Raw genomic sequence first — 57,671 nt, forward strand, 5'->3', positions numbered from 1 at the left:
AACGTCGTCGAACGCTGCTTCAACCGCCTCAAGCAGTGCCGCAGCGTCGCCACCCGCTACGACTGTGAGGATGATCGGGTGCCGCCCGGTGCTCGGGTCTGACCCGCGTTACGACCGGCCTTCGGTGCCTTGAGTTTGATCTGTCGGCTCGGGTCCCGGGTGGTACTTGCTGCCGCCGGACCGGCGGGACGTGTCCCGATAGGGGCCTTGCCGCTAACAAGGCGCCATCACAGTCCTGACCGCCCCTTGCCGGCCCGGCGACGGCCATCCGTTCCCGAGCCGTCAGGAGCCGAACAACCGTGTCCAGCATGTCCCACCCGCCATTGGCCGACCAGCATGACACCGCCCATGAGGTGATCCTTGGCGTCGACACGCACAAGGACGTCCACGTCGCGGCGGCCGTCAGCATCAACGGTGTTCTGCTCGACAGCTGTCGTTTCCCCACCACCGCCGAGGGCTACCAGGCGATGTTGGACTGGGCCATTGCGCTCGGCCCGGTTCGACGAGCCGGGGTGGAGGGCACGCATTCCTACGGCGCGGCGCTGACTCGCCACCTACTAACCGCAGGAATCGCCGTCATCGAGGTCAACCAGCCGGACAAGGCCCACCGGCGCCGCCGCGGCAAGACCGACGCCATCGACGCCGAAGCAGCAGCTCGAGCAGTCCTGTCCGGCACAGCTACCGCCCTCGCCAAGGCAGGCGACGGCCATGTCGAGCGGATACGGCTGTTCAAGCTGGCCAAAGCCTCGGCCGCCAAGTCGCGAGCACAGGCGATCAACCAGCTCAAGGCCGTCCTCGTCGGCGCCGACCCGGCGCTGCGCGACTCGATGACCGGGCTCAGTAACACTAAGCTCATCCGCCGATGCGCCGATCTGGACCCGGGCCAGCCGGACACACCGGCGGCAGCCGCCGCCTACACCCTGCGCCTGCTGGCTCGCCGGATCATCGAACTCACCCGCGAGGTCGAGGACCTCAACCAGCGGATCACCGAGGCCATCAACGCCCACACGCCCGAGCTGCTGCAGCGCTACGGCGTCGGCCCCGACACTGCAGCAGCTCTGCTCCTGGCCGCCGGCGACAACCCGCAGCGGATCACCAACGAAGCGTCCTTCGCGGCTCTCTGCGGAGTCAGCCCCATCGAGATGTCCTCCGGCAAGACCCAACGACGCCGGCTCAACCGCGGCGGCGATCGCCATGCCAACTCAGCCCTATACATGATCGTCATCGCGCGACTTCGCTGGGACCTGCGCACCCGCGCCTACATCGACCGCCGCGTCAGCGAAGGCAAGACCAGACGCGAAGCGGTCCGCTGCCTGAAACGCTACGTCGCACGCGAGCTCTACGACCTCATCGCTCGGACACCGCAGCATACGAACGTGCCATCGACCGCTTGACATCCATAGGGGCATCAAAACCGCCACGTCCTACCAGGCCACCGTCACCATCGCCGCACTACTCCAGTGGTTGTGAACCTTTGAAGACACGGCCTAGGGCCGCCGAGCGGGAGCAACTCGTGGGCCGTTGCTGGCGTTGAGCCGCCCGGCCGCTGATGATGAGGTGATGACGCGCTTACCTAAGGTAGCCCCGTGGGCGTCGATCCTCGCGGTTGGACTGGTGGTTGTCGTTCTAGGGATCTACTTCGCGCTGCGGGACCTCGATCGTGCCGACAAATGGAGCAGTGTCGTGGGTGGAATCGTCGCGCTGCTCGGGCTTGGGCTCTCCGGCTACGGCCTGCTCCGGGGCCGCCGCGATGGTCCGCCGAGCGGCCAGGTAATCGAGAGCACCACCGTCGGCGGTGACGCCGCGCAGATCCGCAACGTCCGCGGCGATCTGCGAATCGGGCCGGCGACGGCGCGCACCATAAGCGCCGCGCCCTCGGAAAGCATCGCAACTGCCCGCGACGACGGCCAGCGCGGTTCACAATCAGTCACCGGATCCACCATCTGCGGATCGCTGCACCAGATCGACACCGTCGGCGGCGACACCGAGATCGACCGGTGAGCCACGATGAGAATCCGCTGGTCCCGGCCGGGTCAGAGCACCACACGCGCCATCGTCATCGGTGACCTCATCCAGATCGAGGGCGTCCAAGGGAATGTCACCATCGCCGCCCATCGTCCACCGTACCGAGTGGAAGCCTTTCCCGTGGACCCTGCGCCGTTGTCGGCCGAACGGGCGCGGCAACAGCCGAGCCGACTGCTGCTCACACGGCATCAGGTCGTCCCGTTCGCCGGGCGCGACGATGAGCTAACGGATCTTCGGCAGTGGCTCGAGTCATCGGACCGAATCTCTGTCCGGCTGCTGCATGCGCCGGGCGGCTACGGCAAGACCCGCCTGGCTCAGGAGACGGCTGTCCAGAGCGCGGCATCGGGCTGGTCGGTTTGGCGGATCCTGTATTCCCCCGTGCCGCCGCCGAACAGCCGGGTCGAGATCGACGAAGCGGGCGGAGTGCTGCTCGTCGTCGACTACGCCGACCGGTGGCCGGGCAGCCACCTGAACACGCTCATCACGCACATGACCGGGCTCGGGTTGCGAGCGGAGCTGACCGTCCGGGTGCTGCTGCTCGCCCGGTCGGCCGGCAGCTGGTGGTCGGCGTTGCGTACCACCGTCGACAGCGAGCTGGCGGGGGAGAGCAGCGCCCGCCGGCTCGGGCCGGTGGCGGCTCCCCTCGATCGTCCGGATCTCTTCGACGCTGCGGCTCGGCGCTTCGCGCGTGCGCTGCACTACGAAGACCCACCACCAGGCGTTCCGGGATTCCTGGCTGACGCCACCTACGACCAGATCCTCGCTGTGCACATGGCCGCTCTCGTGGCGGTAGACGCCGCTCATACGGACCGAGCCGTGCCGTCCAGCCCGCACGCGTTGTCGGCGTACCTGCTGGAACGAGAACGTGCGTACTGGCATCTCCTACACCACCGCACCGAGCCCGGCGTCCTGACCGCGCCGCACATGATGGCGCGTGCGACATACGTGGCCACGCTGGCAGGCCCAGCCGCCGAGGCCGACGCGACCGCGTTGCTGCGCTGCGCCCACGTCGATGAGCCGGGCGTGCGGACAGTCCTAATCGACCACCGATCCTGCTATCCCTCCGGGGATTACCTAGAGCCGCTGAGCCCAGATCGTCTCGGCGAGGACTTCATCGCCCTCACCACCCCGGGCAGCAGCCAGCCGGACGACGACGAGGCCTGGGAGCCGGACCCGTGGGCCGAGAACGCAGTGAGCGCCCTCATGTCCACGGACTCCGGATCAGCGTGGGCCAGGCCAGCGATCAGCGTGCTAGTGGAGACGGCACGCCGCTGGCCGCATGTCGCGGACCATCTGTTGTTCCCGGCGGTCCGGGACCGGCCAGCGCTGGTGCTGCACGCCGGTGCGGCCACCGTGGGCCGCCTCGTCGAGATCCCCGGCGTGGACATCACTCTGCTAGAGCGGCTGACCGAACAATTGCCACCGGGACGTGACGTCAACCTGGACGTCGCAGCGGCCGAGGTGTCGGGCAAGCTCACCGAGTTGCGGCTGCGCACCGAAAAGGACCCGGCCCGGCGCGCCAACCTGCACAACGCGCACGCTAGCCGGCTTATGCTGGCGGGCCGGTACGAAGCCGCCGCCCAGGCCGCTGCCGAGGAGATCTCGATCTACCGACGCCTCGTCGGTGAAAACCCCGGCAGGTACGGCATCAACATGGTCCTCGCGCTACGCAACCAGGCCACCGTGGAGGGCGCGGTGGGCGACATGGCAGCCGCGATGAGGTCGCTGCGCGCCGCCCTGGCGGCATTCGACGAACTCGAGCCAGCCGACGGCGTGGCGGCTAGGTCCCTGCTGGCGTGGCTGCTGAGCGACCTCGGCGCCGCCCTGGCACACCAGGGGCAGCTGGAAACGGCGCTCGCGGCCACACGACGAGCCGTCCGCATCCGCCGGGACCTGATCGACCGCGAGCCCACCGAACACTTGCCCCACCTTGCTCGTGCGCTCAACAACGAGGGCAACCAGCTGGACCGGATGGGACAGCACACCGAGGCCTTGCGGCCGATCGAGGAGGCGGCTGCGATCTGGAGGCAGCTCGCGGCGGCGGATCCGAGGGGGTACGAACCCGATCTCGCGGCGTCGCTCAACGACCTCGGGTGTCAGCTTGCCGACCTAGGGCGAGCCAATGAAGGGCAAGCTGTCCTGCGGGAAAGCCTTGAGATCCGCTCTCGCTTGGCCGAGATCAACCCGGACCTTTTCCTCAACGACCTCGCTCAGTCGTACCAGAATCTGGGCGCGCACCTCGCCGAGTCCGGCCGGCGCGCCGAGGCGCTCTCGGCCGGCCAGAACGCGGTGGCGATCTACCGTCAACTCGCGGACGCGAATCCGGGACGCTTTCTGCCGGGTCTCGCCGGAGCACTCAACAACGCCGGTCTCCAACTCGCCGCCGTCGGCAAGCTACGCCTCGCCGTGTCGACGGCGGAGGAGGCGGTTCGCCACCGTCGGCTCCTGGCCGGCGTGAACCCGGAGGCGCATCTGCCCGAGCTCGGCGCCGCTCTGATGAATTTGAGCTCGAGATACTCCGATGTCGGCCGCAACCCCGAGGCGGCCGCCACCGCAGAGGAGGCCGTCAGTATCTACCTTGCTCTCGTCCGCGACCATCCGGACGCGCATCTCATCGGTCTCGGCGTAGCGCTTCACAATCTGTCGGTTCGCTACGACAAGGGGGAGCGCTGGGCCGAGGCCGTCACCGCCGGCGAGCAGGGTGTAGCGGTCCGGCGGAGGATCGCCGACGCCAACCCCGGCGGCGCCCGGGCCGACCTCGCGTTGTCGTTGAGCAATCTCAGCCTCTGCCTCCACACGGTCGGCCGGGACGAGGAGGGCCTGCGCGCCGCCGCGGAGGCCTGCGAAATCGTGCGTCCACTGGCCGCTGCCGATCCGGTCGCTCACCTACCGCTATTAGCCAAGGCGCTCGGCAGCCTAAGCCGTTGCTTGTCGCATGCCGGCCGCCGCAACGAGGCGTGCGCAAGTGCCGAAGAGGCCGTAGCGGCATGGCGTCGCCTGGCGGCCGAGGATCCTGACGGTCACGAGCCGGATCTCGCGCGGAGCCTCCGTGTGCTGGCCACGGCCCTCGACGCCGTCGGCCAGCCACTCCGGGCGGCGGCCGCGGCAGAAGAGGCGGCAAACATCTTCCGGCGCCTGCTCAGCTCCGAGCCGGAGCCGTACCGTGATGTCCTGGCGAATGTGTTGAGCATCCTCGGCCCGATCCTGACGAAGGTCGGCCGGTACCGCGAAGCCCTCGCCGCCGCAGAGGAGAGTGTCTCGATACGGCGGGCATTGGCCGCCGGCGATCCGGATCACTACCGCGTAGGCCTGATGACAGCTCTGGGCAACCTGACGCTCTCGCGGATACGCGCGGGAGCCTACCGTGAGGCGCTGTCCACCGCGCGCGAGGCGGTCGCGGGTTTCGAGTCCCTGGCCGCCAGCAATCCGGCGTACTTCACCAACGACCTGGCGTCCGCGTACAACGGGCTGGCAATCGTGCTAGCTCATCTGAACAGCCCCGATGAGGCGTACGAAGCCGCCTTGCGAGTCGTTAATCTGCGCCGGTCGCTCGCGGCGCAGCAACCGGAGGCGTACGGCGAGGACCTTGCCGCCGCGCTGAACAACCTCGGTAGGCGGCTGTCCGAGCTGGGCCGGATCGGCGAGGCCGTTGCCGCGACCGAGGAGTCGATCAGACTGCGCCGTTCCTGTGCGGCCTCCGACCGCAAAGCGCGACTGGGCCTCGCTCATGCGCTCGGGAACCTCGCCGGCCTATTGGACGAGGACGGGCGGGACGCCAAGGCGCTCCGGGCAGCGACGGAGGCTGTCGCGCTGCTGCGCGCGTTCGCCGCCGAGACCCCGGAGGCCCACAAGCCCGAACTGGCCAAGGCCCTCGTTCAACGATCGGCGATCTGTCTGCGTTCGCAGACAGACGAATACCCGGCCCTCAACGACACGCTCGAGGCGATCGCGCTCTTCAATCAGCTGCAAGAGGCTTCCCCGGGGCGCTTCGACCTCGAACGGCAGATGGCGCTGCAGACGGCACGCGATCTCGCCGCACGGCTGATCGAGCGTCCGGACCTGATCCCATGAGGCCTGCAGCGCGGCCCCACTTCGACACAGACATCAAGCGCCGACCGGCGGAATTCTCGCGAGCCGGTACTCGCTGCGGGACATCCGGCCGCCCCTGGTGCTGAGACCGGCGCGGATGCGTTAGAGCCCTCCGTCCTTAAACATGGATCTGAAGTCCATCAACCAAGGCCGCGTCTACCCGTGCACGCGACATCCGCTCATGCCGCTGTCCGCGCCGACGTACCTGCTGAGTCGAACGACATCTCACCGAAGCTCCCAGTAGTAGACCGCACCGTCGTTCATCTCGAAGCTGTCATCGACGAAGGCGTCAACGACGTAAGACGCTTCCTGCGGCTTTGTTTTCTTGGGAACCTCGAAAACGATGGCTCCCTTCACGCACCGCCCCTTTGCGAGAGAGTGATCCCCCCATGGGAACTCGGGTTTCGGAAATTGGTTATAGCCCGTGCTCGTGGATTCGATCTCGGTGTCATCGGAGTAGACCAGTCGGAAGGGTGAGGTATTGACGGTCTGCGTGTGGTCATCGTCGTTGCAGACCTTCACAGTCAAGGCGCCGTACTCGTACCCGCGCTCATCTGGCCGGGGCGCGCTCGTCGCGACCGGCTGCTTATAGCTCAGCACGGCCACCTTTAAGTTGCCGTCCCAATCCGTCAATCTCTGCTCCGTGCCCAGGCGCGGCTCGGCAGCCGTGGGAGCCGGCGCGGAAGCCGTTGTCGGCGCTACGGTGAGGGGAGGCATCGGTGAGGGTGACGTAGCTTCTGAAGCCGCCGATGAGGACGCCGGGGAAGGAGTCGATGATGGCGTGCGGTTGTCGCCGCAGCCACTGATGAAACACAGGCTCAGGACGGTTACGAAGGTCGAGGTCTTCTTGCTCACTGGGCCATCATTCCTAATACGCTGAGATTGAGCAGGTAGACACGAGGCAATGACGCCTGATTGTGCGTAGTGCTGAGGAGTGCGTCACCGCCCATGCCGACGAACCGCTTTCCGGTGTACTCTCATGGCACCCCTTTATGTCAAGGCGCCGCTGACACCAGGGGTTTAGGCTGGTTGGTGGCGGGTCCGGGAAGTGGCTTGTCCGAAGGGCCGATGTCCGGGGTCAGGTCGGTCACGCTGGATTGCAGAGTCGTCCCCGATTGCCCTCCCGGATCCGCTGCCTGCCGGCGTTTCTGGTCGGCGACCATGCGGGCGTAGACGACGTTGGACAGTCGGCGTTTCAGCGCGCGCATGGCTTCCATGGAGGTCTTCCCAGCGGCCTTCTTCGCATCGAAGTAGGCGCGGCCTTCGGTCCGGTTGCGCAGCTGGACCACGGCCATGATGTGCAGTGTGCGGTTGATCCGCCGGTTGCCGGCGCGGGAGAGCCGGTGACGCTTCTGGTCGCCGGAGGAGGCGTCCAGGGGTGCGGTGCCGTTCCAAGAGGCGAACCGGTCGCGGTCGGCGAACCGGCTGATGTCTCCGACATCGGCCAGTAGGCGGGCTGCGCCTGAGGGGCCGATGCCGTGCAGCTCCATCAGGGTGCAGCCGCGGGCGGCCACCAACTCCTTGAGGTCCTTCTCCGCGGCCTTGATCTTCTTGTCGATTCCCTCGAGTTCACTGATCAGCTCGACGGCGAGGCGGCGCCTGGTCTTGCCGACGATGTCGCGGGGTTTGACCGTCGCGATCAACGCGCGGGCCTGTGGCGCGGACAGGAACTTCTTCGCCCCGCCGGGTAACAGTTCCAGCATCAACCGGTGCAGCCGGTTGATGGTCTGGGTGCGGGCGCGCCCGAGCTCATCACGCCGGTCGGCGAGCATGCCCATCACCTGTAGGTCCGGGTCGACCTGAACCTGCACCAGATTCGGGCTGCGTAGCGCCACCATCGCCACCGAGTGCGCATCCACCGGGTCGGTCTTGCGACCGTTGCCGGTGGCGAACACCCGCACCTGCGCGGACAGTTTCGCGGGCACGTCGAGCACCGTCTCGCCGTCGTGGACCAGGCGGTGGGCGATGTGTTTGCCGATGCCGTTGCAGCCCTCGACCGCCCAGACCCGATCGGCGTGCTTGCGGCCGGCGGCGAGCATGTCAGCGTAGCCGGCCTTGTCAGTCGCGAAGCGGCCCACCGCGAGTACCCGGCCGCGTTCGTCGACGACCTCGATGGTGGCTGAGCGCTTGTGCGGGTCCATCCCGATGATCACGCTCATCGGCACCTCCCTTGGCTGAACTGGACGGATTTGTCCGCAAGGAGGGCACCGCTACTTCGAGCAGAACAAAGCCCTTTCCAGCCACTCCTCGCGCGGCGCCCGGCGAGACCGCAGGCCATGAGAGAGCCACACCAATGACACCGGTGGGCAGCCGCAATGTGGGAGCGTCTCGCCGGGCACCTGGACCGAGTCTGGCCGGACATCGATCCTGGACCAAGTCTCTAAGTAGCCGCGATCCGCGCGGTCATGGCACCCCTTATGTCAAGACGCCGCTCGGAGGGCGGGTTTAGGCTGGCTGGTGGCGGGTCCGGGAAGTGGCTTGTCCGAAGGGCCGATGTCCGGGGTCAGGTCGGTCACGCTGGATTGCAGAGTCGTCCCCGAGTGCCCTCCCGGATCCGCCGCCTGCCTGCGTTTCTGGTCGGCGTCCATGCGGGCGTAGACGACGTTCGACAGGCGCCGTTTCAGCGCGCGCATGGCTTCCATGGAGGTCTTCCCTGCGGCCTTCTTCGCGTCGAAGTAGGCGCGGCCTTCGGTGCGGTTGCGCAGCTGAACCACGGCCATGATGTGCAGCGTCCGGTTGATCCGTCGGTTGCCGGCGCGGGAGAGCCGGTGACGCTTCTGGTCGCCGGAGGAGGCGTCCAGCGGGGCAGTGCCGCTCCAGGAGGCGAACCGGTCGCGGTCGGTGAACCGACGGATGTCGCCGACGTCGGCCAGCAGCCGAGCCGCACCTGAGGGGCCGATTCCGTGCAGGTCCATCAGGGTGCAGCCGCGGGCGACCACCAGCTGTTGAAGGTCCTTCTCCGCGGTCTTGATCTTCTTGTCGATGCCCTCGAGTTCACCGATGAGCTCGACCACGATTCGGCGCCGGGTCTTGCCCACGATGTCGCGGGGTTTGATGGTCGCGATCAGCGCACGTGCCTGCCGTGCGGACAGGAAGTGCTTTGCCCCGCCTGGGAAAAGTTCCAACAATAACCGGTGCAGCCGGTTGATGGTCTGCGTCCTGGCGCGGCCCAGCTCGTCGCGGCGGTCGACCAGCATCCCCATCACCTGCAGGTCAGGGTCGACCTGAACCTGCACCAGATTCGGGCTGCGCAGTGCCACCATCGCGACCGAATGCGCATCCACCGGGTCGGTCTTGCGGCCGTTGCCGGTGGCGAACACCCGCACCTGCGCAGACAGCTTCGCGGGCACGTCGAGCACCGTCTCACCGTCATGCAACAGGCGGTGGGCGATGTGCTTGCCGATGCCGTTGCACCCTTCGACCGCCCATTCCCGATCGGCGTACTTACGGCCGGCGGCGAGCATCTGCGCCCGGCGAGACCGCAGGCCATGAGAGAGCCACACCAATGACACCGGTGGGCAGCCGCAATGTGGGAGCGTCTCGCCGAGCACCTGGACCGAGTCTGGCCGGACATCGATCCTGCGCAAAGTCTCTAAGTAGCCGATGAGCGGATGTTCAGATCGTGGGGCAGGCGAGACGAAGGTCGCGAGATAAGCCTTGATCGTCGCTCCCGACAACCGGGCGCGTCTGGCGCGTATGTCCGGACGGTGCCGCAGATGGTTGGGTCAACGTGCGGCTTGTTCCACCAGTGGCGGCCGCTCGTTAGAGCGGATCAACAACAGTCCAGCGCCGAGGACGAGCCCCGGTCCCATTACGAGCAGCACGGCCTCCGTGGGTCCCGACACCAACGGCACGTCCCACACACCGAATGGCCTTGGCAGCCCCAGGTGGATCGCAACGAACCCGGCCGCGCCCGCCCCCATCAGCGTCAGGACTCGACTCCGCACGGCCCGATCGACGCCAATCACGGTGGCCAGGGCCAGGGTCAGTACGACCGCGAATGTCAGGCCGCCAACAGCGCCACCGAGCCGCGACGAGACGACGAACACGGCGTGGAACCCCGGATCGATGGAGTCTGCTTGTGGCAGCCCGTTGTACTGGCCGAGTAGAGGAATCGCCGTCGCCGTGAACGCGGTGACCGCTGCGGCGACTGCGAGCAGCCAACGCCCACGGCGCGCCAGCAGGTCCAGGCCGCGGCCGACCGAAGCGGGGGCGCTCAACAGCACTGCTGCCGCGACCGCCAGCAGCAGCGGCCACACCAGCAGGTCAAGCGGCGCGGCGTAGCCTTGGTCGCCCTTGAGACGCGTTGCCACCACGACGATCTCTTACAACACGGCCGACCACGCGCCCAGCGCCGCAGCGGTCCGCCATCGCGCGAGGATGGCAATGCTGATCGCGACCCACGCGGCGGCGCGGGGCCAGGTCGCCGCCGGCACGGCGGCCACCGTTTCGCCCGTACGGGCGAGAAAGGCCGCCGCCTCGGCGAGCGGACGAAGCTGGCGGGCAGTCAAGATCAGTGTGACAACGACGGCGACAACGGCGGCGCCGTCCGCCCATCGGACTCGGCTGGACGGCTGATCGAGGGTTCCCATCGTTGCTTAGACGCGCAATTCCCCAGCAAGGTTGCAGCACACCTCCGCAGCGTGGCGCGGCGCATCGGACGAGCGGGTTACGGACATCGCGTACAGGTCCGGCAGTGTTGGGCTGTCGCACATCATCCTGGTAGGTCGTCGTCGAGCTGCTGGACCTGATCGTGGTCACGGCATCAGATGGACGCGGATCCGTCTGGCCGTAACCGCCGCATCCTTTAGGACGGCCAGACGGGGCTCGGCGGATTCGAGCAGGTGTGGATGACGCAGTAGCGCCAGTGGCGACAGACGCCGGTCTGTCAGCACCGCGTCGATCATCGACCGGTCGCCGCCACAGACCAGGGCACTGACTGCATCGTGAGGGTCGGCGATAACACCGGGCGCATGGGGCAGCATGGTCCGCACGGCGATGTCCGCAGCCCGCTGAGTAGCAGCCTGGGCCTGGTTGACGCGGCGACGTGCGTAGCGCTGCTGCGAGGAACCGCCGGCCGCGGTGCGACCCTGCACGTAGAAGCGCTCGACCTTGGAGACGGTGATGGTCGTACCGTCCGCGACACCGGCGGCAACCGCGCCTTTACGGGCCAGTAGCACGGCGATCCGGGGCGGTCGGATGATGCGGGCCAGCAGCGTGTCCACATCCTTTGCGTCGGCAAGCCCCGGCGGCGGATACAGCGTGGCGGTATCACCGTTGCTCACGCCGGTCAATACGAGGCCCTGCTCGGTGGCGCCGTCGTGGCGGCTGTAGAAGCCGTCGAGCCAACCACGAATCCGCTCCGGTGAGATCTCCACCCACCGCCCGCCACCCGCGGCGAGTCGCGCCTTCACCACGTGAACACCACCTATCGGGAACGGCCGGCCTGCACCCACCATGCTCACATGAAGCGGGTCGCGCCATCGAACGCAGCCCAGTTGATGCCCGGTTCTGGCTCCCCTCTTCGTCAAAGGCCGCGGCGAGGGGTGTTCTAGGCTGGGTGTGGCGGGTCCGGGAAGTGACTTCTCCGAAGAGCCGGCATGGGGATGTGAGCTGGTCACGCTGGAGTCAGTAGTCGTTCTCCGTTGTCCTCCCGGGCCCGCCGCCGTGACACCCGCCGCATCGTTGATCATTCGTCGGTAGACGATGTCGGACAGGCGTCGCTTCAGCGAACGCATCGCTTCCATCGATGTCTTGCCAGAGAATTTCTTCCGGTCGAAGTAGGCGCGTCCTTCGGTGGGGTTGCGCAGCTGGACGGTGGCCATGGTGTGCAGCACACGGTTGATCTGCCGGTTGCCGGCGCGGGAGAGCCGGTGGCGTACCTGTTCGCCGGAGGAGGCGTCGATGGCGCCGCGCGCTAACCTGCCGCGCATGGCCTACCGCGTCGGAGACGTGCTGCGTATCTCCTGCCCGTTCACGCCAACAGTCGTCATCGGCATCGACGAGGCGCACGTCAGCGTCCGCTGGCCGTGGTGGGATATCGACCCGGACGCGGAGGGCGTGCGCTGGAACGGCGAGGTGGCCTTGGGCCGCGCCGACCCGGGTGAGCTGTACATGATCGACCCGCCCTCCCTGCGCCTCGCCCCCGGCGATACCTGCCGAGTCGGTATCCAGGCGCGGATCATCCACGTCATCGAGGTTCACGAGTACGATCCGCCGCAGGATACGGGCTGGCTGCCCCGCCCGAGCCTGAGCCTGCTCGTCCTGCGCGCCGGTGAGGCTCCGGACGCGGCAGCGGAGTTCCAGGGCACGAGCATCGAGCCCGGCGGCGGTGTTCCGTTCACGCTTGAACTGGTCTTCCGGCCGTATGCCTTCCTGGAGGCCGGCGACGACGTTGCCGACGCCGACGGTCGTGCGTGGCACTTCGATGGTCCATGGATTTGGACCGCTTACGACGGCGCGGGGGGCGTGCCAGCCTGGCCCCTGGCCTTGCTGACCGGCAGAGCGGATCCGGCGGCGGTCGCGGCCGCGACCGCTAGGGAATCGCACGAAATCGAAGTCACCCGCTGGCGCCGAGCGGCCGGCTTGCAAGACGACGCCCAGCCTCGTTGAGTAGGCCACGGGGTCCATCGCTACCAGCGGCCGGGCCTACCTGATCGGATCTGCCGCCGACCGCGCACTACTCAGCGTCACGGCGCGTCACCTGGCCAGCGCCCGGTCGTGTCGAAGAGGGAACGTTCGCCGGCGGCGCCGATGGTGCTTCGGTCGCCGCCACAGGTCATGAGCGCCAGCCCCAAGCCCGGCTCGCTGGCCGGCAACCCTCCGTTCGTGGGCGGGGTGCTCCGGGTGAGGACCAGGCTCGGCACGCAAGTGTCGGGCAAGCCGCGAAAAGAGGAGTTGCATGCCGATGATCCCGTCCTTCGGCGGAACCACAATGCCCGATGGACAGAACGCGCGGTTCGGGTCAGGGCGGTTCCGACTCGCCGCCGCGGACGACGCCGAGCAGTTCGCGGCGCTGCACGCCGACAGTTGGCGCAGGCACTACCGGGGCGCCTTCGCCGACTCGTTCCTCGACGGCGACGTCGCGGCCGACCGCCGCTCGGTGTGGTCGGCACGGCTCGCCGCACCGACCAACAGCGAGACCATCCTCGCCGAGCACGACGGCCGGCTGGTGGGCTTCATCCACGTGGTGTTCGACGACGACCCGGGGTGGGGCAGCCTCGTCGACAATCTGCACGTCGTCCACGACCAGCGCTGGGACGGGCATCGGTACGCTGCTTCTGGGCCGCGCCGCCCGAGCCGTCGGCGTGCGAGCGACCGGCAACGCGTTGTATCTGTGGGTGTTGCAGCAAAACACCGTCGCCCAGCAGTTCTCCAACGCTTGCGGGGCTACGTGCGTGGAGACGGCGACGGTGCCGCCGCCCGGCGGAGACCCGGCCCGGCGCAACGGCACTCCCCGCAGGTTGCGTATGGTGTGGCCGGACTTCGCAAGGCTGAGCCACCCCCTCGACGGCCGCTGACCCGCTCCCACCGTCGCTATCGCCGGGACGTGACGAACTGCCAGAGCGGCAACGCGCTGATCTGCCGCAATGGATGCGTCACGGACAGTGACCGGCCGTCAGGCGCCTCGACGTCCGCGCCAAGAACAGTGCGCGTGATCATGGCGAGGTCGACGCTTGACCTCGCGCGCCCATGGCCTGGTACTGCAACGGCAGTCGGGCGGTCAGCCGGCGTAGCGGGGTTCACTGAGCCGGTGGCGGAATTCCGCGTGAGCGGTCTGGAAGACGTCGTTGAGCCGCTCGAGCTCGGACTCGGCCGGTTCTCGCCGCAGCCCGACTTCGATCTTGAAGTCGCCGTCCACGATCGCCACGTCGAGGCGGTCGAGCAGGTCCGCGGGAAGCCTGGTAATGACGAACTCGCGGAACGCATCGGCGATCGTGCCCGCCATATCCCCGCACCCGCAGGTGCGGCCATCCAGGACCGCACCGAGGTGGCTGCGGCCGATCAACGCGTCCGGGTGTACGGGATCCATGACGGTCAGGCCCTCCTCCAGGACTGTGCGGGCCTCCGACAGCCGTGCCTCATGCTGAAGGAACAAACCAAGGGCGATGCAGGCCCGCCCGACCGTGTCATGGTCGGTGCCACGGCGTGCCTGGCTCACTGCCTCGGTCAGCCGCTGCTCCTGGCGTCCGGATCTGCCGGTGACAGCGCGTGCGTCGAGCGGCGTACCCGTCCGAATCGCTGCGCCTCCGGCGGTTTAAGATCGAGTCCCTCCAGGCAGGCAGGGGCGGTCGGCGGGGTAGGCGTCGAATCAGAGCTGGCAGGTGTGTCGTTTTGCGGATCGCGAGTGTGAACGCCTGGGGTGGCGCGTTGTACGACGAGCTCATCAAATGGCTGCCCGACAGCGGGGCGAACATCGTCTGCCTGCAGGAAGTGACTCGGACCCCTGGTCTGACCGGATGGACACGCTTCGAAGACGGTGAACGCATCCTGCCCCAGCGGGCTGACTTGTTCGATGATGTCCGCATCGCGTTGCCGCACCATCAGGCGATCTTCCTCGCCAGCGACTCAGGACCCGTGCATGACGACCAGGGCGGCCGGCATCGGCAAGACTTCGGTCTCGCGACCTTCGTCGCCGAGCAACTGCCGGTCATTGGTGTCGACTCCGCCTTCGTGCACGGTCAGTTCGTCGACCATGATGCGTGGACGATCACAGCCCGTCCGCGCATCGCACTCGCGGTGCACACCGTTGACCGCGCCGCCGGCCGGTCGGTGTGGGTGGTGCAGGTACACGGATTACGCGATCTGGTCGGCAAGGCTGACACCCCAGCGCGGCTCCGCCAAGCAGAGCGACTCGCGGAACTCGTACGCCGGGTACGCAGTCCGCAGGACCTAGTGGTGGTCTGCGGTGACTTCAACCTGTTACCCGGCAGTGAGACGTTCGACGTTCTGGCCGAAATCGGCCTGACCGACCTGGTCGGCGCGGCCGACACGCGAACGTCTCACTACCCTAAACCGGTGCGGCACGCGAGCTACCTGCTCGTCTCCGATGTCGCCGCCGTCAAGCAATTCGAGATATTGAACGAACCAGAGGTTTCCGATCACCGGGCCCTGATCCTCGACATCTAGCTCTAGCTGGCGTGGGTTCGTCGCAGGCACGCACGAATCTGCCGCTGACCGCGCGCCTTTGCCGAGAAGCGGATAACCGATCAATCCCTTCTTGCACGCTGGTTTCCTACCAGGGTCAGCAGGGCGGCGTGTGTTTGCTCGTCGGCCGCCACCACGAGACCGCCCGCACCGGTGTGAAGAGGTTGGCCGTCGATCCCGGTCACCACACAGCCGGCTGCCTGACAGAGAGCGATGCCGGCCGCGAAGTGGACACTGTCGCTTAGGTAGCCATCGGTTACATAGGCGGCTCGTCGGCCAGCAGCGACCCAGGCCACCGCCAGGGTGGTGGAGACGACGCGTGGGCGGAACTGCTCGATGAACCCTTCGTCGGCAAGTAGCCGCGCAGCCCGGAAGACGCGCTCATTGGGGAACGGTGGATCGAGATTGACGTCCACCAGCCTCGACGCGGCGGACGGGGCAAGTCGCTCGTCCGCGCCGCCGCCACGCACGTGCGCCCCAGCACCGTCGGTCCAGAACACCTCATCGGTGAACGGGTCCGCCGAGGCTGCCACGACGACCTGCGTTCCGGTTCGCAGAGCTACGTTGACCGAGACGAGCATGTTGTGTACGGCGTAGTTCAGCGTCCCGCACAACGGGTCGACTAGCCACATTCGTCCGTTCCCGCCGGTCCCCGTGCGCCCGCTTTCCTCTCCCACCACGAGGTCGTCCGGCCGGTAAGCGAGCAAGACGTCGAGGATGGCCCTCTCTGCTTCGATGTCGGCCGTCGTGGCGAAGTCCCCCGCAGACTTCTCGAAGCGTGTCGGCGATGACCCGTAGTGCGAGCGCACGACCGCAGCGCCGGCTTCCGCCGCTTTGATGACCAGATCTCGGTCGGTGATCGACATGCACGCACGATAGATGCCGCCCTGGCTAGCCGCGTCGACGAGGCGGTGGCCGCCTACCGGGCTGCCGTTGACGCCGGCGAGGGGCACGTTCGCGTGCGGCTGCTGGCGGCACAGGGCCGACTGGAGGAGGCGACTCAGCTCGTCCGGGACATGCTCGCCGAGCCGGGCCAGAATGCTTCCTACCGCCGGCTGGGCTGGCTGCTGACCGAGCAGCGGCGCTTCGAGGAAATCGAGGCCGAGGCACGGCTGCTTGAGGACGGCAACCTGGTAGGGCTGTCATATCTTCTCTCCGGTGCCCAGGAGTCCGCGAACTTCCACGAGGACTGTCCCGCCGATTGCAAGGGCAGCACCAGGGTGGTCCGATACCTCCCGGCATGCCGATGACGTGCCGACCCCGCCCCTCAGTGTTCGGCACCAGGACAAAATGGGTGGCCTTGCCAGCCCGTCCCGCCCTACCTTCTAACTGGATTTTCTTCTCCGACCCACTCACAAGAGGACTTCACCCCGCGTGACGCCGCCTGCTCTTTAGACCTGACACCTTCCCCGTGCATCGGTCGCCGACGTCGCCGTCGGCTCTTTTCCCATGCCTTCCATCAGGTCTTAAGAGAGATCATGTCTACGCGTCCTCATATCGTGCTGTCCCAGACCGTTCGGCGCACGCTCCTTCCCCTGCTCACGTTCCGCTGCGTCCACTGCCATTACGGCCTCGCCCGCACCGGCGACCGGAAGTTCCGCGCCATTGCCAACGGCAAACTCCTCGACATTTGGCTCCTCATCCCCTGCGTTTCCTGCGACCGCACCAGCAAAATCACCGTTCACGATCGCGTCCCGGCCCGGTACCTGGAGCCGATCCTGCTGGCGGGCTACTCCGGCAACTCCTCTTCCCTGGTCGCCCGCGTCCTTCTCGACCCGTTGATCGCCCGGCGCAACCGGTTCGACTCATCCTGGGAACTGCTGGCCCCGTCCCCTCCCGAAAGCCCTTGGCCCGTCCAGGTTTCGGTCATCTTCGACGACCCCGTGCCCCTTCGCCCCGACCGGCTCATCATGCAGGGGGCTGGGCATCAGCCGCGGGGAGATCGCTCGCCGCGTCAAGATCGGCATTGCGCTGAACCGCAGACCTCACAGGGACTTCTCGCTCGTCCTGCTATGAGCCGTCGCCGTGGGCCTGAGCCGGAGCGAGAGGCAAGGTGGCCTTGCCCTGGACTGCATCACGCGGCGGTCCGCGCGCGGTCGCTCATGACCGGGCGTGAACGGAGGTCAGGGCCGGCCCGATACCGGCGATGAAGGTGAACGCCCGGGTGCATACATCTGGACGTGCCGATGAACGGAAGTTGTCAGATGTTCTGAACCGCTTGCCGCGATCGATGCAGGCTCGCACCACGGCAGCCAGGGCAAGGACCTAGCATTGCCCCCATGATCGAGGACTTCGCGGATCGGCTCCTGTGCGACATGGCCGGCCTCGATCCCTGCACAGCGGTCGTCGAGGCCGGCGAGCAGGATGTCGACGGGCTGACCGACTACAGCCCGGAGGGCCACCAGGCCCGCGCCGACCTCGCGGCCCGCGCCCTGCGCGAGCGGCGCGGCCTTCGATGAGGGCTGGGCTCGTGTCGGCGAACGCCTGGCCGCGATCCCCGCGGCCCTGGACGGGTATGCCCGCAGCCTTCTACTCGCCGCCGAGGGCGGCAATGTGCCGGCGCGGCGCCAGGTGGAACTCGTGACGCAGCGCTGCCGCAACTGGATCGACGACGATGTCGCCCTGGTGGATCGCTACGGCGAGGGGCGTCAGCGGGCGTCGTTGCTGGCCGCGGCGACGGGTGCGCGAGAGGCGTACCAGAAACTGGCCGAGATGCTGACCGCGGACCTAGCACCGCGGGCCGTTGAGGACGAAGCGTTCGGCCAGCAGCGGTACGCACTCTGGGTGCGCACCTTCCTCGCGGCCCAGCCTGTTTCGCGCGAGCTGTACGACTGGGGCTGGGACGAGTTCCGAGCGATAGAGGCAGAGCTGATCGCGGAGGCGAAGGCCCTGGGCGGGAGCGTGCCAGAGGTGCTCGCCTGGCTCGCCAGCCCCGACGCACCCGGCACGCTGCACAGCAGGGAGGCGTTCGCCGCGTGGCTGCAGGAGCTGTTGGAGGCCGCCACCGAGCGGCTGGACGGTGTGTACTTCGACATCCCCGCCCCGCTGCGGCGCATCGAGTCGCGGTTGACCACGTCGTCCGGCATTGCCTACACCGGGCCTTCGCGGGACCTGACGCGGCCGGGCCGGGTCTGGTGGTCCCTTCCCGAGGACGCAGCGGGCTTCCCCACCTGGTACGCCTACAGCACCGCCTATCACGAGGGCGTTCCCGGCCACCACCTCAGTAGGGCCGTCCAAGTCCTGCTGCCGCCCTGACATGCCGCGAGACGCGCCGGTATCCGCGCCGTAGTCCTTGCACGGCGCCGGGCTCGGTCAGGTGTCCAGGTCGGTGAGCGACCGGTCGTACCGCCGCAGCCGGATGCCGAGCACGTCGTAATGCGAGTACGTGTGGATGTCGTCGGTCGTCTCCAGCAGCAGCGCCCGGTCACCACGTCGCCACACCGCCCGGTAGCTGTCGTACGCTCCGGTCACCACGCTCTCCGGCGTACCGAGACGGGTGGTGATTAGCGCGGCGAGGCGATCCCGTTCGGCATGGAACTTGGCCCGCCTTGCGTCCGGCTGCCGAGCCCACAGCGGGGGCAGGTCCTCGTCGTGCTCGTCCTCGTCGTCGGGGTCGTCCGGCTCCTCCGCCCCGAACGCCGGCCAGTACAGCGCGCACGGCAGGTGCACCCACACGTCCGGATCGGGCGGGGCCGCGCCGAGCTCGACCAGCCAGCCCGACGGTTCGCCCTCGTGGTCGACGGCGAACTGGGGTGCTCCCGGGCCGCCCTCCCAACCGACGTCCTCGCCGGGCCGGGCGAGACCCCACTCCACGAACATCGCCTCGACCGTCGCCCTTTCCCAGGGCACGTCGGCCAGCGTGATCATGCGGTCCACCCACACTTCGTCGACCGGGAGCAGCTTCAGCGACATGACCGCAGACCGTACACGGCAAGGCCGGGCCCTTGGATGAGCGTGCTCCTGGCTCGTCGGGGGGAAATCGGGTTTCCGCTCAGCAAGCCGACGCATACACAACGACTGCTGCGACGACTCGTTCACCGAGCTCTGCGCTGACGTCGTCGGGTTCAGCCGTGACTGCGGAGCGCCGAGCCACCGGATTCGCTGAGCAGCCCGCGACGAGCCAGCCTTCTCGGCCGAGGACCTACGACGCACTGTCCTGCCGCGATCGGCGCGGTCCAGGTGAACGGTCGGGGCCCGATTGGGCCGTTTTCGGGAGCCCGCTGATCATGAGCGGGCTCCCCGGAGCCTGGCCCGACTCGAACGGTGCTGCCACCCCTGGATTCAGTGACGTGCGGTACCGGCGCCGCACGTTGGGCAGGCCGGCCTCCAAGCGTAGTGCGCCCAGATGTAGCCGACGAGAGATAAAGCGGCGCGGGCGGTGCGTCCGCGGTGAGGCAGAGGTCCTCCAGCTGCTACAGGTCCACCGACCCGCTCTAGCGCTCACCCGCCGTGACGGGCCGCCCGGGCTGTCGCGGCGGTGGGGCGCAGTCGGAAAAGGCCCCGCCCAACAGTTCTGGTGCAAGCGCCACCTGCCTAACGATGGGTGCCACCTGCGGCCGAGGATGGCGAGCTCCTCGCTGAGGGCGGTGACCCCCGCCATCCCGCTCTCGTGAAGCACGTACGCGCGTAGAGCAAGACATAGGGCCCTTTTCTCGTCGGGGGCCATTGGTCAGGGGGGTATGGAGCGCTGTGATTGGGACGGCTGCTATGGGCGGATGCTGTCGCCGAGTGTCCCGGAGTGTTGGCTGTTGAGGCGTCCGCTGGCACCCGGGGGCGGCCAGTACCGGCGGACGGTGCGTTCGGAGCGGCCGATGCGGGCGGCGATGTCGGCGGGGTGCATGGCCGGGTCGCGCCGGTACCAGTACGCCACTGCCGCCGCCGTGTCGCTGGGCACGGGCTCATCGTCGGCTGTCTGAGCCGAGGTACCGCCTCGAGCATCGGTGGGGCTGGGCCGTCCCTGTGCCGAGGTGTGGGCGAGTCTATCGATGGTTGGGCTGCCCATCTGCGGTCCGGGTGTCCGCCCTTGCTGGTCGGTGCGGGGTGGGGTCGTCCCGCTGCCGGTGGTAGGGACCGGTTCGGTAGTGGCGGCGCGGACGGGCTGCTCGCCATCGCTGGCGCGTGCCGCCGCTGGCTGGTGTGTGGGTGAGCGGGTAATGGTGGGCGGGGCCGGTGATGCGGTGGGCTGCTCGCGGCCTGTGTTCGGGGTTGCCGGATGTGAAGCGTCTGGGATGGTGTTGGACGGTGGCATGGTGGTGGCGCGGATCCGGCCGGTGATTTCTACGAGGCTGATGCTGGCGACCACGACGAGCCCGTCCACGGACACGGGCAGCAGGTAGGCGGCGCCTGCGTCGGTTTCTCCGTAGCGGGCGGCGACGCCGACCATGTGCCAGTAGCTGACCCAGCCGGCGATGCCGGCGATCACCGCGGCGGCGAGTAGGCGCAGCACGGCGAGGGCGCGCCGGTCGCTGGGTACACGGGAGATGAGTTCGACCGTGAGTAGCAGCGCCAGCGGCGGCCACGCGGAGATCATCTGGCTGATGGTGTTGGGACGGGCGTGCAGCACGTTGGCCGCGATGGAGGCGGCGACGCCGAGGACGAGCACGGCGCGCACCGCCCACCGCAGGCGGCGCAGTTGGTCCAGGACGACCTGCCGACCGGAGCCGGCGGAAGCGGGCGTGGGTGTGGCGCTCATGGCTGGGCCTCCCGGTCGCCGGGAGAAGAGGCTCGGCCTTTCGTCCGGTTGATCAAGTGGTCGGCCAGGTTTGTCGTCTCGGTGCTGGGTTGCGTGTCGATGTCGGACAGGGCGCGGGTGAGAACGCGGCGCAGAGCGCGGATCGCGTCGAGCTGTCCCAGCCGGGCATGGGCGCGCATCGCGGCCTGGTAGAGCCCTTCCGCGTGGGGGTGGTGGGCGATGGCCGCGTGCAGCACGGCGAGTTGCTCGGTGGGTTGATCGGCGAGTTCCTCGGCGAGGGCGACCGCGGCGTCGTGGGCTTCTTGGCGCACGGCTTCCCGGTACGGCTCCAGCCACTCGTACGCGCAGCCGTCGGCCAGCGGCTTGCGGTAGTCCTCCAGCGCACGGCGCAGCGCCTTGATCCGGTCGGTGCGGTCGGTCGTGCCGGTGGCGTGGCGGATGGCGGCGCGCATGCGCCACAGATCGATGTCGAGGCGCTCAGGGTTGAGTTGGTAGGTGTGGTGCGGGTGGGTGAGGTAGGTGCCGGGTCCGCCGTTGTGGCGCAGCACGCTGCGCAGGTCCGAAACGTAGGTGTGCAGGCGGTGCGTGGCCTTGCGGGCGGGGGCGTCAGGGAGCAGGTCGTCCAGGATCGCCTCCGCGGTGGCGCTGCCGCCGCGGACGGCCAGGTAGACGAGCAGTTCCAGGGATTTGGCGCGAGGGTTGCGTTGCGGGTCGGCGTTGACGATGCCAGGTGCGCCGAGCACGGTCACCTGCACGCGACCGTCACGCCCGGCCGTGATCTCGCCATCGGAGGCACTCGCGCCGCCTGTGGTGACCCGCGCCGCCTTCTCCCTGTCATCCGCGGTGTCTGCAGCCACGCGAACGGGTAGGTCCGCGGCTGCGGCGCAGCGGTTCGCGTCAGCCGATGACGTGGCGATGCCGGTCTGCGACGGCGCGCCGCTCGTCCTGCGGAGGCGGTCGTCGGGGGCGTTGATGGCTGTGCCAGTAATGTCCTGCTTCGCGTTCCCGGCGGTGGCGGGCGTGCTCGAGAGGTGGGCCGGTGTTGGTGGCTGACCGGTGTGGGACTCCGCGAGGGTCGTGAGCAGGTCGAGGGTTTCGGCGGGGTGCAGGACGGTGAGGCGGCCGACATCAGCGGGATGGCCGCTGTGGGGGTTGCCCGCGGTGTCCGTGGGGGTGGTGGCGCCGTCCTCGCCGACGGCGATGGTGGTGCCATCGGGCCATGGCCCCAGCAGCACCCCGTAGACGTCCAGGCGCTGACCTTGGGTCAGAAGCGCGGCGACACGGGCGCGTTCGTGGCCGGACGGGGCCTCGGCCAGGAGCATGAGCGGCGGTGGCGGCGGCTGGCCTGGATCGGCGTCGCGCAGGTCGGTGACGGTGTTGACGTCATGGTGGTCGACCAGGCGGGCGCGGTGCAGTGTTTGCGTTTCCACGAGGTCCAGGGCCTCGGCGAGCGTGGACGTGGTCAGCAGGCGGGGCGTGCGGGGCAGATCCACCGCGGCGACGCCCAGCAGTTTGGCTGCGGTCGGTGCGGACGCCACCACCATGGTGCGGGCGTGCGGCTGATGCGGGGCGCCTGAGGCGAGTGCGGCGATCAGGAATCCCCGCGCGGCGGCTTCGGCGCCGGCGCCGGTCAGTCCGAGTCCGGTCGGTGGCCACAGCGCTGACAGGGGGCTGGCCAGAGCCGGCGCCACGGGCACTGGCCCACCACTGCTCGCGCTAGCGCCGCCGTCAGCGTCGCGCTCATTCCCGCGGATCGAGTCCGGACCGTCGGCCTGAGGGGTGTCCATGGAAGGTCCGACATGGTCGTGGCCGGGGCGCTCGGGGAGGGCTCGGCGCAGCCCACGGCGGATCTGGCCCACGACGCGGGGCATCGGCCTCAGACCGGCGTCGTCCGCCCAGGGCGCGTCCAGTGGGCGGGGCGTGTAGCGGTGTCGGCGGTGTGCCCACACCAGCGCGACGGCGGCCGCGATGGCCAGGGCCACACCGAGGTCGATCCAGCTGCCGCTGAGCAACGTGATTCCGCGAGGTGTCCCCTGACTGTCGGAGCGGTGCTCGTCGGCTGGGCTCACCTCGGGATCGCCGGCAGCGGTGCGGCCGGTCGTGGGTGTGGCGGGGGTGGCGGGTGTGGTCGTGGCATCCGATTCTGGGGTGGGGGTGGTGGGTGCCGGGCTGGCAGGCGGTGCGGTGTCGGCTCCGGGTTGCGGGGTTCTGGTCTCGGACGGTCGGGTCGGCGGCGGTGAGGGCACGGGTCGCTGCGGGCGGGTGGTGGGAGGGGTGGCGTCGGCGGGCAGGTCGAGGGTCCAGCCGGGGTAGATGACGTTCGGGTCGCGCAGCGTGCCGCCGACGCGGGGGAAGTGGGTGCCGCGGTTGAGGTCGTAGATGTCGGGCCAGCGGCGGTCGTCGCCGAGCCGTCGTGCGGCGATCGAGGACAGGGTGTCGCCGCGGCGCACCGTGTAGGTGGGGTTGCCCGCGGTGCTGGCATCTGCCGGTGGTGTCGACTGCTGCTGGGGCTCGTGGGCGTCCTCGGGTATGCCGTGTCCGCGGGGTTGGTCGTCGCCGTCGACGGCGGCGTCGGTTGCTGCGGCGGCCGGGGTGGCGCTCGCGGCGGCAGTGACCGCCGTAGCGCCGAGCAGGGCAGCGGAAAGGCCCTGCAAGGGCCCAGGTAGGTGCAGTGCGGGTAGCCAGCCAGCAGCGCGTGCGAGCCGCGCTGCCAGGCCAGAGATCACGGCGGTCAGGAGGTAGACGGCGAGGAGGCCGGCGGCGACCTGTGCCAGGAGGACGATGAATCCCTCGGTCAGGGGCTGCGCGACCCAGGCGCGCAGCTGCGACGCTGATGGCATCCGGGGTATCGGCCACACCTCGGCGCGCAGGAGCGCGGCGTAGCCGGCGGACACGATGACTGTCGCGGTCGTGGCGGCCAGAATGCCCGTCTTGGATCTCACCTGTTGTCCCCTCTCCGAACGCCTCGTCCGATCGGCACGGTTCGTGATCGACGCTAGGAGTCAGCCGCAGAAGCAGGCAGGGGTTGGCATCTGACAGGACCTGACACGACCTCACACGGTCTTACACGTCGAGGTCAGCCACGCCCCCGTGATTCCCCCGGCGCAGGCGAAGCCGGGCTGCGGGGGCGGGCAGCTCAGCTTGTGGAGGGAGCGATCTGGTGGACAAGTTGGGGTGGGAGCCCGGCGTCGGCAAGAGAGCGGTGGTAGGCGTGGAGGAGGTCCGCGGCGCCGGTGTGGTCGCCGAGGGCGGTGAGGGCGTCGGCGGCGCGGTGGTGCAGGTGCGCGTTGTAGGGGTCGACGCGCAGCGCGGCTTGCAGCAACTGCAGGGCGCGCTGTGGGTCGGGTTGGGCGGCGGCCGCGGCGGCGTAGGCGTCGATGACCAGTCGTCGGGTCGCTTCGCGCGGCGGGTCGACCCATGCCCAGTTGTGGCCGGTGGCGAGGTCGCCGGTGTAGGCGTCGATGACCTGTTGCCAGGCGCCGGTGTGGTCGGTGAGGGCGGTGGCGGCGTTGTGCGCTGCCGAGCGTAGGTGCCACAGGTCGACGTCTACCTGCTCCGGGTCGAGGCGGTAGCGGTCCTCGGCGTGGTCGATGGCATTGGCGCCGATGCTGCGGCGTAGTTCGCTGAGGGTGGTGTAGAGGCGTCCGGTGACGGTGTGGGCGGGGACACCGGGCCAGATCGCGTCGGTCAGCTGCCGAGTGCGCAGACCGTCGGGGTAGACGGCGAGGAGGATGAGAGCTTGCCAGGCGGCGCTGCGGCGAATCGTGACGGGTTGTCCGTCGACGATCAGGGCGGGTTTGCCGAGCACCCGCAGCTGCCTCTGTGGCGGGGCCGGTCGAGCGATGGCCGCGTGGGCGTCGACGGTATCGGCGGGGGGCCGTGGGCGAGGAAGGGCCGCGGCGTCGGCTGGCTGGCGCTGCAGCGGGGGCTGGGTGTGGGTGAGGACCGCGAGCAGGTCGGTGGCGGCGACCTGGTCCAGCACGCACAGCCGCGGCCCGCCCTGCTGCGGCCGTCCGGCCTCGCTGGTGTGACCGTGGACGTCGACGTGCCACGCGGCCCCGACCGGCGAGGTTCCGAGAACCACTGCGGTGACAGTGCCGGTATCGAGCACAGCGGCTAACCGGCTGCCAGCCGGCGCGGGCACGGTGTCGCTGATGAGCAGCATGTTGCGTGCGGCGCCGTGAGCAAGTGTCAGTGCTTCGTCGAGGCTGGTCGTGACCTGCAGGCCGGGGATCCCTTGTTGCAGTGCGACGGTGGCGGCTGGGCCGAGCAGCATCGTGAGGGCTTGGCGGGTGATCACGGTCGGTGCCGGACCCGCCGGTTGCCGTAGGGCGGTAAGCAGGGTGGTGACCAGGACTCCCCTGCCGGCGTGCAGGGCACCGGGCCCGGTCAGTGCCACCGCCGCCGGCAGCACGATCGGCGACGCCGCCGGCGTAGCCTCGGCCGGTCGTGGGCGTTCCGCCGTATCGGGGGTGTTGGCAGTGGCGTCCAAGGCCGCCCGGACAGCTGCGGCCGTCGTTGGCAGCGGTGCCAGGTCATGGTGCGGCGGTCCTGACCCGGTGAAGGGTTGGTAGTCGCGGCGGCGGCGCAGCCACACCAGCACCGATGCGGCTGCTATCTGCTCGGCCGTCTGGCGGGGCAGCCATCCTCCCGGGACGGTGACCCCCTCCCCCACGTCCACCGGGTCAGCGGTGTCGGGGCTGATCGGTGGACCGTCAATGGCGGAGGTGGTGACCGGGGCCACGGGTTCGGGAGGCTGGGCGACAGCGGCGTGGCCCGCGCCTAGGGCGGCCGCGCCGGCGACGCTGGTGGCGGTGGCCTGAAGTGGCGTGGGCAGCGGGAGGCGGCGCAGCCACCGCGCGCCGGAGCGCACCCTGCGGGCGGCGGCCACGATGGTGGTGTAGGCGACGAACAGCCAGATCAGCCAGGCCAGCAGGGTCAGACCGGCGGTGAGTGTGCGTTCGGTCAGCGGCTGCGCCACCCAGTCCTGTACCTGCTCGGCGGTGGGCATGCCTTGGATGGGCCATCGAGTGGTCTCGAGCAGGACCAGCGGCGGGACGATCAACAGCAGCGACAGCGCCAGCAGCCCTGCCACACGCTGTGACCATTTCACCGCCACCACCACCCGGTCGTTTCGCCTGCGGCGTGACGGAGGTTCGAGTCGGTGGAGACGTTCATGTGTGCAGGTGGGGGTGCGGTCGTAGGATCCGGGTCCACAGTTGGCGGATCCACCACACGGCGACCGCGATGGCGTAGATGACGCCGAGGATCCCGGTTGCGCGGGGGCTGACCAGGGCGGCGGTGATGACCGCCATGGGCGCGCCGAGGATCAGCCTGAGCAGTGGCTGTCGCACTATCGCCATGATGGTGCCGGCGCCGAGGAGCAGTCCGCCGAGGCGGCCGGTGATGTCGATGAACAGGATCATGTCGGGCCACCGGTCGGCGGTCAGCGAGTACTGGATGCACAACATGCCCGTGGCTGCGATCACCACCGAGGTGGTGGGGAAGGCTAGGAGCTGTGACCATCCGCCGGGGGGTGTGCGCCACTGGCGGGCGGCGACCAGGGCCATCACCGCTGCGACCGCGATGATCGGGGTGATCGGCAGCAGCGCCCACCGCAGGAACGGCCCGACCGCGGTCTGGATGTAGAGGCTTCCGACGACGGCGTACATGCCGGCGGTCGCGCTGCCCATGCTTGCGGCGGCGAGGATCCCGGTGCCGGTCTGCACGCCGGGTGGGTTGTGGTCGGCTGCGTTGCGGGCGGCGATGGCGGAGGCGATGACCGTGCCGGCGCCGAGGCAGGCGATCAGGGCGAACACCGCGGCCATGGCGAGTTCCCCCCAGTTGAGCAGCGCCGCCGGCCGGATGATGAAGCCACTCCACTGCGGGGTGAGCAAGAACTGCGCCACCAGGGCCAGCGACGCGAAGCCGGGCACCGCGATCGCGACCGCCCTGCGCACCGGCGGCACCGGAGGCGCCTCCTCAGCAACAGCGCCGCGGTCGGCCTGGGCGGAGCCAGCGTCAGCGGCGCCACGCACCGCGGCGAGGCCAGGATCAGCTACCACGATCGGGGGCATGCCGGTAGCTTCCGTGAGGGTCTTCTCCAGCAACGGCATGTGGGCAACGCCCCCGACGCAGTACAGACCCGCGACGCTTGCCCGGTCCACTTCCGCCGCAGCGACCGCTTCCACCGTCAGCTCAGCGACCCGGCTGAGCACTGGCTGCGCAGCCTGCTCGATCAGCGTCGCGTTCAATACCGCCGCCGGGCCGTCTGGCAGTGGCACGGTGACCGCGGCGTGGTGGGACAGGGCATGCTTCGCCGCCTGCACGCTGGCGGTCAGCGCCCACCTCTGCCCCTCCTCTCCCGCCGAACCGGTCGCCGCGCCGATCAACATGCCCGCCAGCGCATGGTCAATGGCGCCGCCACCAGCGTCCGGGTCGGCCAGGGTCGCCAGGACCTCGAACCCGGCCGGACCGCGACGGACAACGCTTACCTCCGCTCCCCCACCGACGTCGCAGACGACGAGGAACGCACCCACCGGAAGCTGCACACCCATCGACAGCAGATGACCGGCCACGGCAACCGGCGCTTCCACCAGGCGAGGCTGCGGCAGACCAGCCCGGTGCACGACATGCCGCATCCACGTCCGCCGGCGGGGCCCCCACCCCGCGGGCACCACCAGGCGCACGTCCTCGACCGGGACGCCCACCGCCTGCTGCGCCTCATCGGCCACCCGGCGCAGGGTCGCCACGACAAGATCCGACGCGTCGACCTCAGTGCCGGCGACGGTGAGGGTCTGCTCGGCGGAGCGCCGAGGCGCCGGAATGAACCGTCGCGGGTCCGCGACCGCCGCCTGCCAGGCCCCCTGCCCGGTCAGGACGTTCCCGTCATCGGATAGGAACACCGCGCTGGACAGTGCCGGCTCACCGTCGAACTGCAGCGGAAACCACCTGCCATCCGGCCAGGCCACGACCGCGGTCGTGGTGGCACTTCCACAGTCGATCGCCAGCCGCGCCTCCCCCGCTCGCATAGACCCCAGTCAAACATGAGGATCACCGTCACGTCACCCATGAATCACGCACAGCCACCACCAGGCAGCGGCCCGGAGGACACCTCAGAGGTAGCTACCTGCCGTCCCCGATCGCTTCACACACTTTGAGCACCTTGATCGTCATGGATTGGATGAAAGCATGGAACTAGGAATGACTCCGGTCACCGCCGAAGACGTCGCCGCCCTCTGGACGACAGCCGCTACAGCGACGGATCCCGTGGACCGAGAAGCCGCCGAAGCCGCCGTCCGGGCGGCCTACCGCGCTGCCGGCCTCCCGGCGCCGTCCCGATTCATCTGGTGCACGTCCCTGCACGAGGCCATCGACGCGCTCGGGCGCCACATCGGTGATGGCAACACGCCGCTGGTGCGCCAGGTGCGCCGAGACGTTCTCCAACAGGCCCTGTCCACGGCGCGGGCACCGCTGTGGCAGCAGGCATCCGACCTCGAACAGATCACCGCACACGGCGACTTCCACCAATTCTTCGAGTGGGAGGGCTACTACGGCGAACAACGCTACGACGGCATGGACGAACGCTACGACCTGATGGAACACCCCTACCTCTGCTCACCCGTCCTGCCAGCAGAACGCGCCGCGCTGCAACCGGTCCTGACCGCAGTACGCAGCACCTATGAGCAGGTCCTGCGCCCGACCTGGGACGCACTGGGCCAAGCAGTCCGCCGCTACGCCCTACATCCGGCCTGGTACTGGCACGACCACCACACGATGGTCGAACAAAAAGACGAGGCACGCGCCGTCGTGCAGTACTGCCTGCCCGACGCCAACGACCAGTTCTTCGATCCCGCCTGGCACTTCTACCCCGACCTCGTCGTCCTCGCCGCCATCGACACCTACCGCACCGCGTTCGGCACGACCCCGAACTCCGGCTGGGAAGGCTGCCGGGAGGTGTCGCTGACGTCCGGCCCCTGGTGGCCCTTTGCCGACCTCGCCGTGATGACCGAGCGAGTGATCGCCCAGCACATCGACGGGCCAGAGCCGCCGACGCGTGGGTGATCAGCACGGTAGACCTGGCAGCGGGCAGTCCTCAGGCGACAACAGGTATCCGGTGCCGTGACCCAAGACGGCGGTCAGAGTGCTGCAGCGCGACCGGTGTGTCGATCGCCAGTCGGCATGCCGTCACCAGGCATGGACGGAATCGACTATTGCCCCGTCAGCGGGACCTGTTCGATGCACACGGCGGGTTCAACCATCATGCGAGACCAGGCATTGGCGGCAGCCGCCAGTCCGGTCTCGGGCCCTGCGTGACAGACCGTTATCAGGACCTGCATGACACTCCGCCGAGCCGAGCCAGCGGGGATCGGTGCGGAAGGCCGATAATCGGGGCCCGCTCCGTCGAGGATCATGAGGTGGTGCCGTACGAGTATGAGGACCGGGACGCAGGCCGTGACGCGCTGAGAAGGGCACTGGCCCTGCTCACCGATCCCGACCCGCGGGTTCGTGAGCACGGTGCCGCTGAAGTCGGCGATTGCTTTCGACGCTGCGCCGGTGACCAGGACGATACGGAAGCCGCCGTGGCACGGCTGGTCACGCTGACGGCCGCTGAGACTGATGAGCGGGTGCGGGAGTCAGCGTTGAATGCGTGCGCCGACGCGGCCACCACCTACGTGCTGCCGCTGGCGCTGTTCCAGCAGCTGATTCCGCTGTTGCCCAACCTGTCGGCGGAGCTCACCGAGTATGTGCTGCTCATCCTTGGCCTGACGCACGCCCCGGCCGCCCGGCCGATCATCACGCCGTACCTCAACCACCCAGAAGCGTCCGTTCGGCTCGAAGCCAGCGACGCTCTGACGGAGCTCGCCGCCTGATGGACGCCACCGAACCCATCAGCGACGAGGAGCTCGCCGAGATCGAGGAGCTTGCCGACGCAGCGACTCCGGGTCCCTGGCACGTGCGTCAACTCGACGATGACTTCGCCATGAGCCTGGTCGCCATCAGCACGATCCCCGACACCGGGCTCGGTGAACGCTGGCCGGATTTCGACCATCACGAGATGGTGGCCGCCACCCTCGTCCAGCACCCTCGCTATGTCGATATCGCGGACGAACGGTGGGACGAGAACGCCCAGTTCATCGCCAGCGCCCGCAGCAACGTCCCACGCCTGATCGCTGAGATCCGAAGGCTCCGCCACCTACTCGCAACCAAAGGGCACAAGACCACCGGGGACTGACCGGCTCACCTGTCCACAGGTATTGACGATCCCTCTGATCATCTAGCCGAACGTGTCACCCACGTCCCGAGACTAATCTGTCACGGACGTCCCGAGACCCGGCCTTGGCCGCCAGCCGGCCGCAGGTGACGGGGAGCCGTACGTGTGGCAGGTTGGCCAGACGCGACACGTGAACGCATGGGGGTGACCATGGGCGCCTGGGGGCCTGGCCTGTTCTCCGACGACACGGCATGTGACGTGCGCGACGAGTACCGAGAGATGCTCGAAGACGGCCTGGACGACGACGAGGCCACCCAACGCATGCTCGGCTCCTACGCCGACACGCTCGACGACCCGGACGAGGCCACTTCAGTCTGGCTGGCCTTGGCCGTCACTCAATCCAAGCTCGGCCGCCTCGACCCCAGGGTTCGCGAGCGTGCCCTCGCCGCCATCGACAGCGGAGCCGACTTGGCCAGGTGGTCGGACAACCCTCGCCTCAGTGCCAAGCGCCGGGACGTCCTGAACAAGGCACGGGCACAACTGACCGGCCCACAGCCTCAGCGCAAGAAGGTGCGCCGTCCCAGCCGGCACGTCACCGACCTGCAACCGGGCGATGTGCTCAGCTACCGCGCGGCCAACGGCAATCTGGCGCTGTTGCGGGTTGCCCGCATCGACGACGACCGGCACTCCGTCGCACCCGTCCTCGTCGCCCTTGATTACACCGGCACCCGCTTGCCGCCCCAACCCGAACTCGACACCCTCGCCGACAAACCCGAGACGCCATTCCGGCTGGACGGGAGTCCACTGCCGCCCTGGGCCAGCGCCAGTTGGTGCGTCTCCGCCTTCAAGCGGATCGACTACGACGCTGCTGGATTTGAGCGTGTTGGACGCACCACCGCTCGACCAGGCGACCCGGACTTCCGCACCCCGACCTACACCTCATGGCAGCTACTGCCACGCGAACTGGAGCGCAACCTCACCGACGCGCCCGCCACGGTCGAGCCATAACGCCGACCCTTGAGCCAGGCATCAGACCTATTCGACCTCGACCGGGCGCCCCTGCTGATGGAGTTGGCGTTCCGCCGCACGTGTTCAGGCGTCGCCCAGCACCCGGACGTAGAGGTCACGTTGAGGGTCTGCGATCGGCGCGGCTGCTGTAATCGGTCAACAAATTAGGGTCGTAGGTCGGTTCCCCCCACCATGCCTCGACGAGCACGTCGTGGCCGAGTTCGGCGTCGACGACGTGGTGTAGGCCAAGGTCGACGATTCGATCATCGTATGGATGGAACGACTGCAGCGGATCCTCGCCCAGGACCGGGCCGAAGGAGTCGAGCAACGGTTTCCAGAGGTTGGCCCAGTTGCGGCCAGAGCCGGTGGTCACAGCGATCTGCATCCGAACCGGCCCTGAGCTGGCAGGAGCGGCCTGGGCCGCCAGCAACCGCTCCCGCAGGGTTTGCTTCCAGAGCTTGCTCGCGTACGACCCGGCGACGCGGGTAGCGAACTGTGGCCCCATGGTCACTGCCTGCGGCACAGCTGGCCCCACCGCCAGCGACGAGGATCCTCCCCGAACCTTGCGGCCGAACACGGCGCCGATCCGCTTGGCCCCGAGGCGCTGTGCCACCGGGTAGAGATAGTTGTCCAGGTCGCGTCCGCCCGCCGTCAACGGCAACGGGTCGGGCACGCCTACGACCAACTCGACGGCCACCGGCCCGTCCACTGCGGTCATCACCGGCTCGGCAATCGAGGCGACGTGGTCCAGGAACCGCGCCAGCCGTTCTTGGCTGGGACGGCCCGCAGCGTCCCAGCTTGCCAACTCGGGCCGGACCTCAAGCTCTGTGGCCTTGTTGGGGCGGGCGTACAACTTCCTCACGCGCACAATTCTCAGATCCGCCGGCTCTCACCACAACAGCTCTCCGAACCGGGTCTACACCCGACGGGAGCGTCACGACCACGCGGAGTAATCCTGCTTCCGATGCCCGCCTTCCAGCAGGGATCAACGGACATCCTCGGTCTACCCTGGTCCGATGGGGTTTGAGGTGTTGCGCCGAGACGTCAAGACCGACCTAGCCGACCTGGCCGAGCGCGGCCGGGTCCGTCGAGCCGACCAGCTTTCGGCCGCCACCGGGCAGCGGTTTCACGCCACCGCTGTGCCGCAATACTTCACCGGCGATCTAGACGCCCGCCTGGTGCTGGTCCACCTCAACCCGAAACAGGATCTCGCGCACGTGGCACCCTCCGCCTACAGCGGGCCAGTTCCGTGCGCCGAGGAGTACCTGGATCAGTGCATTCACTTCGGCCGCGACAAGTACGGACCCAACTCGGGTCGTACCCACAAGTCGCCCTTCGACTATCGACAAATCCGCTATCTGCGTCCATTCAATGTGATCGACTTTGTCGGCGACGATGTGTCCGATGCGAGATGGATCAACCTGGAACGGGTGGTCGACCGAAAGCTGCAGCTCGAGCTGATCCCGTACCAATCCGTCCAGTTCAGCACCCACGGCATGACACCGGCCGTCCTCAACGAGCATTTCGATCGGCTGTTGGACACCATCACCGCTGTCCCGCGCGCCTACGTCATCTTCTGCGGCAGCGTGTTCAGTGGGGTGCTGCAGCCCGGCTGGGTTCGGCGTGAGCATCGCTTCCGGCTGGCCAAGAACGACGGCAGGCTCACAGCAACGATGTATCGGTTCGCGAACTTGGTCATCACCCATGGCGGTCAAGAAGTCATCGCCGGCTGGGCACCCTCGTACCCTCAGCAAGGCATCCCCATGGACGCCTACGGCAGCGAATGCGCGGCCCGATACCACAGCGCCTGATCAGAGCGCCCGCTGTCGTTCCGCTCGCCGCCGCCCATGTCACGGACACGGCTGGGACGGGTTAACCCGGCTCCCTACCCGCGAACTGACGGTGACCGGTCCTGGTTCCACCGGCCTGTCGATGGCGTGGGTGGGACGATGGAAGACGTGGGAGCTGCGAAAACTGCTACGCCTGCTATCTCGCCGCTGGCTGGCGAGCCGATCAAGCGTGCCGATGCCGAGCGGCTCGCGGGAGTGTTGAAGGCATTCGCCGACCCGGCCCGGCTGCGACTGCTCAGTCTGATCCAGTCCGCTCCGGAGGGCGAGGCGTCCGTGAGTGACCTCACCGCGCCGCTTGGTCTCTCCCAGCCCACGGTAAGTCATCACCTTCGGATCCTCACCGACGCCGGCCTGCTCGAGCGCGACAAGCGGGGCGTCTGGGCGTACTACCGCCTCGTGCCGTCCGCGATCGCGGCGATCGCCGACCTGTTGACGCCACCCCGCAAGCGGGCGACGAAGAAGTCCCGCTGAGCGGCACTGCCGAAGGCCGCGTCGGTGCAGAGTTCCCAGCCGCACGTCGGCAGACCCCGAAGTCGTCGAGGTGGTGGCGGCGCAGTGGGTGCTGCCTAAGCGTGAAGTGCTGGTTGGTACGGAAGCCGGCGCCAGCCGCCACACCGCCCTCGCCCGCCGGCTCGCCCAACAGCGCCAGTCGAACGCTTGTACGATGCGGTGGGGCGGGGAGTGGCGGGGCGCTGGTGGAACGGCATCTGGGGACGGCTGGGCCGCCGGGACGTGTGGCTGACCCGCGAGGTTCGGTGGAAGGTCATCGCCCGCGCCGGCGATGCGGAGACGGGTCGGGTACTGCGGTGGGATTTCGACACCGAGTCCGAAGCCCTCGCCCTGATCCAGCGTCTGCTCGCCGCGGACGCCGGCGGCAGTTGGCGCGAGCAAGATGGTGACGCCGCTCGTCCCCGCCCCAGTGATGACTCAAGGGCCCGGCCGGCGGTCGCATCCCGAGTGACGGCGCCGCCGGCCGGAGCTGTGTGGTCAGGAGCTGCAGGTGTTGAGCATGCTCTGCAGCGCGGACTTCTCCGTCGACTGCAGGGTCAGGCCCCAGCTGTATTTCACGGTGATCCACATCTTGCTGTAGGTGCATCGGTAGGACGCCAGCGGCGGCTGCCACGTGGACGGGTCCTGGTCGCCCTTGGCCTGGTTGACGTTATCGGTGACCGCGATCAGCTGGGGGCGGGTGAGGTCGTTGGCGAAGCTCTGCCGCCGGCTGGTGGTCCAGGAGTTGGCGCCGGAGCGCCACGCCTCTGCCAGAGGCACGACGTGGTCGATGTCGACGTCCGAGGCCGCCGACCAGGTGGCGCCGTCATACGGGCTGTACCAGCGGCCGGACGTCGCCGCGCAGGAGCTGTCGACGACGACGGAGGTGCCGTCGCGCTTGAGGACCTGCTCGCGGGTGTTGCAGCTGCCGCTGATGGTGATCCAGTGCGGGAACAGGTCCCGGGAGTAGCCGCTGGTGCAGCCCTGCGCCGCCACCGTCAGGGCGTTCAGCTGGGACTGCGCCGTGGCCTTCGACGGGATGCCGGGAGGCGTGGCCGACGCGGGCTGCGCGTTCACGCCGGCCAGCAAGGTTCCCGCGAGCGCCGCGACGGCGAGCGCGGCAGCGTGCCTTTGGCGCGCGGGAGTCGGGAAGAGGTTTGAGTGGTCGACATGGCGGGCCTCCTCGTGGTGGATGGCTACCGTCTCTAAGGATCATGTCGATCGAAAGGCATGCCTGTAAAGGGAGGTCGTACGTCCATCGACTGTTCGGCATCTTCCTGCGCCGCCCGCCGCAGGGACCAACCCTGCAGAAGAGGAGGTAAGGCCTGTTCGGGTCTGCCCAAGGTGTGTCTCGCGGTCAGTCCCTGGCCGCCGGCGGGCCAGCCCACCCGACGCCGGTGGCAGGTTGCGGCCACCGGTCGCGCCGATGCTGGCAAAACCCGTTCGAATCGTGCCGACGGGCCACGGCCTGTCCTATGAGCCGAAGTGGGACGGCTGGCGGGCCCTGGCGTTCCGCCACCACGACGGGGTCTATCTGCAGTCCAGAGCCGAGCGTAACCTCGGCGCCTACTTCCCGGACGTCCTTGAGGCCGTCCACCAGGCGGTGGCACCCGGCGCCGTGCTGGACGGGGAACTCGTGGTGTGGGCGGGAGAACGGACCGACTGCTCCCAGTTGCAGCGGCGGGTCACCGCCGGGACTGGCCGCGACGCCCTGGCCAGGAGCCAGCCTTCGCGCCCGGTCCAGCGGTGCTCGGACGTGAACGGTGAGGTCGCGCTGCCTCATCACCCTGCGGGTCGTAGACCGTCAGCCCATATCGCGCCGCAAGATCCATGACCAAATCGATGGCGGGCCTGCTGTGCTGCCCGAACCTCTTGAGGCCCTTCATGGCGGCCGGACCTCTGCCTGCGGCAGCGCTCGTCGGCAGACGTGGCCGTCTACGTTGTCGTCAAACCAGCAACGGCTCCGCCAGGATCTGGCGGAGCCGTTGCGTCTCAACGGGAGGGCCGAAGTTAAGACATTATGAAGTTGGCCATCCTAGGGCGAAAGAAACTCAACGATATTCGACAACTGCGAATCCGATACCTGCCGAGGGTCAGGCCCAGCCGTCAACAAGATTCCGCTCGAGAATTCTTCCGCGGGCAGTCCGAGGGCCCTACCTTTCGCTGCCTCTTGATCGCCCGAGACATACGTCATCCATCCACCCACTGGACGCCCCGGCCCTCCTCCCTGAGCCGCACGCATCGAATGGCTCGCAAACGTCGCCCATTCCGGATCCCACGCCTCAACCACCGAGCAAAATACGAACCTCGCAATCTCTGGGTCGTACAGCTCAGCCGCCGCCTCTGAGGGCTCAGGGAGCTCCAGCAAGAAATAGTTATTGATGGAAGTCGTCGCCGGATAAGCACCGCATGTCGTGCTGAATGAGACCGGCACAGCACTCTTGTTCCACAGCGACACACGGAAGCCGAGCTCGGTGATGACGTGGTCACCCACATCTGTGCGGTTACGGCCACCCAACAGCATGGCCTCAAGAGCGTCATCGCTGGTTGCCACGGGGGTGCCGGAGGCGGCGGACCTGCTCTTGCCCTTACGAAACCATGCCGCCAAGGTCGGGTGTGCCGCCCCAAGATGACTCAAACAACGAGCCAGTCGACGGGCGCAGTCGGTAGCCGACTCGGCACGTGGTCCCCAGTAGGCACCTACGTAGAACATGTCCGCCATGCCTCACAGCTCTCCTTTAGGGCGTATGCACAATATTGATGCCAGAGATCCCGCGGGTCGCAAGTAAATTCTGCATCGCGGTAGCGGAATCAGCCTCAGCGACATACCACGTGATGGGTGTTCCTCCTGCCGCGTTAAGCTGACGTTGGGCCTGGTCCGCGAGATCGTCCGCGCCATGGTACCAGGGCTGGAACTGACCATTCTTTACGCCGGCCGCGTAGCCAGGGCCCTTGGCGTCGATAAGAGTTCCGTCTCTGAATCCGTCAAACTTCACGCCATTGACGGTGTAGCCGAAGCCGTTCGGCACTCCCGTAACTCTGGTCTGGTATTCAGCAGCTCTAGGCGACATCGATTCATTAACGGTCCCCCAAGTCCCAGGGCCACCCTTTCCTGCCCAGCAGGAGGAATTGTGAACAAGGACCGGCGCCTCGCCCGCGAGCACGTAGTAGGTGTGGATGCCGGAGACAGTCAAGTTGTGCACTCGGGTCAGGGTCGACCACTTATTGACGTGCTCAACCTTTACTAGTGCCCCCGACTCCGTCAGCAGCCAGTCACCCTCGCGCAGGTCTTGCGCGTCAACCCATGCCGCCCTGTTCTCCACCCAGAACGGGTGTTCAGCAGTGGCGATCACCGTGCCCTCTTGGTTGCCTTTCTCACCATCCGTGTCGACGGTGATATCGACCAGCTCCTTGAGTCCCTGCCCCACGAGCAGCGCCTCAACCTTGCGTGCCTCGGTGCGGCCGGTTTCAGGATCGGTCGCCAGCACCTGATCGCCGACTCTCACGTCGTCGATTGATTTTTTGGAACCGTCTGCCATGAGCACCTTGGTGTCCGGATCGAAGCTGTTGCAGCCCGGCAACTTCTTGGCGATCCTGCCGGCCAAACCCAGGCCCTTGGTGAGGCCGCCACCGATGCCACCAGCCGCCGACGTGACGGCGCTCAGCGTCAAATCTTTGCCGAGCCCCCCTGCCTCGTAGCCGGCCTCGTAGTATCGCCCAGCCTGCCAGTGCTCGTAGATGCTGCACAGCCCAGTAAGCGCGCAGCCCCACCCGATTTGGTTCCCCATCGGAGTGCCCAACGGGTGGCCCGACTTCGAGGCCCAGGAAGCCGCCTCCTCAGCCATACCCTTGATGGCGCCTTTAGGGTCTTCAGCGAAAGCGACGAGGCCTGCGGCGGTGTCCTCCTCGTAGTTGTCCCAGCCGGCGACCGCACCGGAGGCGAACTCACCGAGGTTGTCCCACAGGTCGTGACCATCCAGCTCAATCCCGCTGATGGGATTCCCGCCGCCGAATGCGTACCGGCTGCCGGTCCAAGGGTTGAGGCCCAGCTTCATGTCGGCCAGTGCGCCGTTGTAGCTGTCCCGGGACAGGAACCGGTTTAGGCCGGGGCTGTAGTCGCGGAACCCCATGTCGTAGGACTGGGAGTTCTGGTCCCACCGCTTGGCGTTGAACCGGTAGGCGTTGTACGGCTCCTTAGTGGGGTCAGCAACGTCCGGCTTGTCGATACCCGTGAACTGGGCGTCGTCGTTCTTGCCGTACGCGGTGTACCCGTAGGTTGCCTTGGTGTCGCCGCTATCGTCGGTCAGCTGCTCGACGTCGGTGTGCGGGTCGTAGCCGTAGTAGGCGTCCTCCTCCGTGCCGTCGTCCTTGTGGGTGACCTGCGAGAGCCGCTGGCCCCAGGGCGAGTACTGGTACGACTTGGTGATCTTGCCCGCGACTGCCTCGTCCAACACCTCGGCGCCGAGACCCAGGTAGTTGTAGGTGGTGGTCTTCTCCTTGGCTCCGCCGAGGTCGGACGTCTTCGTGGTCGTCCGGTCCAGCGGGTCGTAGGTGTACCGGGTCGTCGACGTGCCGACCTCAGTCTTCTTGCGGTGCTCCTTAATGTGGTCGAAGCCGTCGTAGACGTTGCGCTCCATGACCGTGCCGCCGGAAGTCACGGTGTCGAGGCGGCCATACGGGTCGTAGTTGTACGAAGCGATCGACCCGCCGGTGGACGCCGTGAGCAGGCGGTTCCGGTCATAGTTGAAGGTTGTCGCCGTGTCGTTGACCGTCTGGTCGATGACGTTGTTGTTCGCGTCGTGCACGTAGGTCTCGGTGCCGGCGCCATCACCGGACTTGACCAGGCTGATCAGGCGGTCACGGGGGTCGTAGGTGTAATCGCTGATGGTGTTGAGGTACGCCGAGTGGTTGTCGGCGTTCATCTTCTTGGCGACGTCCCGGGCCCGGTTGCCGTTGAGGTCGTAGGTGTAGGTGTGCTCCGACACCACCGTCGTGTTGGGCTTCTTCTCGATCTGGGTCTTGAGCAGTCCGTCGAGGTAGTAGGTGTAGTCGACGGTGTTGCCGTTCCCCTTGACCTGCCGCAGCCTCTCACCGCGATCGGTGTAGGTGTACGTGGTCGTCTTCTTATCGGTGTCCGACGCCGATTTTCCGTTGACAACAGTCGACACCAGGCCACGTGGGTCGTACGTGTACTCGGCGTACTGCTTCTCGTGGCCGATGGTGACCGGCGCGCCGTTTTCGTTGTAGGCGAAATCGCTCTTGTTTTTACGCTCGCCCAACTTCCACTCGGTGACAGTGGCGGCCTGGTTGAGGTCGGTGTAGGCCACCTTGTAGGTGTCGACGCGCGAACTCGGAGAGCCGTCTGTGATGGTGGTCAGGTTGCCGTTGGGGTCGTAAAGGTAGGCAAAGCCGTGCTTCTCGTCGTCAACGTCGGTGGAGTTGTTCCGGACCAGCTTTACCGCGTCTGCGACAACCGTGCCGTTAGCCTGGTCGGACAGTGTCACCTTCTGGCTGTTGCCCTCGGTCATGCTGTAGGAGCCGAGGCTGACCCAAGTACCGGCTGTGACGCTCTGGTTGACCGTTCGCGGTGTGTCACCGCCGCCGTGGCTGACCGTGTACTTCGCGTCGGTCGCCGCGCCGGTCACCTGGGGGTAGCGGGCGAACACCTCGTACGTGCCTGGCTGCGGCACATTGAGTTGCCAGGTGAAGCTGTTCGCTCCGGTGCCCGCTGGACGGGTGGCGTAGTTGTGCCCGTACTTCTTCTCGGCCGTGTCGGCCGCAGTCCACAGCCCGACGGCGCCCGTGTTGTTGTAGTCGGAGTTGTCGACCAGCACCACGTGCTTGCCAACTGGCACACCCTCGTCGGTACGGGACCGCAGCTTGCCGTCAAGATAGAAGGACCAGGTCATGGTCCGGTTTGCCGTGCTGGTGATCGGGTCCTCGCCACCCGGCGTGGCCGTCCGCTTCGTTTGGTTGCCAACTTCGTCGTACTCGTATGAGGTGAGGATGTCCCACGGGTCGGTGGTCGTCTCGGTCCACCCGTTGTCGAAGTAGGTGTAGCGGGTGTTGGTGCGGACGGTCTCGCCCGAGGACGGTGGAGCCGACACGGTCTCGAGTCGGCCGACGGCGTCATACAAGTAGGTGGTCTTGTCCGGGGCGTTGTAGCGGACGTCCCTTTCGTCGTAGGCCGTCCAAGCCTCCTTCACCCGGTTGAGCTCGTCGTAGACCTTGACCGTGGCGAAGTCGTTCGCTTCGCTCGTTACGACACCGCGCGGGCTGATCACCTTGGTCTGGTTACCAACCTCGTCATACTCGAACTTGGTGGACCGGTGCGTGATCGTGCCTGCGTCGTTTTTGTGCGGCACCTTGACGTTGGTGACCATGCCGCGGGGTTCGAGGATGAACTCCGTAGTGTTGCCGAGTTCGTCGGTCGTCCCGGTGACCAAGCCGTCACGGTCATAGCTGCGGATCGCGGACTTACCGAGCGCGTCGATGGCCGTGATCAGGCGGTGTGCCTTGTCGTACTTGTAAGCGCTGGTCCAGTCATCCTCGGGCGAGACGTTCTTCCGCGGGTCGACGACCTTGCTGACGTTGCCGACGTCGTCGTACTCGTAGGAGATCTTCTGCTTGAGCGCGTTGGTCACGCTCTCCAACTGGTAGATCTCGTTGTACTTGTTGGTCGTGACGTAGTCACCCTCCACCTCAGGAGTGAGGTTGCCCTTCGGCTCGGTGGTTGTGGTGAGGTTGCCGACCTTGTCGTAGGTGAATGAGGCCTTACGCTCCGGGTCACCCGGGTTGTCGACCGGCGCGAGCGTGTACTCGAGCTGGTCCACAACGTCGTACTTGGCTTCCGACACGGCGCCGTTCGGTGCGTAGGACTTCAGGACGTTGTCGTTCTCGTCATACAGCGGCGCTGGCGTGACGATGATCAGGTTTTGGTCCTGCTTCACCGGCACGCTCTTGTCGAGCGGCCGGCCGAAGGTGTCGTAGTTCTGGCTTGTCACCTTGCCCAACGCGTCGCTGACCGTCTTCACCTGACCACGCTCGTCGTAGGTGAAACTCGTCGACTGCCGCTTCGCGTCGGTGATGGTGCGGGGGTAGCCGTTGTCGTCGAAGCCGTTGTTGGCAGTGACGTTGTGCCTGGCGTCCTCAACCGTCAGCTGCTGACCCCACGCGTCGTACGTGTAGCGAGTCTTGTAATCCTCCGTGTCCGGCGTCGTATTGCCCTTGGGGTCGACGACCCAGGACAGGTCACCGTCGGGCTCGTAGCCAAAGGTCCACTTCCGCCGCTGTGGACTGAGCTTCTCGACCAGGTCGGCGACGTATCCATTGAGCTGGGTGGAGTACTTGAGCTCGGTTCCATCAGTGCCATTGGCGACCGCCTCCGCGTCCTTGATCAGCGTCGGATAGCCGGTCTTCGCGTCGTACGCCCAGGTGGCCCTGGCTTGGTTGTGCTCGATGAGCGCGGTGACGTTGTGGTCATCGTCCCACTCCAGCCAGGTTTTCTGATTCTTGGCGTTGGTGGTCTCGACGGGCCGGCCGAGGCCGTCCATCAGGTACCTCGTGTTGTGGTTCTCCGCGTCGGTGACCGTGGCCTCGATGGTGTCGGTGGCGTCCGGGTCCCGGTACGCGAACCCGGTCACGTGCCCCTTCCGGTCCTCGTACGACTTAGTGGTCCAGTGCCACTTCGGGTCGGCGCCGTTCTGTGGGTAGTTGTAGGCCAGGGTGGTGGCGTAGTTCTGGCCGGTGGCGCTGGCCCGCGGGTCGGTGACCTTGACCAGCTTGACGTTCTTGTTGCCCTGCGTGGCGTCGTAGTCGAACTGGAACTTCTTTGGCGCGCCCATGGTGCCGCTGGAGCCGTCGCCGTCAACCATCTCGCCGAGCAGGCCCTTGTCGGTGTAGAAGAAGGTGATCTTCCGGCCGGAGATGTCGGTGATCTTCGAGACGTGGTCGATGATCTTCGGGTTGGTGAGGTTGGTCGCCGATTTCCGGTCCCAGTCCGTGTCGTCGATGTAGTCGTAGTCCTGGCCCTTGGCGTAGTAGTCCAGGGTCAGCGTCGTCCGGCCGGTCGGGTCGGTGAGGTACTTGAGGAACTTGGTCGGCTTGTTGTTCGACCGCCGCTCCTCGTAGGTGAAGGTCATCTCGTTTTCGTTGTTGTCCACCACGCTGGTGAGGAAGCCCTCGCAGTCGTAGTAGAACCGGGTGCGGTCCGGCTTGGTCAGCAGCCAGGCCCGCCGCTCCTGGGTGTTGGGCTTGCAGTCGAGACTGGTGACCTTCTGCAGGTAGAGGTGCACGCCCTTCGGGCTGATCCACTCCCCCGTCTTGTCATCGCGGGTGAACCGGTGGCTGGTGCCGTCACCGTCGGTGAGTGTGACCTTCGTCGGGTTCGGGTTGGGGTGGAAGTCCAGCGGGGTGCCCAGGCGCATCATCGACGAGGCCTGCAGAGACCAGCCGAGACCGGCGACCGAATCGCTCGTGTCCAGCGAGTTGTAGGACATCCGGACGAACGTCGACAACCCTCGGGAGGGGTTGTTGAGAGCGTCGTACGACCAGACGGTGTTGCCGGCGAACAGGTTGTTCATCAGCGTGCCGCCCGCGCCGGTGTTCTTGCCCGCGTACGAGTAGTACTTTTCCAGGCCAAGCTGGTCGGAGGTGGGCTCCTCCACCGCGATGTCCTGGGGCAGCGGGGCGATCCCGGTCAGCTTGGTGCCGTCGGCCTTCTTGAGCTCCCAGTTGAGGGTGTAGTTGTTGCGCCGGTTACCGTCGGCGCTAGTCGCCGGCGCCTTGACCTGCGCGGTGACGTCCACGCTGCTGGGACCCTCGGTGGCTGGGGCTCCGAGCGGCGCGACGTCGGTGGGCAGCGCCGTCTGCAGCGAGGTGCCGGCCGTCGGGACGGCGTCGCCGTTGGGCAGGGCCCAGCTGTACGTCAGCGCCCACTCGCTCTTGAGCCATTTGGCGGCCGTGGGGTTGGAGAGGGTGACCGGGATGCTGTAGGTGCCGTTGGAGGTCATCACCGTCGGGGTGGACGGCGCGTAGTAGGTCTGGACCGCGTCGGGCTGGGTGTAGACGACTTGCAGCTGTGGGCGCAGCGCCTCGGTGCCCTCGCTGGAGGTGAAGAGGCTGTGGCCCTTGAGCCGGCCTGGTTCGTCGGTGTACTTGATCAGGAAGCCGTTGTTGGTGGTCGGGTTGGTGATCCAGTTCTGGGCGGCGTCCTTGACTGCCCAGCGCCGCCACTGCGGCGGGTCGTCCACGCCGAAGTTGGCCAGCGAGCTGGCGGGTGTGGCGGAGTAGTCACCGCCGGCGGTGGTCCAGTTGGTGGTGCTGGTGGCCTTCACCCAGGTCGCGGCGGTCGGGTCGAACGCCTTGGTGAGGGTGTGCACGGAGTAGGTTGACTGCTGGGAGGTGCCGATGACGGTGCTGAAGCCCCACAGGTTCAGCGAGCCGGACAGCACCTTCGCGTTCGCCGGGATGGACGAGGTGTCGAAGCGCAGCAGCGACCGGGCGGAGTTGTAGTCGACGGAGTTGTTGCCCGCCATCAGCTGCGTCTTGCCATTCAACGTGTTGAGGTTGGTGGTCTGCTTGCTCGTGTGGGAGGAGAGGGTTACGTCGGCGGCGGCCTGGATGGTCTGCACCACCTGGCCGGATTTCGGCAGCTTGGCCGTCACTGCGGTGGACGGGACGACAGCTCCACCGGTGGTCTTGACCGCCACCTGGTAGTAGTAGGTCTGCCCGTAGGGGTCGGTGGAGCCGGCTGCGGTGGGGGTGGCGGTGGTGTCGGTGAACGACGTGACCGCCTTGCTGACCGGGGCGACCAGGGTGGCCGCGGTCGGGGTGAAGTTCGGGGTGGTCGACCGGTGCACCTGGTACTCGGCGATGTCCGTGCCGCCGTACGCCGACCAGCGCAGCGCGGCGCCCGTCGGGTAGAGGGTGCGCGGGGTGTCGACGACCACGCCGGGGTTGCCGTAGTTGACGATCAGCTTCGGGGCGTTCTCGGTCTCACCGCCGTAGACGTTCTCCGCCGCCTGGTAGCGAGGGCCGCCGTGGCCGAGCCGGGCCTCGTCCACCGCCTTGACCATGAAGCCGTGGTTGCCGCCCGAGTTGACCCACTTCTGCACCAGGTTGGTCGCGGCGAAGGAGTGCCAGACGTTGGCCTCCTTGGCCCGCATCAGGCCGCCGGACTTAGTCAACCGCACCGCGTCGGCGATCACCGGGGTGGTGCTGTTGGTGTTGGCGTCGCTGAGCATGACCCGGCCGGTGGTGCCGGCCTTGAACGGGTACTGGCCGAGGCTGGCCCAGTCGGCGTTGGCCGGCAGCTTCTGGTTGATCGTCTTCGAACCGATTCCACCGTCGTGGGTGACGGTGTACTGCGCCTTGTCGGTCCGGTCGTTGGCCGGAAGGTAGTGGGCCTCCACCGTGTAGGTGCCGTCCTCCGGCACGGTCGGCACCCAGGTGTAGGTGTCCCCCGCGATGGTGTCCCTGTTGTACAGGTAGGTCAGCTTGACGGCGTCCTTGCTCAGGGTGGCGTTGTCCGAGACCGGCCAGGCGCCCTTCGCCGCGACCTTTCCGGTGTCGGTGTCGTCGACCATCTCCACCGTCGCCGCGCCGGAGCCCATGGCGTCCTTGACCTGGGTCCAGTTGACCGTGGACTCGTCCCACGCCGTGGTGACCTCACGGACCTCGATCGGCACGTCGTAGGCGTCCGTGGTGTGCGCGGTGTCGTAGTACATCTGCAGCGAGGCGGAATCGATCGTCGTGTTCGCCGGGATCGAGTTCAGGTCGAACTTGACCAGGCCGCGCGCAGCCCCGAAGTTGGTGGTGCCGACCGACAGGTGCCAGCCGGTGCCGTAGTTGGAACTCGGGCCATCGGATACCACCATCGCGTCCTGCGCCCCGGCTTGGTTGTCCGGCTGGACCTTGATGGTCGGGTCGATAGTCACCGGCCAGACCCGCTTGGGATCGGCCAGCCAACCCTTGTCCGCCGCCACGTCGATCGCCCACCGGCCGCCGTCGGCGCGCAGGGTCTGCGTCACCTTCGTGCTGTAGGCGAAGCCGTACGGCGAGGACTTGTCGGCCTTGGAGTCGTACATGAACGGCGCCGGCATCACCAGCAGCACCCGGTTGTCCGACGGCGACCGGAACTCAATCGAACCGTTCTTGCCGTGCGCGACCTTCAGCTTGCCGGCGTCGAGGGTGAACGTCATCGCCGCCGTGGCGGACGGGGCCCGCAGCACGAGCCGCTCCTTGAGCGAGGTGGCGGTCACGTCGTACGCCAGGTCCACACCCTCGGCGATGCCGGGGTAGGTGACGGTGTGGCCGTTCAGCACCGGCTTGAGCGCACGCGGCGCGTTGGCCAGACCGAGGGTGACCTGCTGGCCGTCCAGCTCAAACCGGGTCAGCGCGGTGGTCGAATCACCGAAGCGGCTGGTGAAGGTGTTCGTGGTGTTCGCCGCGGCGAACCCGCCAGCCTTCGACGGCGAGACCGTCGTGTCGATCGGCTTCCAGTCGCCCTTGGCGTCCTGAAAGAACTGCGGCGTCGCCGACACCTCCGCCTGCAGCCGCCCGTCGGACATCTTGAACACCCGCGTGGTCGCCGACCGACGACCAGTCAGCTCCTTCACCCGCTTGGCAGGCTGCTTCCGCACACCAGGCGGGAGCTTCTGCTCTACGTAGAGCCCCGCCCGGACCGACTCCGGCCGCGCCTGCCTAGGGCCGCCGCCGCCGACCAGCCCACGAGCGGTGTCGCCCAACCAGGACAGGAGCCCGTCATCATCGGCCGCCTGATCCGCCGACGAGCCGTCTCGCTGCGGATCGCGCAGCGATTCCATCCCGCCGAGTGTCGCGACCAGTGTCACCACCATCGCCGCGATCAGCGGCGCTCGCAATCTCCGTCTCACCTGTCACCCTCCGCCCCACGACAGACACGTTGGGTGGCAGACTAGGAACGCGACATACGCGGACGGCTATACCGACCCCGCCTACGCACATGTACCTGACGTATATATGCAGGGACAGACCGCGACGTGCCGCCGTGTTAGCTTCGCCCGATGATTCGCATCCCAGGCTTAGCGCGACTTGTCAGGACGAGCGCGGCCGTCGCTGTGCTGGGAATGTCCGCCGTGCTGACCGCACCGGGCGCCGCCCAAGCCATCGCCAACGGAACTCCCGTCACCGAAGGCGACTACCAGTTCTCCACAAAGCTCACCATGACCAACATCCCGCGCGGCGACGGAAGCACCTACAACAGCGCATGCACCGGCGCCCTCATCGCCCCACAGTGGATCGCCACCGCCGGACACTGCTTCCACGACGTAGCCGGCAACCGGGTCAGCGGACCCGTGCCCTACGCGACCACCGCGACCATCGGACGCGCCGACATCACCGCCACCACCGGCCACGTCATCGACATCGTCGAGGTGCGGCAGGCATCCCGCCGCGACATCGCCCTGGCCAAACTCGCCACACCCGTCACCGACATCACGCCCCTGCCCATCAGCACCAGCACACCACGCACCGGCACCATCCTGCGCATGACTGGCTGGGGCGCCACCAGCTCCGTCAACGCCACCCCCGCCACCCACCTGCAGACCGGCCAGTTCAAAATCACCAGGGTCTCCGGCACCTCCCTCATGGTCACTGGCTACGCGCCGGCAGCCAACACCAGCGCATGCGTGTACGACTCCGGCGCCCCCTACTTCACCGAAAACCTCGACGGCACGCAGACCCTCGTGTCCGTCGAATCCGGCGGTCCCGCCTGCCCGCACTCGCAGAACGAGACCACCTCCCGCGTTGACGACATCGCCGACTGGATCAACCAAACCACCGGCACCGGCACCGGCACGCCGACCAAGCCACGCGGCAACAGCCGCTAAGGCGCATTGGCGATCAGAAGTACCTGGAGCGGTGTCCGGCTCACGAGAGCCCGGGCACCGCTCCCTACTCCCTCACGCCAACAGACAAGGCGGCGGCTGAAGCGCGCGTGTCCAGCGCCATGGGGAACCCCTCGGATACCCCGAGAATCTCGCCATACAAAGCCCGCTGGTCAGGACGCCGCTGGTGGGATCTGACTCTCGGCGTGCGAGACCGACAAGTACGTCGGCGGGGCAGATAGCTCAACGCCGTGGCCCGGGGTGGCTGCGGCATCATGTCGACGCCAGTGCAGTGGCCAACGTCGCCCGACTCCCACGAATCCTGACAGCGTTCGGCTCAGCACACCCGATCGAAGTTTGCGCCGAAGTTTCAACGGCGTCCCAGGAGGGGACGGGCCTCCACCCGTCACCTGCTGAATTGTCCCGGCTAGGGACTGGTTCGTCGCCCAACCCGGTATGACTTGAAGCTGGCTTTCACGCCGATCCGGGCAGCAGAGTGAAAGACCGTTGCCTTTTGATCGGCGGATACGCCGACACAGACGACGACATGGCCAGTTCGGTGACGTACTCGCGGACCAGCGCCGGCAGCTGGTAGCTGTTCGGCCCATCCCGGTGGATCAAATGGGCGTCGACAAGGTCTTCAAGGGCTTGGCGCACCCGCTGGGTCGATACGCCCATCTGCGCGGAGGCTTGGTCCACCACCGCTTCGAGCTCGGGGGACGCGCCGAGCAGTTCGAGTAGCCGGCCGGCAACCTCGTCCTCAGAAATGACCGCGACACCAGTCGCCAGGCTGGCCCGCATCGACAGGTCGTCGTAGATGAGCAGGTCCAGCCGGCCCCGGCCGTCACCGAACTGTTTCACCAGACTGGCCACCGGCATGCCCGACCATCTGGCCAGTCTCGAACCGGCGATTCGCAACGCCAGCACCGACCCGGCGCAAAGCCGGACCAGCTCGGCGGTCGCCGCCGGGTCCGCTGCCAGGCGGTCCGCTCCGGCATGCGAGGCCAACAGGTCACAAGCCCTGGAGGTATCCAGCGGCGGGAGGGTGACCCGCCCTACTCCGGCGAGACTGCCAAGGTGCCGCTGGCTGACCACGACCAGGGCCGGACCAGGGCTGGCGGGTAGCAGTGGCCGCACCTGGGCCGCCCGGGTCACCCCGTCCACGACCAGTAGAAGCCGGCGTCCGGCGGCAAGCGAGCGGAACCAGCCGACCCGCTCGTCGACACCATCGGGCACATCAGCTGACGCAACTCCCATCGCTCGCAGCACGCGAGCCAGCACCTCGTCCGGTGTGACCGAGGTCCGGCATCCGAGATCAACAAAGACCTGCCCGTCAACGAACTCGGCGGCCACCGCGTGCGCGGCACGCACGGCCAATGCCGTCTTACCGCTGCCGGGCGCGCCAGTGATAACAACGACGGCCGGAGTAACGGTGGTAACCGTCGCTACGACGTCCGCGGTTTCCGCGCTGCGGCCCACGAGATCCGACACATCCGCTGGCAGTTCGCGGGGCACATCCCAGCCAGCGACAAAGTTGGGCCTCCCCTGGACGGCCGGCGCCGATGCCGCGGCGGCCACCGGGGGCGGGCTGTACGAAAGCTCAGGTGCCCGGCCAAGTATCGCCCGGTGCAGGACAGCCAACTCCTCACCGGGCTCAATGCCGAGCTGCTCACCGATCGAGGTACGCGCGTCCCGGTATGCGGCAAGTGCGGCTGGGACATCGCCACATCGGTACAGGGCCAGCATCAGATGCCCCCACGCACGTTCCCTCAGCGGATGGGCAGCGAGGTGTTCGCGCAGCTCAGGCAGCAGGTCGCCGTGCCTCCCACCCGCCAATCGCGCTTCGGTCAACTCCTCGAAGACTTGGAGCCGCTGCTCGTTCAAGCTCGCCCAGCGGTTGTCCAGGGCGGTGCCGCGAGGCAGACCATCACCGGCCGCGCCGCGCCACTGCGCCAGGGCTGCGGTCAGCGTGGAAATGGCGCCTATCGAATCCTCGGTGGCAAGTCGACTATGACCTTCCTCTGCCAACCGTTGAAACTCGATGACGTCCAGCTCCTGCGGCGCCAGTTGCAACTCGTAGGCATTAGGGCGGGCGACCAGCCGATCACCGAGCACGCGCCGAAGCCCGGCTGCGTGCGAACGGAGATTAGCCACAGCTGACGCGGGCGGGGTCTCAGGCCAAACAATCTCGGCCAATCGGTCCAACGACACGGCCCGATTCGCCGCCAACGCGAGCCCGGCGAGCATGGCCCGTCGATTCCCCGCACCGGGGGTCACGGAATGGCCATCTACGCTAAGCTCCACAGCCCCCAGAAGCCCAATTTTCAGTCGCATCTGCCGCTCCCCCGCTTGTTTGAGCGCACTCAGGCTAAACGGAGCTTTCACGGCAGAACAAGGCACCTACCAGGTCACGTAAACGTGATTACAACCATGCAATGGAACGGCGTGTCGACGTAACAGTTCCGGCGGCGGAAACGCTCCTCGCCGCTCGTCACGCAGCGTGGTGCCCGGCCGCCATTAACCCGCCCGCAACTAGAGCCCAGTTGCGTGGGCCGTACATCATACATGGCCACCTGCGGCCTGCGCCTTTCCTACAAGGGCGGCAGCATCAAGACTGCGTTTTCACTAATCCACGCATGCACTTCACGCACCAAGCAACCGCCAAGGTTACGCGGTTGCACTCCGATCCGCCACCACCCCCACCGGCGGTGGCCAGCCACCCGCCCTTAACGAGCCTATGTGGGTAGCGGCCATAACGGACCCAGGCAGACGTGCAGTTGGCACGGACGAGGCGAGGATGGCCGCCCTGTGCCATACACCTACAGGCCGTCCTGAACTTCTGGATTGCCGGCGAGGCGGCTGCGTGCGGCCCGATACGCAGGTCGCCAGCCTTGACCGGTTCGCCGAGGGCCACACCTCCGAGGCCATCATCGGCGGCGTCGCCCCCAGCCTCAGCAGTCCGGAAACCCTCCTGCTCGGCCGCCTCGACGAGCAGGGACGGCTCCGCTACAGCGGCCGCACCCACTCGCTGCGGCCCGCCCAGGGGCGGAGCTGATCGACCTGCTCACCCCTCACAGGGCAGCACCAGACGCCCATCGTGGCCGCAACCGCTGCCCGCCCCCTGGACCGGGCAAGTCGACCGGCCACAACCCCTCCCCTACACCCCGGTCCTCCCCGCCGTCGCCGCCGAGATCGAGGTCGACACCCGCCTACGAGCACCACCGATGGCGCCACGACGTGCGCTACCGACGGCCACGCCTCGACCTCGATCTCGCCGACGTACCACCGCTCGACAGCCAATTTTGAAGCCCGCAAACGCCGCCACCCAGCCAGAGACGGCCGCTTCGCGACTCCGTGAAGCCTTAGCGCCGAGTCCGGCGCTAGCACAAAGAACATGATCAGGGCGTTATCCACGGTGAGATGCTTCGTCCCGCCCGGTCGGCCATGATCGTCGTGCTCCCGGCGCTGGTCTGACTCGTTATCCACCTGGCGCCACGGCTGCCCTTTGCTCTGATTTGTCGGCCGCGCCGGGTGCACGCGCCGAACGGACGGGTGTGACTTAACAGGAGCCTGTGCAAGAGGTCCCATCACCGTGCTGTCCGTCCGCCCGACGGTGCGTGCTGCCCTGGTTGGACGCCTGGAAGGACAGCACCACCCACCATGACAGACCACCAGTTCGAAGTCATCGGCGGCGTGGACACCCACGCCGACACCCACACCGCCGTCGTCATCGACGAGGTAGGCCGGATGCTCGGTCACCGTCAGTTCCCGACCACGGTCGCCGGTTATCGGTCGCTGCTGGCCTGGGTGAGCGAACACGGCGGGGTGCGCGCCATCGGGATCGAGGGCACCGGCAGCTACGGCGTTGGCCTGGCCCGCTACCTGCGCGCCCAAGGTGTCCACGTCGTGGAGGTCGACCGCCCGAACCGCAAGATGCGCCGCCAGCGCGGCAAGTCCGACCCGATCGACGCCGAGGCCGCGGCCCGCGCCGTGCTGGCCGGCACCGCGACGACCACCCCGAAGACCCGCGACGGCCAGGTCGAAGCCATCCGGGTGATCCGCGCTGCCCGCGCGACGGCGGTGAAGTCGCGCACCGCCGCGATGAACGCCCTGATCGGCATGGTCCGCACGGCCCCGGAACCGCTGCGCACCCAGCTGCTGGACCTGCGCAAGACCACACTGATCATGACCGCCGCCGCACTGCGCCCGGGCCTGGACCGGTCTGACCCCATCGCCGCGACCAAGACCGCCCTCCGTCGGCTGGCGCGGCGAATCATCGACCTGGACCGGGAGATCCGGGATGCCGACGTTGACCTGCAAGTGCTGCTCACGCAGGCTGCGCCCCGCCTCATGGAGTTACCCGGCGTCGGTCCGGACGTCGCCGCGCAGCTGCTCATCACCGCCGGAGACAACCCTGAGCGGATCCGCGACGAACGGGCGTTCGCCGCCCTCTGCGGCGTCTCACCGATCCCCGCCAGCTCGGGCCGGACCGATCGGCACCGGCTGAACCGAGGTGGCGACAGGATGGCGAACAGGGCGCTCTACATTGTGGCCATCAACCGGATGAGAAGCCACGGGGAGACGTTGGAGTACGTCGCCCGCCGGCGCGAGCAAGGACTCAGCAGCAGAGACATCTCTCGCTGCCTCAAGCGTTACATCGCTCGCCAGATCTATCCCTTGATCTTGGAATCCCTCCGCATCCGGCCACCGTCATCCACAACCCTCGCGGGGGTCTGAACAGGCCGGCTTGCGTTACAGGAGCATCAGACACGAGAGTTATCCACAGCCCCAGGAGCAGCCGCCACGCGCCAGCGTGTCGACGGGGAAGCTGAGGTGGACGGCGAGGCCGCCGCCCGGCTGCTGCCACGGCCACGTGCAGGTGGAGCAGCCCCGGCCGCAGGCCACCGACCACCGATCCCCGCGCCAACCAGCCGGGCGGGGGGACCGGCCGCGCTCACTTCCTGCAACGGGACCGGCCGGTTGCGAGTCCTGAAGCATCAAGGCGGCGGTGTCCACGACACCGCCACCTTGACGCGATCTCCCGCCGGTCACCGGGCCGCCTGCGCTAGGCGCAGATCAACCGCTGACCAAAGGTCTCCTCACTCCGGGCCTGGACCGACCACCAGGACGATCACCTCGTCCTGACCGCTGACTATCGCAGGAACTCTCGATTCGGGAATTCTCAGATAGGCAGGAGGCTCAAGGCCGCTCTTCAGTTTTTTCACATTCATGCGGCAGTTGCGGTCACCTCCGGTGACCCTTCCCTGCGCCACCACCTCGTACGGCCCGTTCGGGATGTCGTCCGCCGGCGCGAGTTCCAGCACACGACCGGAAGCCACAGTGACCCGTTCCATCGGGTCAACCGGCCCTGCGCCTACGAACCCCACTCCGATCCACTGGCGGTCCTCATAGCGATCGATGGCTTCCAAGCCCTGCACAGTGACCTCGTCGGCACAGGATTGAGCTTGAGCATCAGGACGAAGGGTGTCCTGGCATCCAGCAGTCAGCACGGTCGTGGAGACCACCACTGGCAGGAGGACACCCCACCGGCGCATTCGCACCTTCACTGGACCATGCTCCCGTAACAGAGCGGACGGAGCGCAGGGCGGTCGCACCCTCGCACGGATGAACATAAGGGTCACTATGGTGCCTCGATCAATGGACCCCTCGCTCCACCCTCGGACGGGCTCAGCAATGCGTTCGCCGCGATGCCCGCTGATCGCACGGATGTAGCGCGACCCCGCCCTGTTGACGAGGCCGCGCAGCATGGCGGCTGGTCACAGCGTGGCGACGACTGCCTCCACCTTTTTCGCAACCGACGGCTTGACCTTCCCCGACACCCGCACCAGCACCGCACCCCCGCCGGCTCGATAGTGGTACTCAGTGCCGAGGATCTGCATGCTCTTGAACTTCGTTGTGGCCTGCCGGAATGTGCGCTCGCCCGGTTCCAGGCCAACTAATGGGGCCAGTTCTTCGATGTGCCGACGTTGTCCCAGTTGCGCAGGCCGGGCAGGTCGCCGTCGGCGCCGGTCTCGCGGGTGTTCTGCGCGGTGGGCTGGCCGTTCATCTGGTAGATCCCGGCACCGGGGCGGTGCTCGATCTTGCCTTTGCCGGGCTGGCGGCCATACAAGGGACCGATGCCCCCGATCGGTGAGGTATCGGGGTCGATCGTGCCGCGGCCGCCCCATCAGGCCCGGTGTTGCCGGACCAGAGCCGGAAGGTGAGGCAGTACCTCCCGGATGACCTCCGCTGACGTGTCCACTTGTGTCACCATGGCGTCAATGCCCGACCGCTGGGTAACCTCGCGAAGTCGTTCCGCCATTCCACGTATGGCCGGGTCGGAACTCCGGTCGAGAGCGGCGGACAGATGCCAGCGTGCCTTCCTCCCCTGCGGATCGACGTAGTAGCCGGCCGGTCGTTGACCATCGAAGGGCTCACCGACCAGGACGAACACGGCCTGTTCCTGCCAGTCCAGCTCCAGCTCGACGAACACGGACGGCAGAACGGTGGCGACCACGGTCCGGCCGGCTTCGCGTTGCAACGTCGCGACGGCCCCGTTCTCGTCAGCGATGAGGCCGAGGGCCTCCTCGGCCCTTCTTTCAATCTCAGCGACGTCGGTACCATTGTCAGAAATCAAGGCCTGGAACACCCCCGTCAAGCTTGCCGAACCGCTCGAAAACCTTGGTGTAGTTTGCGTATGTGCTCGTCACTCGTCGTTCCATATTGTAGAACGGGCTCGGGGCGCGGCCAGCCGCCCGGCGGGCGAAGTCCGGGCCGATATCAATTATCTCACGGCCAGAACGCATCGCGTCCTTGATCATTCGCTCATTACGCCTCATGCCCAAGGCGAAGTCGAAGGGATCGTTCTTCCACGGCCGGTAGGCGTGACCGTCCACCTGCTTGGCGTACTCCTTCACCCGCTTCATGTTCTCGCCGATGATGAGCGGGCGGGATCCCTTCGTCGCGGACGAACCCATTGCGAGGGTCCTACCCGCCCTACCCGCTCCGAAGGGTAGGGCAGCGGCCGCAGCCCAGGCGCAGCTCTCCTTGTCGAGCTGCTCCCCGCAGTTGTAGATGTCGGTCGCACCAACGATCGGCTCGACCTTCTCCTCGAACTTTTTCGATGCCTGGTAGAGAGGCTGCAACTCCCAGTCGGGATTGTCGACGGTCTTCGCGTCGAGGCGGTCCAAGCCATTCTTGAGGTCATCCAGCCGATCGGTGAACCAACGTGCCGCGATGCGCCGGGTCCTGTCGGTGGAGCTCGCTAACCGCTGACCGGCACGGCAGCGGCCGGTGAGGTCGGCGGGTCAAAGTCGAAGTCGTGGCTGCGGCCGTCGCGCCCCAGCCCGGCCTGCTGGTAGTGCCCGCTAAGCACCGCGAGGCGGCGGGACACTTCGGCGGAGTCGAGCCAGTACCGCAGCGGCTGCTCGCCCCAGCCGGCGGCGGCGTAGTAGGCGTCGGTGATGCACCCGCGGGTGTAGGTGAAATCCTCGAGCTCGGTGGCGTGCGGGAAGACGACCTGCAGGTCGGCCTGCATGCGGGACATGAGGGTGAACTGGGCCAGCACCGCGTGGATCATCTCGTCGACCGGCGCCGGCACCAGCAGTTCGGCGGCCTGCTCGTCGCCGCCGGAGAGCTCGAACACCGCGGCCTTGAGCGCCAAGACCCGCAGGGCCTCCGTCAGCAGCGGTCCGGCGTCGCGCTGAAGGGACCAGCGGCTGATGGCCGGGTAGCCGGTGAACGTGGCCCAGCAGCTGGAGTACTTCATCGAGGAGCTGTGCAGCCGGTCGTACGCCGGGTGCTCCTTCATCCGGTCGAGGATCTCGGCGGCCCTTTGGCCGACCGCAGTGCACTCAGGCATGCTCTCCGAGGTCATGGCCTTCCCTTCTGATGACGGCACCGACGCTGACGCGCCGCTGGTTTGGATGTGAGATTCCCGCTGCCTCGGCAGGATGCGGGGTAGTGACGTCTTCAAGGGGACACCGTCACCGCTGATGTCGGTAAGGGTTGTCAGCCGCCTTCGACAATCGGCCGACATCGCGACAGGGAGATGCAAGCCGCGGCCACCCCGCGGTGTAGACATCGAGGATGCTCGCGCTCCATCACGCGAGCGACTCGGAGCCCTTGGGTAACTGGGGAAGGTGTCGACAAGTCCGTTGGGGCAAGCGATGACATTTTGTTGACATTGTCGGCCCCGAGCTAAGAGCTCCCGACACATAAGATCGGCAAGGAGACGGAGGCCGTGATCGATCGATAGCGAGTTCGTCGGGTGCAGATGAGATGACTGAGGAAGCCATGCACGGCGCGATTGGCCTTGACGAACGCTGGCAGCAGCTCGGGCGCCAGCTCGCACGTCTCCGCGCTCTGGCCGGCTACACGCAGCACTCTCTAGCGCCGCTGCTTCACTACGGACGTAGCACCGTCGCTAACGTGGAGGTTGGCCGTCAACGGCCTCCGAGGCGGTTCTGGGAGCGTTGCGACGAGGTCCTCGACACCGGTGGGCAGCTGACCGCAGCGTTCGATCAGCTGCAAGTGCTCCGGCATGCCGCTGGAGGAACAGGCTCGGCATCACAGGGCTTTCTTGGCGGACCGCCAGCCAGCCAGATCCAGCCCGAGCTCGTGGAGGAGAACCAGGAGATGCACCGCCGGGAGTTCATCGAAGCCGCCGCGATGCTCGCGGCGGGCGGCGCGGCCTTAGTATGCCCCGCGGCAGGTCGTCGCATCGGCTTAGCGGACGTGGAGGAGCGTGTGAGGCGCACGGCGCGGCTGCGGCGTCTCGACAACTACCTTGGCGGCGTCGACACGCTACGGCTTTATGAGGCAGAACTCCGAGCGACGATGGCCATGTTCAACACGACGTCGTTCAGCCAGTCGACGGCCAAGGCCCTGCTGTCACTCCTCGCCGAACAGGCCCAAATGGCCGGCTGGGCGGCCTTTGATGCAGGCGAGAACGCCCACGCGAACACGATGTTCGCCATGAGCCGGTCCATCGCGATGCAGGCGAACGACGTGCAGTTGGCGGCCAACGCCATGGCGTTGTCGGCTTACCTGCGGGCGAGCCTCGGCCGGCCCGACATCGCCACCGCGGAAGCATCCCGTGTTCCCATGAACGCCGGTGCCAGCCCCGCAGTTCAAGCCCTGCTGCTAGAGCGACTCGCGTTCACCTACGCGGTCGCCGGTCAGGAAAGGCAGGCCATCGCCGCGCTCGACGCCGCGCATGATTCCGTCGCCCAGCCTGGAACCGACGATGCTCCGGACTGGGCGGCATGGGTCGATCACGACGAGATTCAGATCATGACCGGCCGTGTCTGGGCGGAGCTACGGCGCCCACTGAGGGCAATTTCCGAGCTGGAAGGCGCCCTTGAGCGATTCGACGACACGTATGCACGGGACAAGGCCCTTTACTCCACCTGGCTGGCGGAGGCCTACCTCGATGCTGGTGAGGTGGAGCGGGCGTCGATCCTGCTGGACCGGTCCAGGCGCCTCTGCCGTGGTGTCGCGTCTCCGCGTCCCGCCATTCGGATCGCCACCGTGCGCCGTCGCATCGCACCTCACGAGGCGCTGTCCGCAAGCGGGGACATCCTGGCGTAGACCACCAGGCGCCGTCACCTGTCCTGCAAATCGGTGGCCTCGGTGATACTGCGGACCCATGCCAGGTAAGGCTCCGAACCAGCGACCACCTGCACTGCGGTCACCTCCGGGTTGGCCCACTCGTGGTGCTCTTTGAGGTAGCTCTCCAGTGCGGGATACCGCCGGCTGCTGGACCTGAGCACCACCTGCCACTCCTGGCCTGTACCGAACTTCCCTTCGTGCCAGAACACGCAGTCCACCGGCCCGACGATCTGTCCACCAGCCGCCAGCCGCGCTTTCACAGCGCCCTCTGCCAGCCGCTGGGCGGCTTCCCGGCTACCTGCTGCGGTGTAGACCTGCAGAACCTCACTCATGCCCGCGACACTACGCATCCGTGCGTCGATGCGTCGCTGCGACTGCCGCTCCTATCCGTTGCCCACGGACCTCGATCACGCCAGATCGGCTGATCCGTGCGTGGCTTGCCACGGCGGCATCGTCTTCGCGCGAAGCGTTGGTGACCACCACGGCGGCTGAGCGCAGCCTCGTTGATCACTGACCACTTGTCGAGACCACAGGGAGTATCTGCCGGCAACGTGCTGTCGGCAGATTGTCGCGAACTACGGCTCGCCCCTTTCCGACATCAGGGTCCGCGCCATTGGCTGTAGTCGTGGCCCACACGCCAGCCGGGGCCTGTTCGTCACTCCTACAGGCGCGGCTTGGCGTGGGAACCGGTCACCTCCCCTTGCAATCCGTCCGGAAGGTCCTTCATGTACGACCCTGACGAGCTGCTGCGATACGGCTACCAGCAGGAGCTGAGCCGGCAACTGCGGTTCCGCGACCTGATGGCGTACGGCCTGGTCTACATGGTGCCGATCGCGCCGATGGCGATTTTCGGCAGCGTGTACGCCGCCTCCGGCGGGATGGTGGCGCTGGCCTACGCGATCGGCGTGGCCGCGCTGGTGTTCACGGCGTTCTCCTACGCCCAGATGGTCAAGGCGTTCCCCATGTCGGGCAGCGTCTACAACTACGCCGGCCGTGGCGTGCACCCGGCGGTCGGCTTCGTCGCCGGCTGGGTGATCCTCCTCGACTACGTGTTGGTGCCCGGGCTGCTGTACCTGGTCGCGTCAGTGGCGATGCACGCGAGCGTGCCGTCGGTGCCAGTCTGGGTGTGGCTGCTCGGCTTCGTCGCCGTCAACACGGTGGTCAACTCGGTCGGGATCCGGCTGACGGCGGCGGTCACCCGGGTGATGCTCCTCGGCGAGCTGATCGTCCTGGGGATCTTCCTCGTCGTGGCCGCGGCGGCGCTGGGGGCCGGGAAGGGCCGCTTCAGCTGGGAGGCCTTCTACAACCCGCAGACCTTCTCCTTGTCACTCATCGCCGGGGCGGTGTCGGTGGCGGTGTTGTCGTTCCTGGGCTTCGACGGGATCTCCATGCTCGCCGAGGAGACCCGCGACGGTTCCCGGCAGATCGGCCGGGCGATGGCGGCCGTTCTCGTCCTCGCCGGGGTGCTGTTCATCGCCCAGACGTGGCTGGCCGCCATGTTGGTCCCCGACTCTGCCGGTCTCCTGCATTCCGGCGACCCCAACGGCACCGCCTTCTACGACGCCGCCAGATCCGCCGGCGGGCATTGGCTGGCTACGTTGTGCGCGGTCGCGACCGCGATCGCTTGGGGGCTGCCGAACTCAATGGTCGCCCAGGTCGCCACCAGCCGGCTGCTGTAC

Annotated in this window: 47 protein-coding genes, 1 pseudogene and 1 riboswitch (1 of these 49 running past the window's edge); of the genes and pseudogenes, 21 read left to right on the plus strand and 27 right to left on the minus strand. The window is 67.5% G+C overall.

Translation table 11 applies throughout. The features are described 5' to 3' along the window. Positions 1-308: 308 nt before the first annotated feature. From V6U88_RS26925 to V6U88_RS26935, 3 genes are all read left to right on the plus strand, one after another. Positions 309-1,394, plus strand: a complete 1,086-nt coding sequence (locus V6U88_RS26925) for an IS110 family transposase (protein WP_334457270.1) — start codon at positions 309-311, stop codon at positions 1,392-1,394. A 127-nt stretch (positions 1,395-1,521) separates the two neighbouring features. Continuing rightward, entirely contained in the window at positions 1,522-2,001 is a 480-nt protein-coding gene (locus tag V6U88_RS26930) for a hypothetical protein (RefSeq protein ID WP_334457202.1), read from the plus strand. A gap of 6 nt (positions 2,002-2,007) precedes the next feature. Further along, positions 2,008-6,096: a tetratricopeptide repeat protein gene (locus V6U88_RS26935; protein ID WP_334457204.1), complete on the plus strand. Its 4,089-nt coding sequence runs from the start codon at positions 2,008-2,010 to the stop codon at positions 6,094-6,096. Between the two features lie 243 nt (positions 6,097-6,339). Here the strand turns inward: V6U88_RS26935 and V6U88_RS26940 are convergent, their stop codons facing one another. From V6U88_RS26940 to V6U88_RS26970, 7 genes and pseudogenes are all read right to left on the minus strand, one after another. After that, on the minus strand, positions 6,340-6,969 hold the full coding sequence (locus V6U88_RS26940) for a DUF4352 domain-containing protein (RefSeq protein ID WP_334457206.1): 630 nt from the start codon (positions 6,967-6,969) through the stop codon (positions 6,340-6,342). A gap of 140 nt (positions 6,970-7,109) precedes the next feature. Then, on the minus strand, positions 7,110-8,273 hold the full coding sequence (locus V6U88_RS26945; protein ID WP_334457207.1) for an IS110 family transposase: 1,164 nt from the start codon (positions 8,271-8,273) through the stop codon (positions 7,110-7,112). Between the two features lie 261 nt (positions 8,274-8,534). Beyond that, the gene (locus V6U88_RS26950) at positions 8,535-9,665 is read right to left on the minus strand and encodes an IS110 family transposase (protein ID WP_334457208.1); all 1,131 of its coding nucleotides are present in this window, start codon (positions 9,663-9,665) and stop codon (positions 8,535-8,537) included. A gap of 174 nt (positions 9,666-9,839) precedes the next feature. Further along, positions 9,840-10,427, minus strand: coding sequence for a hypothetical protein (locus V6U88_RS26955; protein WP_334457209.1), 588 nt, complete (start codon positions 10,425-10,427; stop codon positions 9,840-9,842). A 12-nt stretch (positions 10,428-10,439) separates the two neighbouring features. Beyond that, entirely contained in the window at positions 10,440-10,706 is a 267-nt protein-coding gene (locus V6U88_RS26960) for a hypothetical protein (RefSeq protein WP_334457210.1), read from the minus strand. Between the two features lie 165 nt (positions 10,707-10,871). Then, the gene (locus V6U88_RS26965) at positions 10,872-11,531 is read right to left on the minus strand and encodes an acVLRF1 family peptidyl-tRNA hydrolase (RefSeq protein ID WP_334457271.1); all 660 of its coding nucleotides are present in this window, start codon (positions 11,529-11,531) and stop codon (positions 10,872-10,874) included. Between the two features lie 375 nt (positions 11,532-11,906). Further along, positions 11,907-12,047 (minus strand): annotated as a pseudogene (locus V6U88_RS26970) (transposase); the annotation flags it as partial. On the opposite strand from V6U88_RS26970, the gene V6U88_RS26975 reads away from it, so the two are divergent. Beyond that, the gene (locus tag V6U88_RS26975) at positions 12,046-12,726 is read left to right on the plus strand and encodes a hypothetical protein (protein WP_334457211.1); all 681 of its coding nucleotides are present in this window, start codon (positions 12,046-12,048) and stop codon (positions 12,724-12,726) included. The pseudogene V6U88_RS26970 and the gene V6U88_RS26975 overlap by 2 nt on opposite strands. A gap of 164 nt (positions 12,727-12,890) precedes the next feature. Continuing rightward, a riboswitch (SAM riboswitch) is annotated at positions 12,891-13,004 on the plus strand. Positions 13,005-13,078: 74 nt separating this feature from the next. On the opposite strand, the gene V6U88_RS26980 is transcribed toward V6U88_RS26975, so the two are convergent. Both V6U88_RS26980 and V6U88_RS26985 read right to left on the minus strand, forming a co-directional pair. Beyond that, positions 13,079-13,381, minus strand: a complete 303-nt coding sequence (locus V6U88_RS26980; protein ID WP_334457212.1) for a hypothetical protein — start codon at positions 13,379-13,381, stop codon at positions 13,079-13,081. Positions 13,382-13,837: 456 nt separating this feature from the next. Then, positions 13,838-14,275 carry a hypothetical protein gene (locus tag V6U88_RS26985; protein ID WP_334457213.1) on the minus strand — a complete coding sequence of 146 codons (438 nt, stop codon included), beginning with the start codon at positions 14,273-14,275 and terminating at the stop codon, positions 13,838-13,840. A 188-nt stretch (positions 14,276-14,463) separates the two neighbouring features. Here V6U88_RS26985 and V6U88_RS26990 point away from each other — a divergent pair, with 188 nt between their 5' ends. Further along, positions 14,464-15,243 carry an endonuclease/exonuclease/phosphatase family protein gene (locus V6U88_RS26990; RefSeq protein ID WP_334457215.1) on the plus strand — a complete coding sequence of 260 codons (780 nt, stop codon included), beginning with the start codon at positions 14,464-14,466 and terminating at the stop codon, positions 15,241-15,243. 80 nt (positions 15,244-15,323) lie between these two features. Here V6U88_RS26990 and V6U88_RS26995 read toward each other — a convergent pair whose 3' ends face one another. Next, positions 15,324-16,127 carry an inositol monophosphatase family protein gene (locus V6U88_RS26995; protein WP_334457216.1) on the minus strand — a complete coding sequence of 268 codons (804 nt, stop codon included), beginning with the start codon at positions 16,125-16,127 and terminating at the stop codon, positions 15,324-15,326. Positions 16,128-16,172: 45 nt separating this feature from the next. On the opposite strand from V6U88_RS26995, the gene V6U88_RS27000 reads away from it, so the two are divergent. The 4 genes from V6U88_RS27000 to V6U88_RS27010 all read left to right on the plus strand — a co-directional run bounded on the left by V6U88_RS27000 (position 16,173) and on the right by V6U88_RS27010 (position 18,516). After that, positions 16,173-16,511, plus strand: a complete 339-nt coding sequence (locus tag V6U88_RS27000) for a hypothetical protein (RefSeq protein WP_334457217.1) — start codon at positions 16,173-16,175, stop codon at positions 16,509-16,511. Positions 16,512-16,739: 228 nt separating this feature from the next. Further along, positions 16,740-17,411 carry a DUF1062 domain-containing protein gene (locus V6U88_RS30410; RefSeq protein ID WP_442934708.1) on the plus strand — a complete coding sequence of 224 codons (672 nt, stop codon included), beginning with the start codon at positions 16,740-16,742 and terminating at the stop codon, positions 17,409-17,411. 129 nt (positions 17,412-17,540) lie between these two features. After that, complete coding sequence (locus V6U88_RS27005) at positions 17,541-17,720, plus strand: hypothetical protein (protein WP_334457219.1); 180 nt, start codon at positions 17,541-17,543, stop codon at positions 17,718-17,720. Between the two features lie 46 nt (positions 17,721-17,766). Then, positions 17,767-18,516 carry a DUF885 family protein gene (locus V6U88_RS27010; protein WP_334457272.1) on the plus strand — a complete coding sequence of 250 codons (750 nt, stop codon included), beginning with the start codon at positions 17,767-17,769 and terminating at the stop codon, positions 18,514-18,516. 57 nt (positions 18,517-18,573) lie between these two features. Here V6U88_RS27010 and V6U88_RS27015 read toward each other — a convergent pair whose 3' ends face one another. From V6U88_RS27015 to V6U88_RS27035, 5 genes are all read right to left on the minus strand, one after another. Further along, complete coding sequence (locus V6U88_RS27015; RefSeq protein WP_334457221.1) at positions 18,574-19,173, minus strand: hypothetical protein; 600 nt, start codon at positions 19,171-19,173, stop codon at positions 18,574-18,576. A gap of 793 nt (positions 19,174-19,966) precedes the next feature. Continuing rightward, positions 19,967-20,953 carry a DUF2637 domain-containing protein gene (locus V6U88_RS27020; RefSeq protein ID WP_334457223.1) on the minus strand — a complete coding sequence of 329 codons (987 nt, stop codon included), beginning with the start codon at positions 20,951-20,953 and terminating at the stop codon, positions 19,967-19,969. Beyond that, positions 20,950-23,895 carry a BTAD domain-containing putative transcriptional regulator gene (locus tag V6U88_RS27025; RefSeq protein WP_334457224.1) on the minus strand — a complete coding sequence of 982 codons (2,946 nt, stop codon included), beginning with the start codon at positions 23,893-23,895 and terminating at the stop codon, positions 20,950-20,952. The genes V6U88_RS27020 and V6U88_RS27025 overlap by 4 nt, the downstream gene beginning before the upstream one ends. A gap of 194 nt (positions 23,896-24,089) precedes the next feature. Beyond that, the gene (locus V6U88_RS27030; RefSeq protein WP_334457226.1) at positions 24,090-26,048 is read right to left on the minus strand and encodes a hypothetical protein; all 1,959 of its coding nucleotides are present in this window, start codon (positions 26,046-26,048) and stop codon (positions 24,090-24,092) included. Positions 26,049-26,127: 79 nt separating this feature from the next. Next, entirely contained in the window at positions 26,128-27,984 is a 1,857-nt protein-coding gene (locus tag V6U88_RS27035) for an Hsp70 family protein (protein ID WP_334457227.1), read from the minus strand. Between the two features lie 148 nt (positions 27,985-28,132). Between V6U88_RS27035 and V6U88_RS27040 the strand changes: the two genes are divergently transcribed. The 4 genes from V6U88_RS27040 to V6U88_RS27055 all read left to right on the plus strand — a co-directional run bounded on the left by V6U88_RS27040 (position 28,133) and on the right by V6U88_RS27055 (position 31,175). Further along, positions 28,133-29,017: a hypothetical protein gene (locus tag V6U88_RS27040; protein ID WP_334457230.1), complete on the plus strand. Its 885-nt coding sequence runs from the start codon at positions 28,133-28,135 to the stop codon at positions 29,015-29,017. 353 nt (positions 29,018-29,370) lie between these two features. Next, positions 29,371-29,826, plus strand: a complete 456-nt coding sequence (locus V6U88_RS27045; RefSeq protein ID WP_334457231.1) for a HEAT repeat domain-containing protein — start codon at positions 29,371-29,373, stop codon at positions 29,824-29,826. Further along, a complete protein-coding gene (locus V6U88_RS27050) occupies positions 29,826-30,188 on the plus strand; it encodes a hypothetical protein (RefSeq protein ID WP_334457233.1) in 363 nt (120 codons plus the stop codon). The genes V6U88_RS27045 and V6U88_RS27050 overlap by 1 nt, the downstream gene beginning before the upstream one ends. Before the next feature lie 177 nt (positions 30,189-30,365). After that, on the plus strand, positions 30,366-31,175 hold the full coding sequence (locus V6U88_RS27055) for a DUF4259 domain-containing protein (protein WP_334457235.1): 810 nt from the start codon (positions 30,366-30,368) through the stop codon (positions 31,173-31,175). Positions 31,176-31,290: 115 nt separating this feature from the next. On the opposite strand, the gene V6U88_RS27060 is transcribed toward V6U88_RS27055, so the two are convergent. Then, entirely contained in the window at positions 31,291-32,037 is a 747-nt protein-coding gene (locus V6U88_RS27060) for a hypothetical protein (protein WP_334457236.1), read from the minus strand. 154 nt (positions 32,038-32,191) lie between these two features. On the opposite strand from V6U88_RS27060, the gene V6U88_RS27065 reads away from it, so the two are divergent. Both V6U88_RS27065 and V6U88_RS27070 read left to right on the plus strand, forming a co-directional pair. Further along, positions 32,192-32,986 carry a hypothetical protein gene (locus V6U88_RS27065; RefSeq protein ID WP_334457237.1) on the plus strand — a complete coding sequence of 265 codons (795 nt, stop codon included), beginning with the start codon at positions 32,192-32,194 and terminating at the stop codon, positions 32,984-32,986. A gap of 138 nt (positions 32,987-33,124) precedes the next feature. Next, complete coding sequence (locus tag V6U88_RS27070; protein ID WP_334457238.1) at positions 33,125-33,496, plus strand: ArsR/SmtB family transcription factor; 372 nt, start codon at positions 33,125-33,127, stop codon at positions 33,494-33,496. Positions 33,497-34,012: 516 nt separating this feature from the next. Here V6U88_RS27070 and V6U88_RS27075 read toward each other — a convergent pair. Continuing rightward, positions 34,013-34,603: an HNH endonuclease family protein gene (locus tag V6U88_RS27075; protein ID WP_442934709.1), complete on the minus strand. Its 591-nt coding sequence runs from the start codon at positions 34,601-34,603 to the stop codon at positions 34,013-34,015. A gap of 337 nt (positions 34,604-34,940) precedes the next feature. On the opposite strand from V6U88_RS27075, the gene V6U88_RS27080 reads away from it, so the two are divergent. Further along, positions 34,941-35,348 (plus strand): ATP-dependent DNA ligase, encoded by a 408-nt coding sequence (locus V6U88_RS27080; RefSeq protein WP_334457240.1) that lies wholly within the window; start codon positions 34,941-34,943, stop codon positions 35,346-35,348. 201 nt (positions 35,349-35,549) lie between these two features. Here V6U88_RS27080 and V6U88_RS27085 read toward each other — a convergent pair whose 3' ends face one another. Together V6U88_RS27085 and V6U88_RS27090 are read right to left on the minus strand one after the other, a co-directional pair. Continuing rightward, complete coding sequence (locus V6U88_RS27085; RefSeq protein ID WP_334457241.1) at positions 35,550-36,236, minus strand: Imm52 family immunity protein; 687 nt, start codon at positions 36,234-36,236, stop codon at positions 35,550-35,552. Positions 36,237-36,252: 16 nt separating this feature from the next. After that, positions 36,253-45,396, minus strand: a complete 9,144-nt coding sequence (locus tag V6U88_RS27090) for a golvesin C-terminal-like domain-containing protein (protein ID WP_334457242.1) — start codon at positions 45,394-45,396, stop codon at positions 36,253-36,255. Positions 45,397-45,558: 162 nt separating this feature from the next. On the opposite strand from V6U88_RS27090, the gene V6U88_RS27095 reads away from it, so the two are divergent. Then, entirely contained in the window at positions 45,559-46,383 is an 825-nt protein-coding gene (locus V6U88_RS27095) for a S1 family peptidase (RefSeq protein ID WP_334457243.1), read from the plus strand. 471 nt (positions 46,384-46,854) lie between these two features. Here the strand turns inward: V6U88_RS27095 and V6U88_RS27100 are convergent, their stop codons facing one another. Beyond that, on the minus strand, positions 46,855-48,495 hold the full coding sequence (locus V6U88_RS27100) for an AfsR/SARP family transcriptional regulator (RefSeq protein ID WP_334457245.1): 1,641 nt from the start codon (positions 48,493-48,495) through the stop codon (positions 46,855-46,857). Between the two features lie 748 nt (positions 48,496-49,243). Here V6U88_RS27100 and V6U88_RS27105 point away from each other — a divergent pair. Together V6U88_RS27105 and V6U88_RS27110 are read left to right on the plus strand one after the other, a co-directional pair. Further along, positions 49,244-49,435, plus strand: coding sequence for a hypothetical protein (locus V6U88_RS27105; RefSeq protein WP_334457247.1), 192 nt, complete (start codon positions 49,244-49,246; stop codon positions 49,433-49,435). Between the two features lie 605 nt (positions 49,436-50,040). Next, positions 50,041-51,117: an IS110 family transposase gene (locus V6U88_RS27110; protein ID WP_334457248.1), complete on the plus strand. Its 1,077-nt coding sequence runs from the start codon at positions 50,041-50,043 to the stop codon at positions 51,115-51,117. A 362-nt stretch (positions 51,118-51,479) separates the two neighbouring features. On the opposite strand, the gene V6U88_RS27115 is transcribed toward V6U88_RS27110, so the two are convergent. The 6 genes from V6U88_RS27115 to V6U88_RS27140 all read right to left on the minus strand — a co-directional run bounded on the left by V6U88_RS27115 (position 51,480) and on the right by V6U88_RS27140 (position 54,241). Next, positions 51,480-51,947 carry a hypothetical protein gene (locus V6U88_RS27115; RefSeq protein ID WP_334457249.1) on the minus strand — a complete coding sequence of 156 codons (468 nt, stop codon included), beginning with the start codon at positions 51,945-51,947 and terminating at the stop codon, positions 51,480-51,482. Positions 51,948-52,157: 210 nt separating this feature from the next. Continuing rightward, positions 52,158-52,280 carry a hypothetical protein gene (locus tag V6U88_RS27120; RefSeq protein ID WP_334457251.1) on the minus strand — a complete coding sequence of 41 codons (123 nt, stop codon included), beginning with the start codon at positions 52,278-52,280 and terminating at the stop codon, positions 52,158-52,160. Positions 52,281-52,336: 56 nt separating this feature from the next. Next, on the minus strand, positions 52,337-52,510 hold the full coding sequence (locus V6U88_RS27125) for a hypothetical protein (protein WP_334457252.1): 174 nt from the start codon (positions 52,508-52,510) through the stop codon (positions 52,337-52,339). A gap of 57 nt (positions 52,511-52,567) precedes the next feature. Then, positions 52,568-53,029 (minus strand): hypothetical protein, encoded by a 462-nt coding sequence (locus tag V6U88_RS27130; protein WP_334457254.1) that lies wholly within the window; start codon positions 53,027-53,029, stop codon positions 52,568-52,570. Continuing rightward, on the minus strand, positions 53,007-53,570 hold the full coding sequence (locus tag V6U88_RS27135) for a hypothetical protein (protein ID WP_334457255.1): 564 nt from the start codon (positions 53,568-53,570) through the stop codon (positions 53,007-53,009). Before V6U88_RS27135 ends, V6U88_RS27130 begins: the two co-directional genes overlap by 23 nt. A 74-nt stretch (positions 53,571-53,644) precedes the next feature. Continuing rightward, on the minus strand, positions 53,645-54,241 hold the full coding sequence (locus V6U88_RS27140) for a hypothetical protein (protein WP_334457257.1): 597 nt from the start codon (positions 54,239-54,241) through the stop codon (positions 53,645-53,647). Positions 54,242-54,660: 419 nt separating this feature from the next. On the opposite strand from V6U88_RS27140, the gene V6U88_RS27145 reads away from it, so the two are divergent. Further along, positions 54,661-55,971: a helix-turn-helix domain-containing protein gene (locus tag V6U88_RS27145; protein ID WP_334457259.1), complete on the plus strand. Its 1,311-nt coding sequence runs from the start codon at positions 54,661-54,663 to the stop codon at positions 55,969-55,971. A gap of 14 nt (positions 55,972-55,985) precedes the next feature. Here the strand turns inward: V6U88_RS27145 and cutA are convergent, their stop codons facing one another. Next, entirely contained in the window at positions 55,986-56,324 is a 339-nt protein-coding gene (gene cutA / locus V6U88_RS27150) for a divalent-cation tolerance protein CutA (RefSeq protein ID WP_334457261.1), read from the minus strand. Positions 56,325-56,717: 393 nt separating this feature from the next. Here cutA and V6U88_RS27155 point away from each other — a divergent pair, with 393 nt between their 5' ends. Beyond that, positions 56,718-57,671, plus strand: the 5' portion of a protein-coding gene (locus tag V6U88_RS27155; protein ID WP_334457263.1) for an APC family permease. 453 nt of this gene lie beyond the right edge of the window; 954 of the gene's 1,407 nt are visible here — the first part of the coding sequence; the start codon lies at positions 56,718-56,720; its stop codon lies beyond the right edge, outside the window.

The sequence above is a fragment of the Micromonospora sp. CPCC 205739 genome (assembly GCF_036906795.1).
Classification (GTDB): domain Bacteria; phylum Actinomycetota; class Actinomycetes; order Mycobacteriales; family Micromonosporaceae; genus Micromonospora.

Bases quoted from the DNA above. Each gene is read 5' to 3' on its own strand.
- V6U88_RS26980 (WP_334457212.1), bottom strand. From the start codon at position 13,381: ATGCCCGTCCCAGCGCTGGTCGTGGACGACGTGCAGATTGTCGACGAG.
- V6U88_RS27065 (WP_334457237.1), top strand. From the start codon at position 32,192: ATGGGGTTTGAGGTGTTGCGCCGAGACGTCAAGACCGACCTAGCCGAC.
- V6U88_RS27055 (WP_334457235.1), top strand. From the start codon at position 30,366: ATGGGGGTGACCATGGGCGCCTGGGGGCCTGGCCTGTTCTCCGACGAC.
- V6U88_RS27015 (WP_334457221.1), bottom strand. From the start codon at position 19,173: ATGTCGCTGAAGCTGCTCCCGGTCGACGAAGTGTGGGTGGACCGCATG.
- V6U88_RS27120 (WP_334457251.1), bottom strand. From the start codon at position 52,280: ATGCAGATCCTCGGCACTGAGTACCACTATCGAGCCGGCGGGGGTGCG.
- V6U88_RS27140 (WP_334457257.1), bottom strand. From the start codon at position 54,241: ATGCCTGAGTGCACTGCGGTCGGCCAAAGGGCCGCCGAGATCCTCGAC.
- V6U88_RS26960 (WP_334457210.1), bottom strand. From the start codon at position 10,706: ATGGGAACCCTCGATCAGCCGTCCAGCCGAGTCCGATGGGCGGACGGC.
- V6U88_RS27145 (WP_334457259.1), top strand. From the start codon at position 54,661: ATGACTGAGGAAGCCATGCACGGCGCGATTGGCCTTGACGAACGCTGG.
- V6U88_RS27070 (WP_334457238.1), top strand. From the start codon at position 33,125: ATGGAAGACGTGGGAGCTGCGAAAACTGCTACGCCTGCTATCTCGCCG.
- V6U88_RS27080 (WP_334457240.1), top strand. From the start codon at position 34,941: ATGCTGGCAAAACCCGTTCGAATCGTGCCGACGGGCCACGGCCTGTCC.
- V6U88_RS27035 (WP_334457227.1), bottom strand. From the start codon at position 27,984: ATGCGAGCGGGGGAGGCGCGGCTGGCGATCGACTGTGGAAGTGCCACC.
- V6U88_RS26935 (WP_334457204.1), top strand. From the start codon at position 2,008: ATGAGAATCCGCTGGTCCCGGCCGGGTCAGAGCACCACACGCGCCATC.
- V6U88_RS27085 (WP_334457241.1), bottom strand. From the start codon at position 36,236: ATGGCGGACATGTTCTACGTAGGTGCCTACTGGGGACCACGTGCCGAG.
- V6U88_RS27110 (WP_334457248.1), top strand. From the start codon at position 50,041: ATGACAGACCACCAGTTCGAAGTCATCGGCGGCGTGGACACCCACGCC.
- V6U88_RS27095 (WP_334457243.1), top strand. From the start codon at position 45,559: ATGATTCGCATCCCAGGCTTAGCGCGACTTGTCAGGACGAGCGCGGCC.
- V6U88_RS27020 (WP_334457223.1), bottom strand. From the start codon at position 20,953: ATGAGCGCCACACCCACGCCCGCTTCCGCCGGCTCCGGTCGGCAGGTC.
- V6U88_RS26945 (WP_334457207.1), bottom strand. From the start codon at position 8,273: ATGAGCGTGATCATCGGGATGGACCCGCACAAGCGCTCAGCCACCATC.
- V6U88_RS26975 (WP_334457211.1), top strand. From the start codon at position 12,046: ATGGCCTACCGCGTCGGAGACGTGCTGCGTATCTCCTGCCCGTTCACG.
- V6U88_RS27050 (WP_334457233.1), top strand. From the start codon at position 29,826: ATGGACGCCACCGAACCCATCAGCGACGAGGAGCTCGCCGAGATCGAG.
- V6U88_RS30410 (WP_442934708.1), top strand. From the start codon at position 16,740: ATGTCTACGCGTCCTCATATCGTGCTGTCCCAGACCGTTCGGCGCACG.
- cutA (WP_334457261.1), bottom strand. From the start codon at position 56,324: ATGAGTGAGGTTCTGCAGGTCTACACCGCAGCAGGTAGCCGGGAAGCC.
- V6U88_RS26925 (WP_334457270.1), top strand. From the start codon at position 309: ATGTCCCACCCGCCATTGGCCGACCAGCATGACACCGCCCATGAGGTG.
- V6U88_RS26995 (WP_334457216.1), bottom strand. From the start codon at position 16,127: ATGTCGATCACCGACCGAGATCTGGTCATCAAAGCGGCGGAAGCCGGC.
- V6U88_RS27005 (WP_334457219.1), top strand. From the start codon at position 17,541: ATGATCGAGGACTTCGCGGATCGGCTCCTGTGCGACATGGCCGGCCTC.